Origin of the sequence: Pseudomonas sp. 43A (genome assembly GCF_013363935.1) — a bacterium.
Classification (GTDB): Bacteria; Pseudomonadota; Gammaproteobacteria; order Pseudomonadales; family Pseudomonadaceae; genus Aquipseudomonas; species Aquipseudomonas crudilactis.
Genome location: NZ_CP054880.1, coordinates 2,567,672 through 2,623,775 on the forward strand (window position 1 = coordinate 2,567,672; position 56,104 = coordinate 2,623,775).

The window sequence follows — 56,104 nt, forward strand, 5'->3', positions numbered from 1 at the left end:
GGCAAAGTGTCGATTGTTGCCCAGCACATTGTGCAGGGTCGTCTTGATGCCTTGAAACCGGGCGAGTTTGGCGTGGTGATTGGTGAAATCACCGCGCGACGCTTCCGCCTCAACGTCGGCGACAAAATCACCCTGATCGTGCCGGAAGTCAGCACCGCACCGGGTGGCATCACCCCGCGTATGCAGCGTCTGAACGTGGTCGGCGTGTTCAAGGTTGGCGCTGAACTGGACGGCTCGATGGGCCTGATCCATGTGGCTGACGCCGCAACCATGCAGCACTGGGAGCCGAATCAGGTACAGAGCGTGCGTCTGGCGGTGAAAGACCTGTACGCCGCACCGAAAGTCTCCTCGGACATCGCCGCCGGCCTGGGCGCCAATTTCAAGGCTGATGACTGGACCCACACCCAGGGCAGCCTGTTCAGCGCGATGAAAATGGAAAAAACCATGATCGGCCTGTTGTTGCTGATGATCGTCGCGGTGGCGGCGTTCAACATCATCGCGACCCTGATCATGGTGGTGAACGACAAGGGTGCGGACATCGCCATCCTGCGCACCATCGGCGCCACGCCACGGCAGATCATGGCGATCTTCATGGTGCAAGGCACGGTGATCGGGATTGTCGGCACCATCATTGGCGGTGTGTTGGGCGTAATCGCCGCGCTGAATGTCAGTGAGTTGGTCGGCTGGGTCGAGCGTGTGAGCGGGCAGCATATTTTCAGCTCGGACGTGTATTTCGTCAGCAATCTGCCGTCGGAATTGCAGGGTGGGGATGTGCTGTTGATCTGCTCGGCGGGCTTTATTCTGAGCTTTTTGGCGACGGTGTATCCGGCGTGGCGGGCGGCGAAGATCGAGCCGGCTCACGCGCTGAGATATTCCTGAGTTTCAAGTCCGTCTTCGCGAGCAAGCTCGCTCCCACAGGGTTTTGGGTCGTTCACCAATTGTGATTCAACTCGATACCTGTGGGAGCGAGCTTGCTCGCGAAGGGGCCTGAATGGCTGGCCTCAATTCTGCTTGGGCAGCTCAATCACAAACCGCGTCCATTTCGCCTCCGATTCGCAACGAATCTGCCCACCGTGGGCACGGACGATGGATTGAGTAATCGCCAGCCCCAACCCCGCATGCTCACTGCTGCCTTCCTGCCGCGCCGGATCGGCCCGGTAAAACCGGTCAAACAGCCGCGGCAACAACTCTGCAGAAATCCCTTCGCCACTGTTCTCGACTGAAATGCCCACGGCGTTCGGTTGATCAACGATCCGCAAGCTCACATAACCCTCAATCGGGGTAAAGCGCAGCGCGTTATCCAGCAAATTCGACAAGGCCCGGCGCAACATACTGCGGTCACCTTCAATCCGCGCATTGCCCGCGCGGCTCAGTTTGACCCCGGCGTCCTCCGCCAATGGTGCAAAAAATTCCAGCAACACGTCGCTCTCATCCGCCAGCTCCAGCGGTTCACGCTTGGGCATCAGCAAGCCATGGTCAGCCTTGGCCAGATACAACATGTCGTTGACCAGTTGCGCCATCCATTGCAGCTCTTCGAGGTTGCTGTGCAGTGCTTCGCGGTAATCCTCGATCGGCCGTGGGCGGGTGAGGGTGACTTGGGTGTGAGTGAGCAGGTTTGACAGCGGTGTGCGCAGTTCATGGGCGATGTCGGCGGAAAACGCCGAGAGCCGCTGAAACGAGTCGTCGAGGCGTGCGAGCATGGCGTTGAAGCTGTGGGCCATTTCCGCAAGCTCGGGTGGCATTTGTTCTTCTGGGAGTCGGGCATTCAGCGATTGTGCGGAAATCCCACGGGCAACTGCACTCATGCGTCGCAATGGCCGTAAGCCGCTGCGTGCTGCCCAGGCACCGAGCAACGCCGTCGCCAGCGCTGACAACCCGACGGTCAGCCAGATCAGGTGCTGCATGCGTTGCAGGAAGTGTTGGTGATGGGTGATGTCCAGCAACAAGGACAGTTGCGGTGAATCGGCTTTGTCCGGGTAGAGCTGGGCGTTAAGCACGCGGTAATCGGTGCCGTCATGGCTTATGGTCGACAGGCCGGATTGTTGCGGCAAATCCTTGGGGATTTGCGTCGAACTGTCATACCAGCGCTGGCCGTCAGTGCCGGTAATGCGCAGCGACAGATCGGCCTGACGGCTGAGTTCATCCGCCAGCCGTGCTTCACGCTGAGCAGGCTGAAGATCCTGCAGCGCTCGGCGCAGACCAATCAGCTTACCGTCCAGTTGCTGTTGGTCGAGTTCGATGAAGTGCGCCTCGCTGGCGCGGTTGAACAACACCCCGGCGAACAACGAAACCACAGCGGTGCACGCGGCAAACAACAAGGCCAGGCGCGAACTCAGGGACAACCGACGCATCAGGCGCCACGCTCTTCGAGCACGTAACCCATGCCGCGCACGGTGTGGATCAGCTTGTTGGGGAATTCGTCGTCGATCTTCAGGCGCAAACGGCGGATTGCCACTTCGATGACATTGGTGTCGCTGTCGAAGTTCATGTCCCAGACTTGTGAGGCGATCAGCGATTTCGGCAGCACTTCGCCTTGGCGACGCAGGAGCATTTCCAGCAGGGCAAACTCCTTGGCGGTCAGGTCGATACGCTGACCACTTCGCTCGACCCGGCGGCGAATCAGATCCAGACGCAAATCGGCCATTTGCAGACTGGTTTCCTGCGGCGTGGCGCTGCCACGACGCAATAGACTGCGCACCCGCGCCAGTAACTCGGAGAAGGCGAAGGGTTTGACCAGATAATCATCAGCGCCCAGTTCGAGGCCGTGAACCCTGTCTTCCACGGCGTCTTTGGCCGTGAGAAAAAGTACCGGCGTATCCAGCCCGGCACTGCGCACCGCTTGCAGAATCTGCCAGCCACTGCGACCGGGCAGCATCACGTCGAGGATCAACAGCGCATAATCACCGGTCAGTGCCAGTTGCTGACCGCTGTTGCCGTCGGCCACCAGTTCCGTATTGAACCCGGCCTCGGTCAGGCCCTGGCGCAGGTATTGGCCGGTTTTCGCTTGGTCTTCGACGATCAACAGTTTCATGGGCGACTCGGGTTATTCGGGGGGGATTCGATTGAAAGCTTTATACCGTGAGAGCACGCGGCAAGCGCCAACCTGACAAAGTTGTAATCTGCCTGTCAGCTAGATGCCAGCGCAGGCCGGCTAGAGTTTCCCACAGGCTGAACCTTATCTTGTTGGAGAACGACCATGTTTTTACGCCAATCCCTGACGTTGGCTGCCTGTCTGTTGGCGCTGAGTTCGCCAGTGTGGGCCGCACCCGCCCACACCTACGATTTCGGCCAGCCAGCGCCTGCCGCCAAAGCCACGCGTAGCATTGAGGTGGTGATGGGCGATATGTCCTTCGATCCCAAGGTCATTCAGATCAAGGCCGGTGAGACCGTTCGCTTTGTGCTGGTGAATAAAGGCCAGTTGTTGCACGAATTCAACCTCGGTGACGCGTCGATGCACGCCAGACACCAGCAGGAAATGTTGCAGATGCAGCAAAGCGGCATGCTTACGCCTACCGGCATGAAGGAAATGTCCCACGACATGGCCGGCATGGATCACGCCGCGATGGGCCATGGCATGAAGCATGACGACCCGAACAGTGTGCTGGTCGAACCGGGCAAGACAGCCGAACTGACCTGGACCTTCAGCAAGGCCACCAGCCTGGAATTCGCCTGCAATATTCCCGGGCATTATCAGGCGGGCATGGTCGGCAAACTGACTGTCAGTCAGTAAGCACTCAAAGGCGCGGGCAAAGGCTGGTAGAATCCGCTGATTCTTCAGTCAGGTTTCCGCCATGCATCCCGCAGCCGAACACTCGCCGCTGGGCAAATCCAGCGAATACATCGCCACGTACACACCGTCCCTGCTGTTCCCGATTCCGCGCACCGCGAAATGGGCCGAGCTGGGCCTGACCGCCGAAACCCTGCCGTATAAAGGTGTGGATTTCTGGAACTGCTTCGAGCTGTCGTGGCTGTTGCCATCCGGCAAGCCAGTGGTGGCGATTGGCGAATTCAGCATTCCGGCGGATTCGCCGAATATCATCGAATCGAAGTCGTTCAAGCTGTATTTGAACTCGCTGAACCAGACGGCGTTTGCCGACGTTGCCTCTTTGGAAGCAACGCTGGTCAAGGACCTTTCTGCCGCTGCCGGCAAGCCGGTGGGCGTGCGGGTTCGCAGCCTGAAGGACGTGGAAGCGGAAGGCGTCGTGGCGTTGCCGGGCATGTGCATCGACGATCTGGATATCAGCGTCAGCAACTATGAGCATCCGCGCCCGGAACTGCTGCGTTGCGATGCGTCGCGGATTGTCGAGGAGACGGTGTATAGCCATCTGCTCAAATCCAATTGCCCGGTGACCAGCCAACCGGACTGGGGCACGGTGGTGGTGGAGTATCGCGGCTCGGCGCTGGATCATGCGAGTTTGCTGGAATATATCGTCAGCTTCCGTCAGCACTCGGACTTCCATGAGCAGTGTGTGGAGCGGATATTTCTTGATCTGCAACGACTGCTGAAGCCAGAAAAGCTGACCGTATTTGCCCGTTACGTGCGTCGCGGTGGTCTGGATATCAATCCGTATCGCAGCACCGAAAACGTACAGCTGCCGAACCACCGCCTCGTGCGTCAATAAAGATCAACTGTAGGAGTGAGCCTGCTCGCGATAGCGGTGTGTCAGCTGACGATGATGTTAACTGACACACCGCTATCGCGAGCAGGCTCACTCCTACAGGGGAACGCATTGCCAAAGTTGAAATGAAAAAGCCCTGCCAGTGATGGCAGGGCTTTTTGCGTTTCGGGGGGAGTCAGATCCCCATGCTGCCCAGCGCGTTGACGATATTGCGCAGGGTGCCGGCAATCGCCGGGTGTTCGAGTTCGAAGCGATCAACCGCCAGATTGACGCCGTCAGCGATGCTGGCGTCTTGTGTGGCAGTCTCCAGTTGAATTTCGGATTCGATCTGCGCCATCAGCGCATGCAAATCCTCACGCTCGGCTTCCGACAGCGGCGGATTCTGCTCCAGCTGCTCGCGCAGGGTATCGAGCTGTTTTTGCAGTTCTTGGGCGGGCATGGTGTTTTCCTTTTATCAATAGGCACTGGCATTGACCGCAGCCGCGCGCCAAAGGTCTATGGCTGACCTTTAGATTAATCCACTCCCGGCAAACCTGCATGATCCCGATCAGGGCTTTTCGCCTTTGAGGCGGCGCAGGTTGATGTCGGCGAGGCAGGTGTCGAGTTCGCCCAGATGATCGATCACCGAGTGCACGCCCAGGCCGAATAACTTCACAGTGGCCTTGCCACGCCGTTGTTCGCGTTCTTTCTGGCTCAAGGCTTGCCATTCCTCCGGCGCCAAGCCGCACAGCGAACCGCAGGAAGCGAGGCCGATGGTCCACAGCCCGGCATTCAGGCCGGCCTGCAGCAGACGCGGCTCACCGCTGACCAGCACGCAACCGTCCAGACTGGCGACGTTCAAGTCCATCAAGGCTTGCCAGCAGGCATTTGGCGCAGGCCACGGATTGAGTGTTGCCGAATGTTGCGCAGGTTTGATCGACGCCGGCAGTGAGGCCGACAACGATTGGGCGAGGGCAGGGGGCAGTTCATCCAGCCAAGCGCAGGGAATCTGCTGGCGCTGCAAATTGTGCAGACTGTCGAGCGCGCCCGGTGTGGCTTCGGCATACTCGGGCAGGGCGATCGCCTGTTGGCGGGCGCGAGCACCGAAATCCACCAGACAACCGCTGAGTCCAAACAGTACGGCCGTCAGGCTGGACGCGGCGACGGGCAAGGTTTCGGCGTGAGTCATGGCAGCGTCCCTGAAATAGCGTTAAGGCTAGTCATTCCAGGTGACAGTTGCGTGACGGCTATGTGAAACGCGGCGTGGGAGGCGTCCTACAACTTTGCACAATTGGCCGACTGCCCAAACGGGCTTTTGCGCTTATACTAGCGGCCTTAATGCCCGGGCCCCGATGTCCGCGACAGTACACATCCAAGGAGTTTTTCTATGCGCTGGAGCTATCCGCTCGCTCAGCTAAGTGTATGTGCCGGCCTGTTGCTGGCGCCGTTCGCCACTCAGGCCGCAACGGAAGAAGACCCTTGGGAAAGCGTCAACCGCCCGATTTTCCAGTTCAACGACTTTGTTGACACTTACGCGCTGAAGCCACTGGCGCAGGGCTATGAGTTCGTTACGCCGCAGTTCCTCGAAGACGGCATCCACAACATGTTCCGCAACGTCGGTGACGTCACCAACCTTGCCAACAACATCCTGCAGGCCAAACCGGCTGCTGCAGGTGTCGACACCGCCCGCCTGATTTTCAACACCACCTTCGGTCTGCTCGGTTTCTTCGATGTCGGCACCAAGATGGGCTTGAATCGCAGTGATGAAGACTTCGGTCAGACTCTTGGTTACTGGGGCGTGGGCAGTGGTCCGTACGTGATGCTGCCGCTGATGGGCCCAAGCACCTTGCGTGATGCGCCTTCGAAGTACGTCGACAGCTACACCGGTATGTATCGCTACATCAACGATGTGCCGGTGCGTAACTCGATCTTTGGTCTGAACATCGTCGACACCCGCGCCAGCCTGCTGTCGAGCGAGAAGCTGATCAGTGGCGACAAGTACACCTTCATCCGCAATGCCTACTTGCAGAACCGCGAGTTCAAGGTGAAGGATGGCCAGGTCGAAGACGATTTTTAATCTCGACCGGTAAAAACAAAGGCGACCTCAGGGTCGCCTTTTTTGTGTGTAGCTATTTCATCTTCAGGATGGTCAGGCCGAGCTTCTGACCGCCACCATCCTGCGGTCTGATCCAGACTACTTCAGTGTCGGCCTCAAGGCCGCTGAGTGCGGCGTGATCGGAGTCGATACGCACGCTCAAACGGTCGCCGACTGCGAACTGGCGCGGCGCTTCGACCTGCATGCCACTGCTGGAGAGGTCGATGCAAACGCCTGAAACCTCATCCCCTTCATGAATCAACACGACATCGGCATCGACCCGCATGCGGATGAAATCGCGCTTTTCGCTGTAGTCCCGACCGGTTTGACTCATGGCTTCGTCCTTCCATTGGGTTACGGTTTGAGCTGTTCTTATAACTCTCGGTGATTTGACAAGTAAAGTCGTCAAGCGACCATCGGCGCATGCTTGAAACGCTCTGCGGATGGGAGTACCGTCTGCGCCTTAGAAGGGCACCTCTGGTGTAACCGCGTTTGCAGCCAATGCTCGAAAGCGGTGCAGCAGAGAGGCTAGAAAGCGAATCCAGTAGTCTGCGCAGGGCCAAATGCCTCGCCAACTACGCCAACCTAATTCTGGCGCCGTTTGCCCACATGCCAAAAACCAGTGCCACGCTGCTGATAATCGATGATGACGAAGTAGTGCGCGCGAGCCTCGCGGCCTATTTGGAAGACAGTGGTTTCAGCGTCCTGCAGGCCAGCAATGGCCAACAGGGTCTTCAGGTATTCGAGCAAGACACGCCCGACCTGGTCATCTGCGATCTGCGCATGCCGCAGATGGGCGGTCTCGAACTGATCCGTCAGGTCACCGAGCGGTCGCCGCAGACGCCAGTGATCGTGGTGTCGGGTGCCGGCGTGATGAACGACGCGGTCGAGGCTTTGCGCCTGGGCGCGGCGGATTACCTGATCAAGCCTCTCGAAGATCTGGCTGTGCTCGAGCACTCTGTGCGCCGGGCCCTGGATCGTGCGCGCCTGCTGCTGGAAAACCAGCGCTACCGCGAGAAGCTGGAAAAGGCCAACCGCGAGCTCGAGGCCAGCCTGAACCTGCTCCAGGAAGACCAGAACGCCGGTCGCCAGGTGCAGATGAACATGCTGCCGGAAAGCCCGTGGAGCATCGACGAGTTCAAGTTTGCCCACCAGATCATCCCGTCGTTGTACCTGTCGGGTGATTTTGTCGACTATTTCCGTGTCGACGAGCGCCGGGTCGCGTTTTATCTGGCGGATGTATCCGGTCATGGCGCCTCTTCAGCCTTCGTCACCGTGCTGCTGAAGTTCATGACCACACGCTTGCTGTTCGAATCCAAGCGCAACGGCACCTTGCCGGAATTCAAGCCTTCGGAAGTCCTTGGTCATATCAACCGGGGGCTGATCAGTTGTAAGCTGGGTAAACACGTCACAATGGTCGGTGGAGTCATCGACGAGGAGACCGGTTTGTTGACCTATAGCATCGGCGGCCATCTGCCGTTGCCTGTGTTGTACACGCCTGACAGTGTTCGTTATCTCGAAGGGCGTGGTCTGCCGGTGGGCCTCTTCAATGAAGCCACCTACGAAGATCACGTGCTTGAGCTGCCGCCGACGTTCAGCCTGACGCTGATGTCGGATGGCATTCTGGATCTTTTGCCAGAACCTACGCTCAAGGAAAAAGAAGCCGCTTTGCCTCAACGGGTGAAGTCGGCGGGCGGCAGCCTGGATGGTCTGCGGCAAGTGTTTGGATTGGCCACGCTAGGGGAGATGCCGGATGATATCGCCCTGTTGGTGTTGAGCAGGAATCTTTAATGAGTACCGGTAGAATCCAGTTCGCCGAGCAGGACGGCACTTTCGTCCTGAAATTCGTCGGTGAAGTTCGCCTGACCCTGTGTTCGGCGTTGGATGCGACTATTGAGAAAATCTTCACCGCGCTGAATTTCAACGCGATCGTGATCGATTTGACCGAAACCCGCAGCATCGACAGCACGACGTTGGGCCTGCTGGCCAAACTGTCGATCCTGTCGCGGCAGAAGGTCGGCCTGCTGCCGACTGTCGTCACCACCCACGAAGACATCACCCGTCTGCTGCAGTCGATGGGGTTCGAGCAGGTGTTCAACATCGTCAACCACCCGGTGCCATGCCCGGAGTGCCTGGACGACCTGCCAGATCAGGACCAGTCGGAAGAAGTGGTACGGATCAAGGTGCTCGAAGCGCACAAGATCCTCATGGGCCTCAACGACTCCAATCGTGAAGCGTTCCATGATCTGGTGAATGCCCTCGAGCGGCATTGATCTCATGAAGTGATGTTGTCTGGGCTGGCCCCTTCGCGAGCAAGCTCGCTCCCACACTGGATCAGTGTCGATCACCAATCCCCTTGTGGGAGTGAGCCTGCTCGCGATAGCTCTCGCAAGAACACTGGAATTATCCAGCACCCACAAAAAAGGGCGAACCCTCACAGGTTCGCCCTTTTTGCATTTCACCCACTCAAATCAAAGCTTGGCCTGCAACAACGCCTCAAGCTTCTCCTGGTCGCGAGCAAACTGACGGATGCCCTCGGCCAGTTTCTCGGTGGCCATTGCGTCTTCGTTGGACAACCAGCGGAATTGCGCTTCGTTGAGGCTCAGACGGGCTTCACCGGCGTTGCCCGGGGCCAGTTTGCGCTCCAGCTTGCCGGTGTCGGCTGCCAGCTTATCGATCAGGTCCGGGCTGATGGTCAGACGGTCACAGCCGGCCAGTTGCTCGATCTGATTGAGGTTACGGAAGCTCGCGCCCATGACCACGGTCTTGTAGTCATTGGACTTGTAGTAGTTGTAGATGCGGGTGACCGACTGTACGCCCGGATCATCGGCACCGGTGTAGTCGTTGCCGTTGGCCTTCTTGTACCAGTCGTAGATGCGGCCCACGAATGGCGAAATCAGGAACACGCCAGCGTCGGCGCAAGCGGCGGCCTGTGCGAAGGAAAACAGCAGGGTCAGGTTGGTCTGGATGCCTTCCTTCTCCAGCACTTCGGCGGCGCGAATGCCTTCCCAGGTCGAGGCGATCTTGATCAGTACGCGATCACGGCCAATGCCGGCCTTGTCGTACAGCTCGATCAAGCGATGCGCGCGTTTCAGCACGGCATCCTTGTCGAACGACAGCCGCGCATCCACTTCGGTGGAGATGCGGCCCGGAATCACTTTGAGAATTTCCTGACCCACCGCAACGCCGAAGCGGTCGCTCGCCAAGCCCACATCGCCTTTGCAGTCGCTGACGCAAGCGTTCAGCAATTCGGCATAAGCGGGAATGGCCGCAGCTTTGAGCAGCAGGGAAGGGTTGGTGGTGGCGTCGACCGGTTTGACTCGGGCGATCGCTTCGAAGTCGCCGGTGTCGGCAACAACGGTGGTGAATTGTTTGAGTTGTTCCAGCTTGGAAGTCATGGGCGTGCTCTGTCCTATGGGTCTGATGACATTACCCGAGCGCTGACAGCCACTCAAGGGCGGGTACGTGTATCGATGGCCCCTGCGGCAACAACCTGAAAACGATTGTTTGAAAGGTGGGGCGGGTTATCGATGAATACGATGCCAAAATGGCCAACAGGTTCAAAGCAACCGACCTGCGTGCAGGTCGGTTGCGCACGGACTACTCGGCGTTCAACAAGGCTTCAACCGACATGCGCGCCGGTTTCGGCTGGCCGTCAGAGGTCAGCAGGCCGAAGTTCTTCTCGCGGTCGTTACTGCCCGAATCACTGTTCTTCCATTCGTAAATGGAGGTCAGCGGAATATTGAGCTTTTTAACATCGCCAATAAACGCGTTGATCTTGCTCGCTTGCCCTTCAGGCCCGCCATTGGAGGCGAGCGCCGAGATGCCCCATTCACTGATGACCCCCGGCAGGTGGAAGTTCTGCTGAATAAAGTTTTGCGCGTTGCTGATCTGCGTGGCCGTCATGCCGTAGGGGTGATAGGACACCGCGCTCAGGCATTTCGGGTATTCGCTGACAATACGATTAAGCGCCACGGTTGAGGCAGAACCGGCGCTTGGCGGCCGGGCGAAGCCGTAGCCGATCACCGGCGTTGATGGCGGTTGATCCTGCAGCGCCTTGCACACGCCGCTCATGAACGGCACAAACGTTGTGTCGAAATTGCGCGTCGGCCAGTAGGTTTCCAGGTCTGGTTCATTCCATAGCTCGATCGCCACCAGTTGCTTGCCGTATGACTGTTGCAGCCCGGTCACGGCGTTGCCGAAGCGTTCACCGGCAGTGATTAGCTCGGCGCTCGATGTCGCGGGCAACGCCTTGATCGCGCGGACCGTCAGCAACACCGGCAAGCCCGCAGACTGGGCCGCCGCGAAGGCATCGCTGACCTGTTTCTGATAAGCCTTGGCCGTCAGGCTGTCGCTCCACACACCGAAGCGGACAAAACCGAAGCCTGCCGATTTGATCTGTGCGGCGTCAGCGGCGGAGAAGTTCTGAATCTTCACCTGCACACCGATGTTCTTGGCCGGAAGGTTGGGAAACGTTTCGCTGGCGTGCACCTGAGTCGTTGCACTCAGCACTGTCAGCGCCAGTGCGCCGAGTTGTTTGAGATGTGTTGATTTCATGTCTGCTCTCCCGAAGAGAAGTGACAACTACGAATATTGATCTCGTTACTCGGTTTTCGAACAAGATGATGGCACTTAGTGCGCGAATGTTATTTTTTGTCGGAAATAAAACAGCCGAAAATCACAGTTATTTTTAGTCCGTTAATTGTGGTTGGGGGACTTTTAGACGCTGTGGTACTTAATGCTCCAGTACTAACAGGGCGAATCTATTTCTGAGTGCAGGAAGATCTTGAGGGTTCATTCAATTGCTCTCGGGATGTTGGCCGTTTGACATTACACAGGAAAGTAAAACCTTGTTCAGAAAGATCCTTGTTGTTTGCGTGGGCAACATATGCCGAAGTCCGACGGCAGAACTGATGCTGCGCAACGCGCTAGCGCCTTCAGCGATCACCGTTTCCTCCGCAGGCCTGTCGGCGCGGGTGGGCGAGGGCGTTGAAGCTTCCGCACGGCAGGTGCTCGAAGACCATGGGCATAGCGCCGAAGGCTTCACGGCACGGCAATTGACCGCCGACATCGTCAATGAATCAGACCTGATTCTGGTCATGGAAAAACAGCATGTTAATCAAGTATTGAAGATTGCCTCTCATGCGAGGGGCAAAGTATTTCTGCTCGGCAAGTGGCAGAGCGAGCGCGAAATACAAGATCCGTATCGTCAAGGCAAGGCCGCTTTTATTCATGCCCATGCATTGATTGAAGATGCTGTCAGCTCATGGGCACAACGCCTCGCGCGTTGATGAATATTCTTCAGATCAATGAATGGTAAGAACAGACTTATGCAGTTACCGTCCGTCATCGGCACCCGCGACAATGATCAAGACAGTATTGATCTTCTCGGCATATTCGGCAGTTTGATCGACCAGAAATGGTTGATCGGCGCGCTCACCGGCGCCTTCATGGTCACCGGCGTGGCCTACGCAGTGTTGGCCACGCCCGTGTACCTGGCCAATGCGCTGGTGCAGGTCGAGCCGAAGAAGAACGACATGCTCGGCTTCTCCGACCTCAACAGCATGCTCGGTGGGCAATCGCCGTCGGTGACCGAAATCGGCATCATCAAATCCCGCGCGGTGATCGGCAAAACCGTCGACGACCTGCGTCTGGACATCGATGTCACCCCCAACACCTTCCCGATGATTGGCGGCTTTCTCGCCCGGCGTTATCGCGGTGAGACCGAAACCAGCGTTGCTGCGCCGCGTTTCGGCCTGAACAGTTACGCCTGGGGCGGCGAGCGTCTGGAGTTTGCCCGGCTCAATCTGCCGAAAGAACTGTTGGGCAAGAAGCTCACCCTGATCGCCGGTGAGCAGAAGCACTTCCAGTTACTCGATGACAACGACAACCTGCTGGTCGAAGGCATCGCCGGCGAAGCGTTCGCGCAGGACGGTGTAGAAGGGCAGATCACCCAGTTGCTGGCGAATCCCGGTACGCGTTTCGAAGTGGTGCGCAACCCGCGAATCGTGACTATTCAAGGCTATCAGGACGCGCTGGATATCTCCGAGCAGGGCAAGGAATCGGGGATTATCAAACTGGCGCTGGCCAGCAGCGACGCCGCTGAGGCAGTGAAGATCCTCAACAAGATCGCCGCGCTTTACGTCGATCAGAACGTGCGCCGCACCTCGGCGGAAGCGGCGCAAAGTCTGGCTTTCCTGCAAAGCCAGCTGCCGCAGGTCAAGCGTGATCTGGCCAAGGCCAGCGATGCGCTGAACGCCTATCAGACTCACGGCAAAACCGTGAACATCTCGCTGGAAACCCAGTCGGTGCTCGGTCAGTCGGTGGCGCTGGAAACGCGGATTTCCGAGCTGAAAATGCAGCAAGCGGAGATGGACCGCAAGTTCACCAAACAGCACCCGGCCTATCGCGCGTTGATGAGCCAGATCGGCGAATTGACCCAGCAACAGAAGTCGCTGGAAGGCAAAGTCGGCGATCTGCCTGCCACGCAACAAGAGCTGCTCAACCTGACCCGCGATGTCGAAGTGGCCTCGCAGATCTACACGCAGTTGCTGAACAAATCCCAGGAGCTGGACATCGTCCGCGCCGGCGCCGTCGGTAATGTGCGTCTGGTCGATGCGGCGGATGTCGACCTGACCAGCCCGGTCAAACCGAAAAAAGCGCTGATCGTTATCATCGCCACATTCCTCGGTGCCTTCGTTGGTGTAGCGCTGGTGCTGCTGCGCAAATCCTTGAGCCGTGGCCTCGAAGGCCCGGAAGCTATCGAGCAACTCGGCTTGCCGGTGTACGCGTCGATTCCGTACAGCGCCTTGCAGGATGAAGAAGACAACAAAAAAGGCCGCGCCCGCGACGGCGTCGACAAGCCGGCGTACCTGTTGGCCCTGCGTAACCCGACGGATCTGTCGATCGAATCGATCCGCAGTCTGCGTACCTGCCTGCATTTCGCCGGGCTCGATTCGACCAACAACCGCATCATGATTTCCGGGCCGAGCCCGCAAGTGGGCAAGACCTTCGTCTCGTCCAACCTCGCGGCGGTCATGGCCCTGAGCGGCCAGCGCGTGGTGCTGATCGATGCCGACATGCGCAAAGGTCATCTGCACAAAACCCTCAACACGCCGATCACCAACGGCTTGTCCGATCTGCTGGTCAAGCGCTGCAGCATCGATCAGGCGATCAACAAAATCGAAGTCGACAACCTGCACTTCATCAGTCGCGGTCAGGTGCCACCGAATCCGTCCGAGCTGTTGATGCACGCCAACTTCCGCGAGCTGCTGGCGGAACTGAGCGAGCGCTACGACCTGGTGATCATCGATACGCCGCCGCTGCTGGCGGTGACCGATGCCGCGATTGTCGGCCGAGAAGCGGGGATCAGCCTGATCGTTACGCGCTTCGGGGTGAACCCGGCCAAAGAGATCGAACTGACCATTCGCCGCTTCGCGCAGAACGGTATCGAGTTGAAAGGCGCGGTGTTCAACGGCGTTGAGAAGCGCGCGGCCAGCTACTACGGCAATGGCGGCTACGGCTATTACAACTACGAATACGCGTCCGACAAATCCTGACTGTCAGCGACTGTTTTTTCCTCTTTGAAGTGGGTGATTTGTGAAAAAAATACTGCACGTGGCAGAGACGATCAAAGGTGGCGTCGCGACGGTGATCCGGACGATTTCGGCCTCGCCGGAAGGTGATGCGGCAAACTACGAGCTGGTGTATCTGGTTCCGGAGGATCAGGCCAAAGAGTTGCACGGCATCGGCGCGCAGCAGATCCGCACCTTTCCCCGCACCGGGCGCAACGTGCCGTCGCTGCTGCGTTTTGCCTGGCGTCTGACCCAGGTGATGCTCAAGGAAAAACCCGATGTGGTGCATTTGCACAGCACCTTTTCCGGAGTCATCGGCCGGTGCGTGTGTGTGCTGCTGCGACCGTGGCGCAAGCCGAAAATCGTCTACTGCCCGCACGCGTTTTCATTCTTGATGGAAAGCTCGCCGACCAAGCAGAAAGTCTATGCGTGGATCGAGCGGGTGCTGCAGAAAGTCACCGACGTGATCATTTGCGTCAGCCAGTACGAACTCGACAAAGCCGCGCGCTTCGGTATCGAGCGCAAGCGCATGACGCTGATCTACAACGGCATTCATCGCAAGGAAGACGCACAGAAAGCGGTTGGCAACGAGCCGATTCAGCTGCTGTTCGTTGGCCGCCTCGACTATCAAAAGGGCTTCGATGTGCTGCTCAAGGCTTACGCCAAGGTGCAGCGCAGCGACATGAAGCTGACCGTGGTCGGCAGTGCCGTCAACGAGGACGCGGTCGAGTGCCCACCGATGGACGGCGTCGAGTACCTGCCTTGGGTCACCCCGAGCGAAGTGCAGGCGCTGTATCAACAATCCGATGCGCTGATCGTGCCGAGCCGCTGGGAAGGTTTCGCCATGGTGCCGCTGGAAGGCATGGCCATGGGCTTGCCGGTAATCGCCAGCAATTGCACGTCACTGCCTGAACTGGTCACCAACGAAGTGTCTGGCTACGTCTTTCCGTCCGGTGATCACCAGGCGCTGGCCGATGTGCTGACGATTATCCAGAAGCCTCGCCTGCTCGATCTCGGCAACCAAGGACGGAGCATCGTCCGCGAGCGTTTCAGCGCCGCGTTGATGATTCGCCAGACCTACGACTTGTACCGCGCTCCCACTTTTTAAGTAGAACTCAAGCATATGAACGTAACGATTTTGCATGGCTACAGTGCGTCCAACTCCGGTGACGGCCTGCTCGTCGATCTGGCCATCGCCCTGGTGCAACGCAACTTTGGCGAAGACACCGCGATCAGTGTGGTGGCGTCCGATCCGGACTCTTTCAGCTATCTGCCGCACCCGCGTTTCGATGCGCCGGTGATGGCGGCCAAGGGTTTGGGTCGGGTCAAGCAAGCGGTGTTTCTCAATCAGTCCTACGCCGGGCTGGCGGATCTGTTGAAGAAAACCGATCTGATCGTCGGTGTTGGTGGCGGCTACATGCGCTCGAAAAGCGCCTTCGAACACATCAAGCTGAAACTCGGCCACGCCAAGCAACTGGAAACCGCGATCCTCAGCAAAGTGCCGTCGGTGTACCTGCCGCAAAGCATCGGCCCGTTCCATGGCGAGAGCAGCAAGATCGTCGAGCACTACGCCAGCGCCGACGCGGTGTTCGTGCGCGACAATCGCTCTTCGGCGATTTTCGATGCCTGCGCCAACGTCTACCGCGCACCGGATCTGGCGGTGCAGTCGCTGGCGAGCAAAATCCTTCAGCAAGCGAAGTTCACCCGCTGCGCGTCGTCGCCAGCCACGGTCTGCGTGGTGCTGCGCAAGCCGCCGGAGTGGAGCAAGGAAAAGAAGGTCGCTTACGTGGCCAACTTGAAGTTGCTGCTGCAGCGCCTGAAGAACAAAAGCAAAGTCGTCTGTGCGGTACAGAGCGCGGTGCGCGGTAACGATGACGGTGCGTTCTATCGCGAACTGGGCATCACCGAAGACTTGTTGTCGTTGAAAGCGACGATTGCCAAATACCAACCGGACCTGGTGATTTCCGTGCGTCTGCACGGCGCCATCGAATCGCTGCTTTCCGGCGTGCCGGCGTACCACATCAGCTACGAGCGCAAAGGCTTCGGCGCCTATCAGGACATGGGCGTGGACGACTGGGTGATCAACGGCGGCGACATCAATGTCGACACCATCATCGACACGGTCTACGCGCCGAATGCGTTGTCGAATTTCGGCAAGCGCCTGACCGACACTTGCCGTGAAATCGAAGCGAAAACCGTGGCCATGGACGACATCATCAAGGGTGTCATTCGATGATATCTCGGCTGCTGCTTCGCGGCGGAGCCTTGGGCGCGAAGTTTTTGCTGGTGTTGGCGATCACCAATTACCTCGGGTATGAGGCGCTGGGTTTTTACGGCGTGGTGGTCGCAGCGTCGCTGATTGCGTCGAAGTTTTACAGCGTCGGTTTCAGTTCCGAGATCAATCGGTTGATCAGCGTTGGCGGCAGTTCGCGCCGGGTGGTCGACAAAGTCCTGCTGCTGTATCTGGCGGTGGGGCTGTTGTTGTCGGTAGCGACAGTGCTGATCTATTCACTGTTCCAGACAGTTGAAGCGGGTGCCGCGCTGATCCTTTGTGTGACGCTGGTGTTGCTCACTGAACACCTGTCGTTCGAGATCAACTCGTTCGTGTTTTCCGCGCAGAAAGCCACGGCGGGCGCGTTGCTGTTTTTCATCAAGACCGGCCTGTGGGCGGTGTTGGCGGTAGGCGGGATGATGCTCGGTTGGGTCGCGGGAATCGCCAGTGTGTTGTGGCTGTGGGTCGCCGCCAACGTGCTGGTGATCATCGCCGGTTACCTGATCGTGGTGAACGTGCACAAGGGACGAGTCGCCGGCACGTTGGCCACGGCCACGGTGTGGAAGGCCGGCTTGCCGTTCTACCTCGGCACTGGGCTGATCGCGCTGAGTCAGTACGCCGAACGCTTTCTGATCATCGACCTTGAGCCCTACGCCAGCCTCGGTAAATACGTGTACGCGTGGTCGGCGGCGAACACTTTGCAGGCGTTGTCGTACGCGGTGGTCGCGGTGGTCGGGATTCCGGTGCTGGCCAAGCGTTTTCAGGCTGAGCAACAGGCGTTCACGGTCAAGCAGTTGTTCGTTAACAAGTGGGTGATGCGCTCGCTGCTGGTGTCGGCGGCGGTAGCGGTGGCGATCTATGTGTTTTTCAACGTGGTGCTCGATTACGTCGCCACCAGCGTGCCGCGTCCGGACAATGCAATCCTCGGCGTACTGATTTTCTCCTTCGCTTTGCGCGCGATTGGCGACATCGTCTGGGGCGGTCTGATTGCCTCGAAAAACAGTCGGGTGTCACTGGCAAGCGCTGCCATTTGCTTGTTGATTTCGGTGCCGGTCAGCTATCTGTTGATCAAGCACTATTCGATCTACGGCGCGGCGTGGGGCAACGTCTTCGCGATCATCGTGCAGCTCGTGGTGATTGCCGTGCTGACCCGCGCAACCGGTGCGAAAAAGGCTGCGTTGTCATGGGCCTGAAACTGCCGTGCATCGAGTTTCGCGGCAAGCGACTCGATTCGTATGTCTCGTTCCTGATCCTCTTCACCGGGCTGTTTCTCTCGGTGGCGATGCCGCTGCTGATCCCCCGTGATCCGGGCCCCGATGCGATGACCTTGTGGTCCTCCTACGCCCGTGCCGACAACTGCAATTTCTGGAACCCGTTCTCGCCCGATCGCTCCTCCTACGAGTGTTCGGCGTTCCTGCTGCGGCCCACCGGGATCAACCTGACCAATGCCTGGGCCTACGGCATGTTCTGTAATTTTTTCCTCACGGCGATCCCGGTGGTGGTGTTTCGGCGCATGCCGTTGGCGATCTTCGGCACCCTGTGTCTGTGGGGGATTGTGCGCTCGTTCTTCCTGGAGAACCTGACCAAGGAAATCATTGTGTCAGTGGCGGTGTTGAGCATTCTGCTCAGCTCGCTGACGCGCAAATATCGCGGCGGATTCTTTCTCTCGGCAGTGATCTACGGCGTGCTGATCCGGCCCTACTGGATTTTGTTTTCGCTGTCGTGGGTCGGCGTCTGTGTGATGAAAAAGTACGTGTCGCGCACGACCTTCTTCCTGATGTTGTTTCTGTTCTACCTGGCGGTAGCCATGTCGATTCAGCTCGCACTGGGCTTCCCGGTGTCGTCGATTCGCGCCAGCAACAACGAACTGCGCACGGCAGGCGAGGAGGGTTCGAAATCGTTGATCGTATCGTGGCTCAGCGGCAGCGACTTCGTTTCGCAGGCGCTGGACTCGATGATCATCTTCTTTCGCTTGTCGTTCCCGGTAGAGCTGATTCTGCTGTCGGGTCCGGGGCAGGTGATCTTCGTCGCGTTGATGATCATGACTGCGTTGCTGCTGTTCAAAGTCATCACCTCGACCGATTACAAAGGCGCGCCGATCCAGACCAAACCCAAGGAACTGATCGCTATCCCGCTGGCGTTTCTGCTGGTGCAAGGTCTGTTCGAGCCGGACTTCGGCTCCTTCGCCCGGCACTTCTCGATGGTGGTGCCGGTGTTGTTCGTCGGCCTGGGCTTGATGCTGCGGGCGAACAAACCGGTGCAGGTTGAATCAAGAATTCTGAATTGAGGCAGGTGCTTTATGTCGAGCAAGAAAAAGTCCCTGGAGATTGAAACCCTGCGGGGTCTGGCGTGCCTGTTGCTGGTGCTCTATCACGTCATCGGCCCGCTGGGTGGCGGGTTGAAGATCGACATCGGCTCGCCGTTCCGGGTGATCGCCGATTCGATGGTGTACGTGCGCATGCCGTTGTTCACGTTTATTTCCGGGTACATCTATTCGATCTACAAAATCCGTGGCAATGACTTTTCCGCGTTCTTCAGCGGCAAGGTGCGGCGCTTGATCGTGCCGCTGTTTTGCGTCGGCGTGCCGTTCTCGGTGTTGCAGGCTGTCGGGCCGGGGGTGAACAAGGACGTCGGCGTGATTGACGCGTTGTTGTCGTTCTGGGTGCCGGTTAACCACTTCTGGTTCTTGCAGGCGGTGTTCATCATTTTCATGTTCGTCGGGCTGCTGGAGTGGCGCGGGATGTTGCGTTCGGCGACGCGGTTGTATGGGTTGTTTGCGTTTGCCGCGCTGTTGTTTTTGCTGCCACCGTTCAAGTTCGATGCGTTCGGGATCAACGGCGCGATTTACCTGCTGCCGTTTTTCGTGGCGGGGATGATTGGCCAGGAGAACGTCGACGCGTTGAAACAGCGCTTCAAGGTGATCGGGCCGTTGGTGTTTGTGTTGATTTCGCTGACGCTGCTGTACGTCGCGGCGATTGATCGTGAGTTGATTGTTGATCGTCGCAGTCTGATCGGTCTGACCGTGGGTTGTGTGTCTTGTATCGCGTTGCTGTCGAGTGACATGCGTTCGAAGGCGCTGACCTGGTTGGGCGGTTATTCCTATGCGATTTTCCTGTTTCATGTGTTGTTCGCAGCGACGTCGCGATTTGTGCTGGGGCGGTTGGGGGTGAAGGATGAAAGCCTGCTGGTGCTCGGTGGGTTGAGCTTTGGCTTGCTGGGGCCGGTGGTGTTGTCGATGGTTTTCAGTCGGTTCAATTTCACTTCGGTGCTGTTCCTCGGCGAGCGCGTGGCGAAGAAGAAACCGGTGGCGCCCATCGTCCCTGTGGTGCAGACGCAAAACAGCTAAAAGCTTCGCGAGCAAGCTCGCTCCCACAAATTTTCTTGGTGTACACAGATTTAGCGGATGACCGCGATAAATGTAGGCCTTCGCCTGCTCGCGATAGCGTTGTGTCAGTCAATGCATTTGTATTGGATAGACCGCTATCGCGAGCAGGCGAAGGCCTACAGTTGATCTCTGGACACCCAAGCATTCAGTGGGCCATTCCAGACTGAAGGAAATTTGCATGTTGGCAGTAGATGACGCGCAACCCGTCGCAGCGTCGGTGGTTCAGGTGGGCGACGCCCGCGAGCGATTCGCGCAGTGGCGTGAAGGCAAGGCCGGCAAGGTGTTGTCGGTCTCGGTGATCGGCGACAGCTACAGCGCCGGGCAGGATTTCTACCTGAACAAACTGGTGCAGCGCGTGGCCGGGGAGGTGGGGTTTGCCGGCCCGGGTTACGTCGGTTTCAACCACGGCGCGGCGCTGGGCGGCACGCATTTCAAATACACCCGCAGCAGTGACAAGTACTTTGGCGGCGACTGGAAGGTTTCAGACCTGGGCCAGGCGAGTCCGGACAGTCGCACGGTGACAGGCCGTCCCGGTGCATGGTTGCAAGTGGATGCGAGTCCTTCGCCGCGCATCGATACCGCTGTCACGCAGGCGAAACTGCTTTACCTCGGCACTGGCGAATCCTCTGAGATCCGTTACCGCTGGTCACCTTCAGAAGATTGGCAGCCGATGACGCTAACAGGCGCCGGGGTTCAGGAAGTGCCATTGGCAGGTCTGTCTGCAGCGAAAGACTGGTCCTTCAAACTGGAAGTGGTGAAGGGCGCGCCGACCTTGTTCGGGCTGTGGATGCGCAACGATCAGAACGGCGTGCGAGTCTCGAAACTGGCGGCCTCCGGCGCGGCCTCTGCGGACTTCTATCACAAGGACCCGCAATGGCAAGTGCAGTGGAAAGCTGCCGTGTCGAAGATCCCCGCTGATGTTTACTTGATCATGCTCGGCGGTAACGATCAGGGTTTTGGCGTGAAGCCAGCGCAGTATCTGCAGAATGTTCAGGGGCTGGTGGGCATGCTGCGCGAGATTCAACCGCAGGCGAGTATCAACCTGATCATGCGCCAGGACACCACGCGCTCCAGTGCGTATCCGATGTCGGCGTATGCGCAGGTGCTTGAGCCTTGGGCGCGGGAGCAGCATCTGGGGTACGCCAACCTGCAATGTGCGTTCGGCCCTGACGTCAAACGCTACGCGGCGGCGATGATTGGCCCGGACAAGATTCACCCGGTGCCGGCCACGGGCGGGAAGGTGATTGCTGATTACTTTTATGGCTGGATCATGGGCGCCAAGGACCGTTGCGACACCCTCCCGAAATAACCACCAGACCCACTGTAGGAGCTGCCGAAGGCTGCGATCTTTTGATCTTTTTTTAAGATCAAGATCAAAAGATCGCAGCCTTCGGCAGCTCCTACATTGGGGATGTGTCAGGCATTAGACGTCTTGCGTGAAGGCGTCGACCTGCTCGAGCAATTCCGCAATCTTCTGCGGCATCAGCCGCGTATCGCACCGTGTCTCAACGTTGATGATGATCGCCGGGTCGTTGCAGCAAATCCGCACGCGAAAACGCCAGTCGCTGAAGATCACCTTCAGACCATCCTGGTCATCCATTTCCAGCGCCTGCTCGCCATACAGCTTTTTCAAATGTGCGAGCAGCGGATAGGGATCGCGCAGCGGCCGGCGGATATCACCGGACGCCGGAAACACACCAATCCGCTCCACCAGCAGAATCGTGCCCAGCCAGGACTCGTTGGCGCTGGGCAACGGCTGATGTCGGGACAACCAGCTCATCACCCCGAGGTTACCCACCTCGCGTTCAATCTCTACGGAATGTTGTGCAATGTTCATGGTGGCCTGCCTGAAATGAAGAGTGGGCGTGGGGTTTTGGAGCCGTCTCAGCGGCCCTTGAGGTAAACGTTTTCGTAGCAGAAATTGGTTGCCTGCAAGTAACCCTCGGCGTCACCGCAGTCAAAGCGCAGACCTTTGAACTTGTAGGCCAGCACGCAACCGTTCTGCGCCTGTTTCATCAGCGCGTCAGTGATCTGGATCTCGCCGCCCTTGCCCGGTTGGGTGTCGGCGATCAGGTCGAAAATGTCCGGGGTGAGGATGTAGCGGCCAATGATCGCCAGGTTCGACGGCGCATCTTGCGGGGCCGGTTTTTCCACCATGTTGTTGACCCGGTAAATGCCGTCGGACATCAGCTCGCCGGCAATCACCCCGTACTTGTGGGTCTGGTCGGCCGGGACTTCCTGGATGGCGACGATCGAGCAGCGGAATTTCTTGTACAGCTCAATCATCTGGGTGAGCACGCCGTCACCTTCGAGGTTCAGGCACAGGTCATCAGCCAGCACCACGGCGAAGGGTTCGTCGCCGATCAGCGGACGACCGCTGAGAATCGCGTGGCCCAGACCTTTCATTTCCACCTGACGGGTGTAGGAGAAGGTGCAGGTGTCGATCAGCTCGCGGGTGCCGGCGAGGAACTTCTCTTTCTCGGTACCGCGGATCTGGTGTTCGAGTTCGTAACTGATGTCGAAATGGTCTTCCAGTGCACGCTTGCCGCGACCGGTGACGATGGCCATGTGTTGCAGACCGGCGTCCCGCGCTTCTTCGACGGCGTACTCGATCAACGGCTTGTTGACGATCGGCAGCATCTCTTTCGGCATGGCTTTGGTCGCCGGCAGGAAACGCGTGCCATAGCCGGCAGCGGGGAACAAACATTTACGAATCATAAAAGTATCCTGGACAGTCATGGAACACAGGCGACAGATGCGCGCACTAATAAAGGGCGTGCAAGTTCAATGTTGGATTGAAGGCTTACTTTAATACCTGAGTCAGGTTATTAATGGCAAATGCGAGTGACGGTAAAACACGACAATGTTATGAGATGTCGGTAAGTGCGTTATTAGTTATTTTTAGTCGGTATCTGTTGATAGTGATGAGTGCACAGGGAGTGCTAATAAGTACCAAGCAATACAGTGTGACCTGCAAAAATATTTATTGCCAGTCATTGAACTAGTTTTGTTTTCGGTTGTTGTCGCCTGTTTGTGTGGATTGTGACACATCTTCAATAAATCAGGCTTGACACGCTACTTGTCACTCATCCAAAGACGGATAGCACTATGAAGATTCTGGTAACGGGTGGTGCCGGCTATATCGGCTCGCATACCACACTTGCATTGCTTGAAGCAGGTTATGAAGTTGTTGTATTGGATAATCTTTGCAACAGCAGTGAAGCCGCGTTGCACGCCGTTGAGGGCATTTGCGGCAAGAGTGCCTGGATGATCCGCGGCGATGTCTGTGACCGGGCACTGCTCGACCGGATTTTCCGCGAGCACAACATCGAAGCGGTGCTGCATTTTGCCGGCCTGAAAGCGGTCGGCGAGAGCGTGCGCAAGCCGTTGGAGTACTACGAAACCAACGTCAGCGGCAGCATCAATCTGTGCCAGGCAATGGCGGCGGCGGGGGTGTTCCGGCTGGTGTTCAGCTCGTCGGCCACGGTGTACGGCGAGCCTGAGCAGATGCCGATCCGCGAGGATTTTCCCACCGGCAATCCGACCAATCCCTACGGCCAGTCCAAGCTCATCGTCGAGAATGTCCTGCGTGATCTGAGCCTGGCCGAGCCGCGCTGGAGCATCGCCTTGCTGCGCTACTTCAACCCGATCGGCGCCCACCATAGCGGCGATATGGGCGAAGACCCCAACGGCATCCCGAATAATCTGGTGCCTTACATCAGCCAGGTCGCGGTCGGCAGCCTGCAAGAGCTGTCGATCTTCGGTAACGATTACCCGACGGTCGACGGCACCGGCGTGCGCGATTACATCCACGTCGTCGATTTGGCGGACGGGCATTTGAAGGCGCTGCAGTCCATTTCCGAACGCACCGGCATTCATACCTGGAACCTCGGCACTGGCGACGGCTACAGCGTGCTGCAAGTGCTGCACGCCTTCGAACAGGCCTGCGGGCAACCGGTGCCATACCGGATGATGCCGCGTCGCTCCGGGGATATCGCCGAGAGTTGGGCCGACGCTTCCAAGGCTGCGAAGGAACTTGGCTGGAAAGCCACGCGCAACTTGCAGGACATGGTCACTGACACTTGGCGCTGGCAATCGAACCATCCCAAAGGCTACTTGCGATGATGGCCATTTAGTCCAATGTTATTTTCAGTCAGCTTGTTAGATAACGTCGGGAAATTACACTGGCAATGCCTTTTGCAAGTCCGTAGATATAAACCTGCCGTTCGACTTTTATCAGTTGGGTAAGACTGTGAAAGAACAACGGATCTTGTTCGCGCTTTTTGCGGACTTGAACTCACCACCGCTAACTCAGGCCAGTTTTATAACAGGTCGAATGTTAGAAAGGAGTTGATATGAAAAAAGTGATGGCAGTTGCCCTGTTGACGATGTTGAGCAACTGGGCTGCCGCCGCTGAAGCACCGCTGACAGCGGTAACCAATGTAGGTGGCAACGTGGCGGCTTCTCAAGCGCCCGCAGCCAGTACTGCAATGGTTGCCAGTGCTGTAGCGGCGTCTAACAGCGGTGGCAGTGCCAACGGCGGTACCACCGGTACGACGGGTACCACCGGTACAACCGGCACGCATAACTAACAGGAAGTTCTGTTAGTGCAGTACAAGGTCGCCCGACGCAAGTCGGGTGACTTTGTTTTTGGATTCGCCCTTGAATAGCGTAGTGCCATTATGACTCGTAGTGTTTATCTTTTAATGTTGGCAAGTCTCGCTTTGCAAGGTTGCATGTTTTCCCCCGGTCAATACCTCAGCACCAGTGACATCACCCGCCAGGGTGCCAGCGAAAGCAGCCGGGTCGAGCTGATTCCGATCACGCCCAAGCTGATCGCCATGAACCGCGCCACGCAAAAGCGTGAGTCGCTGCCGCCGGAGCTGTTGGCGACCCCGGCCGAATACCGCATCGGCAACAACGATGTTCTGTACATCACCGTATGGGATCACCCCGAGCTGACGGCCCCGTCCGGCGCGCAACAACAGATCGATGCCAACGGCCGACTGGTGCGTTCCGACGGCACGCTCTACTACCCGTTCATCAAGGAAGTCCAGGCCACCGGCCGGACCATCCAGCAACTGCGCTCGGACATTGAACAGCGGCTGTCGGCATTCATCGCCGAGCCGCAGGTGGATGTCGCGGTGTTGCGTTTCGCCAGCCAGAAAGTCGTGGTCACCGGCGCGGTAACCAAGGCCGGTCCGCAAGCGATTTCCACCAACCCGCTGAGCGTGGTCGAAGCCCTTGGCTCGGCCGGCATCGACACCAACAACGCCGATTTGTCCGGGCTGTTGCTGACGCGCAAGGGGCGCACCTATCCGCTCAATCTCGACTCGCTCAATCAGCAGGATTCCGAGTTGCAGAACGTCTACCTCAAGGGCGGTGATCAGCTGTATCTGCCGTACAACGACAACAAGCGCATCTACGTGATGGGCGAGGTCAACCAACCGCGAGCACTGAGTTTCAAGACCGCGACGATGAACCTCACCGACGTGCTCGGTTCGGTCGGTGGCCTGGCCCAGACCACCTCCAATGGCAACGCCGTCTATGTCATTCGTGGCGTGGAAAACCTCGATGTCGAACCGGCCAAGATCTACCAGCTGGAAGCCGAATCGCCGACCGCCATGGCGCTCGCCTCGCACTTCGAAGTCCGTCCTCAGGACGTGGTGTATGTCGGGCCTGCCAACGTGACTCGCTGGAACCGTCTGATCAGCCAATTGGTGCCGTCGGCATCGATTGTCGGCACTGGCGCTTCCGCTGCGAAGAACTGGAGCGAATACAGTAACAACAGCAAATAAGGTCGCCGACTTTGAATATTTTGAAAGTTGGCCTGTGCCTGATGGCGGCCTCGTTGCTGTGCGGCTGTAACCCGCTGATGAGCGCTTCGTTGAATAACCTTAAAGCGGCAGTCGTCGGCCCGGATGAAGTCGACGTGTCGGCGGCCGAAGTGGCCGGGGTCAACTACCCGCAACTGAAACTGACCACGCCGTCCGGCTCCGGGGTGCTGGCGCTGGTGCGCGAGCGCGAAGACCTGCAGTTCTGGGTCGCCTCCGGTAAACAGGTTCTGCTGCTGCGCAATGGCCTCGCCGTGCGCACCATTGGCCTGGGCCTGGAAGGCGATCTCGATGGCACGCGGCTGGCCGATGACTCGCCGTTCAAGCAAGGCCTGCATCACGTCGCGGACGGTTTCACCACGCGGCGCTGGATCGACCTCTACAAGGGTCAGGAAGTCGGGGTGATCGTCAACAGCCGCTTCTCGCGCCGCTCCGAACAGACCCTGCAGATTCTCGACAAGGAATACACCGTGCTGCGTGTCGATGAGCAAATTGACGCCCCGGCCATTGGCCTGAGCGCGACCAATCGTTACTGGGTCGACCCGCGTGACGGCTTCATCTTGCAGAGCGAGCAGCAACTGACGACGCAGTTGCGCGTCAAGTTTGTGCAGCTCACCCCTGATCGCAGGCACCTGCCGTGATGCGCCTGAAAATGTTAGCGGCGAGCCTGATGCTGGTCGCGAGTGTGAGTCAGGCGGCCGTCACGGTGTCGGGCGATGTCGCCAATCCCGGGCCGGTCGCGTTACCAGCCGGCGGGCGCTTGCTCGATGTGATCAGCGAAGCCGTGCCGAATGCCGAAGGTTATTGGCTGGCGGGCGGGTTGTTGCGGCAGTCGCTGATTGAGGAGCAGACGCGGCTCAAGGTCGGTGTGCTGTTTGATCTGGATGTGCTGCAACGCATGTCGATGCTGTTCGACCGGCCGAGTCGTGCGGCACTGGCGCAGCGCATTGCCGAAGAAGTGCGGCAGATGCCGGTGACCGGACGGCAGATCGCCGATCTCGATCCGGTAGCGCTGGAAGTCGGCTTCGCGCGCAACATTCGTCTCGATGACGGTGATCGCCTGGTTTATCCGAAGCGCGTCGACGAGGTGCAAGTGTTGGGCGCGGTCGCCGAGCCGTGCCACTTGCCGTATCAGCCGTTGCAGGAGGCCCGTGAATACCTGCAAGGCTGTTCGATTCTGGCCGATGCCGAAGCCGATTACCTGTGGCTGATCCAGCCCAACGGCGTGTCGCGGCGCGTCGGCATCGCCCACTGGAATCGTGAGTCCGGGCAGTTTCCGGTGGCTGGCAGCAAGATTCTGGTGCCGGTGAAAAATGATGATCTTGATCCGCCTCTTCCTGAACTGAATCAGCAGTTGGCCGAATTCATTGCCACGCAGCTGGCCGAGGTGGTTCGTTGAAGTTACGTTTTGCAGCTGTGTTGTTATTGCCTTGCGGTCTGGCCCATGCTGAGCCGCGCATTACCCAGAATGACTTCGGTGGCACCGGTCTGTTGCAGACGCCGACCGCGCGTATGGCCCCGGCCGGCGAGTTGAGCGTCAACGCCAACCGCACCGATCCGTACAGTCGCTACAGCGTTTCGTTGCAGCCGCTGGACTGGCTCGAAGGCTCGTTTCGCTACACCGCGATCACCAACCGGCCGTACGGCTCGGAGGCCCTCAGCGGTAGTCAAAGCTATAAGGACAAGGCGGTCGACGTCAAAGTCCGGCTGTGGCAGGAAAGCCACTGGCTGCCAGACGTGGCGCTGGGCTTCCGAGATATCGGTGGTACGGGTTTGTTCTCCAGTGAATTTTTCGTCGCCAACAAGCGCTACGACAACTTCGATTTCAGCGCCGGGATCGCCTGGGGTTACCTCGGTAATCGCGGCGATATCGATAACCCGTTGGGCTACGTCAGCGATCGCTTCGATACCCGGCCGGCCCTCGAAGGCACCGGTGACGTCAACTCGGGTTCGTACTTTCGTGGCCGGCCGTCGTTCTTCGGTGGCGTGAGCTATCAGACGCCGTGGGATCGCCTCAGCCTGAAACTCGAATTCGAAGGCAACGACTACAAGCACGAGCCGAAGGACAACGAGATCAAGCAGGACTCGCCGATCAACCTTGGCGCGGTGTTCAAAGTCACCGATTCGGTCGATGTCAGCGCGGCGTGGGAGCGCGGTAATACGGCGATGTTCGGCGTGACTTTCCACACCAATTTTGTCAGCCGCAAAGCGCCGGCGAAGACTTACGATCCGACCCCGGAACCGCTGCCGGCGAAGGCGCCGACCACGGCGATGGATCAGGTCAACTGGGCCAACGTCTCGCAGCGTTTGCAGCAGAATGCCGGCTACAAGGTCGAGCGCATCACCCAGCGTGATTCCGAGCTGATCGTCTACGGCGAGCAGCAGCGTTACTTCCATTCCTCCAAGGCTGTCGGGCGGGCGAGCCGGATTCTTGACAACAGCGTTAACGACGACATCGACTGGTTCACCGTGGTCAACAAGCGCTACGACTTGCCGCTGGAAGAAACCAGTTTGCCGCGCCAGACCTTCCGCGAAGTGATCAACAACGAAGAGCCACTGGAGTCGCTGCACCGCACCACCGAGATCAACCCGGCGATGCCGCACAACGAGAAGACCCTCTACACCGAAGCGCCGCAGCATTTCAGCTATGGCGTGGGGTTGGGCTTCAAGCAGAACGTCGGCGGTCCGGATGGTTTGCTCTATCAATTGAGTGCCGATGCCGACGCTGAATACCGCTTCAACCGCAACACTTGGTGGAGCGGGTTGCTCAGCGCCAACCTGGCCAACAACTTCGATAAATTCAGCTACGACGCGCCGAGCGGTTTGCCGCGTGTGCGCACGGATTTGCGTCAGTACCTGACCACGTCCAACACCACCATGCCGTTGTTCCAGGTCAGCCATGCCGAGCAGTTGGATAAAGACTGGTATGGCATGGTGTATGGCGGTTATCTGGAGTCGATGTTTGCCGGTGTCGGCGGTGAAGTGTTGTTCCGCCCGACCGGTGAGCGCTGGTCGGTGGGGGCGGATCTGAACTGGGTGCGTCAGCGTGATTTCGATCAAGGCTTTGCGCTGCGTGATTACTCGGTGGTGACCGGGCATGTCACGGCGTATACCGATCTGCCGTTCGATACGTTGGCGGCGGTGAGCGTCGGGCGTTATCTGGCCGGAGACTGGGGCGGCACGCTGGACATCTCGCGCGAGTTTTTCAATGGCGTGCGTTTTGGCGCGTGGGCGACGATCACCACGGCGGGCAGTGCCGAATATGGCGAAGGTAGTTTCGACAAAGGCATCTACCTGTCGATCCCGTTCGACGAAATGATGAGCATGTCGACCATGCGCCGCGCCAACCTGGTCTGGGCCCCGCTGACCCGTGACGGTGGCGCGCGACTGAGTCGCAGCTACCAACTGCACTCGATGACCGATAGCCGGGAAGGGGACATGTTTTATCGGAATTTCGAGAAGATCACGGAGTAACCGCGGATCTCCCGAACACCCGAAAACCTGTAGGAGTGAGCCTGCTCGCGATAGCGTTCGACCAGTCGACATCCCCGTTGCCTGACCCACCGCCATCGCGAGCAGGCGAAGGCCTACATTGGCTATTTGTCACACCACAAATCCCAAGCCAACCACAAATCCCCTGTAGGAGTGAGCCAGTCGACATCCCTGTTGCCTGACCCACCGCCATCGCGAGCAGGCTCACTCCTACATTGGCTATTTGTCACACCACAGATCCCGAGCCAACCACAAATCCCCTGTAGGAGTGAGCCTGCTCGCGATAGCGTCCGACCAGCCGACATCCCTGTTGCCTGACCCTCCGCCATCGCGAGCAGGCGAAGGCCTACATTGGTTATTTGTCACACCACAAATCCCGAGCCAACCACAAATCCCTGTGGGAGCGAGCTTGCTCGCGAAGGCGTCAGCCCAGTCAGAATCATCATTGCCTGACCCACCGCCATCGCGAGCAAGCTCACTCCCACAGGTCTTTGTATCCCTCCACAATCCACTCCCGCTCCCAAATCCCACGCACAAAAAAGGGGACTTTCGTCCCCTTGCGGTATACAGCTTCGAACCTCAGTAAATATCCTTCGACAGCAACGTAAACGGCGTCTTCACCAGGATCTTCAGATCCAGCCACAACGACCAGCTGTTGATGTACTGCAGGTCAATCTCCACACGCTTCTGCATCTTGTCGATGGTATCCGTCTCACCGCGGCAGCCGCTGATCTGGGCCAGTCCGGTGATCCCCGGTTTAATCCGGTGACGCGCCATGTACGCGAGGATTTTCCCCGAGTAGTAGTTGTTGTGCGCGACGGCGTGCGGGCGCGGGCCGACCAGGGCCATATGCCCCTGCAACACGTTGAACAGTTGCGGCAATTCATCCAGCGAAGTGCGACGGATAAAGCGGCCGACTGCGGTAATGCGCGAATCATTACGGCTGGCCTGTTTCACATCACGGTCATCGTGAACACGCATCGAGCGGAACTTCCAGACCTTGATTACCTTGCCGTTCCAGCCATGGCGATCCTGCTTGAAGAACACCGGACCTGGCGAGTTGATCTTCACCGCCAACGCAATGATCAGCAGGATCGGACTCAGCGCGATGATCGCCAGGAACGCCACGGTTTTCTCGACCAGACTCTTGCTCAAAGCAGCGGTAGGGCGGCTGGTCAGCGGGCTCTCGTTCAAGTAGATCGCCGGCAGACCATCCACGACTTTCACCGAGTGATTGAGCAGGGTCAGACTGTTCAAGTCCGGCACCCACACCACATCAACGTTGGCCCCTAGCAAGTCACCATAAATCGCTTCGATTTTCGCGGCTTCACACAGCGGCAGGGTGATGTACAAGCGACGGATGTCATGCGCCTCGATCAGCTCCAGCAGTTGCTCCTGATCGCCGACAACGCGCGGTGCATCCGAACCCAGCGCCGACACATCGCCATTGCTGACCAAACCTACCAACGGCAGATTTTCCAGTTGGCTGAGCTTCTTCGCCAGACCCAACGCCAGTTCGCCAGTGCCGACGATCAGCGTCTTGTGTTCGCTTTTACGCGAACGCTGGTAGTACTTGGAAAACGCATGCAGCGGCGCATAGAGAAATGCCTGGCCGAGGAAGCCATACACCGCCCAGCTCAGAATCACCTGCCGCGAAAACAGCTCATCGGCCTGGCAGACAAAGGCGATGCACGCCAGCGCCGCCATGGTCATCGACCAACCCATAAACAGTCGACCGAGACCGGTCAGGTAATTGTCACGCTTGCGATACACACCGCTAAACGTATAAGCCGGCACCGACGCCAGTACCGCCAGCGTTGCACACATCCGGTAGTAGAACGCGACCGTCCCGGTGTGTTGCTCGGCGAGTATGAACAGCAGCGTCACCACAAAGCCCTGTGCCAGCGCCCATTGGCCCCAAAAGGTCAGTCCCTTGAGGCCTGTGCTTCGATTGATACTTAAAGAAAGATCCATACGGTATCCCCAAAAGACGTCCATTCAGGTTTCAACAGTTGAAATCCGAGTTGTTATGCAGACTTATTGTTTTTGTTCTAACGAGTGTCCTGAGGTAACAACATCGATATGCCGAACTGTCGTCAGTCAATAGACTAAGTTATTGGCTGGAATGGTGTCTGACGAGTTCTAACAAGATGGCACAGTGCCAACTTTTTAATAATTAAATAGAAGGGTGTTAGAAAAGGTCGTAGAACGAGGGGTGAATAAAGTATGTTGTATTTGTTACTGTTGGAGGGGTGGAGGCAGGGAATATTTAATTCAGGGAGGAAGATGAAGCCAAACAGAGTGCTCTTGTTGTTTTTGTAATCGCACTTTTTCTGTTTGTTCTGTTCGTAGAGGTCTTGCGGGTTACGCGACGACTTCCTGAATCAGGCAATAACCGCGGTTTCTGACGGCACGAAACAGTCGCTCTCCATTACTGGCGCTTTTGAATTTGTCTTGCAGGCGACTCAGGCACATTTCCAGACCGCGATATTGTTCCGGTTCTCGACCGATGCTGAGAATCAGCTCGTCACGACTGACAACACGCTCTTCATGGCTGAGCATTTTCCTGACCAATGCTGTTTCCAGGCCAGTCAGGCTGATTTCAACACCTTCTTTGACCAGTGCACCCTGATCAGGGTTGAGATGCCAGGTTTCATTGCCAGGCATATCACCTTCAATCGCGGGCGGCATATTGCGGGTTTCCGCGCTTATCGCCGGGACATTCTGGAAGGGATTGGCCGATTGCGCTGCCCGCCATTCGGACTCAAGTGTGGCCAATATCCGCTGAGTATCGTGTTCAATACTGCGCGCAACATTTTTTCGACTGATGTTTGGATATGTGAACTCCATCACCATTGGAGCGGAAGAGGGCGAATCCACCCCTTCAAACGAATTGAAACGTTCACTGGACAGCATGCTCTCCAGTTCACGTTGCGACGTTGTACTGTGAGTCACGACAACAAAATATTTCCTTGGGAGGGTTGTACTAGTTTCCATGTCTCTCTCCTAAATACACACCAAAATTGGCTAAAAGAAAAATCGGCAGGCGAGCAATGACTTCCTCGGAAGTAATCGATAGGCAGGGTCTGGGCCCAAGATTGGCCCTCGATAAATTCCACTCGATCTGCTGCTATGTTATGGAGTTTTATTGTTATGGGTCGTGTTGTCGCGCTCATTCAATTGCTTGATTTCAAACAGGCGTGAAGCAGAATTGGAACGATATGGTTGCATCAGACGATCCTTCGTACGTATGCAAAAGGGAAGGCTGCCCGAGAGTCAGGCAGTCGATATCAGACCCCGCAGCAGGCGATAGCCATAGCCGCGAATGCTCTGAATCGCGTTTGTACCATACATGTCCTTGATTTTTCCACGCAAGCGGCTGATTGATTTTTCCAGTGCGCGAGGGTCGTAGAAATTGGTATTGAGGCCCATGATGCTGGCGATTTCATCATGGCTCAGAATGTGATTGCTGGTTTGCGCGAAGGCTTCGAGGATCTTCATTTCGGCAAACGAGATATCGAGTTTCTTGCTGGTGCCCATCAGGCAGATACGCGTTGGATCAAGCGTCAGATCGATATCGCGTTGCCATTCTTCACTGTTGAAGAACTCGCCCAGCAACTCGGCGCCATCGTCGGAAAGGGTATTGAGCTTGATACAAACATCCGCGCCAGCCAGATAATATTTGATCTTGTTGAAGGCGCCGCGACCGGTGATGACCGCACAAATGATCGGCTTCAAGTTGTCGCTGCGCAGGTTCTCGACCAGCGCAAGATTGTCTTCGAGGGCCTGTGGGCTGTCGATAACCAGGAAGATGGCTCGATACGAACCAGACTGTTCATTCAACTGATATGAACTAGTGTACGCATCGGCTTCGAGCGCCATATCAGTGCGTAAATGCTGGGCGACTAGCGCTTTGAAATGTTCAGCCACGCCACGGGTACGACCCAGAGTAAGAACACCAGGTTCGTCGTTTGTCGGGCGCGGGCTTCTAGTCGCTAAGTTCCCTGAGAGCATCATGCATTGACTCGAATTAAGTGCTGACATCGGGATGTTAAAGCACCGGTTCTCATCTGTGACTGACAATTGGTAACATTCACGCGATTTTTAGACGTGGCTCCCGAGTTTTCTAACAATAATTAAGCTTTTCAAGCTTTTAGTTGATTTTCTCGGAGGGGTGAACTACTGCTTAGATGGTGGCGATATGCAATGGTGCCACTATTTTGAGCTTATTGCGATAGCCATGTCCATGTCTAATTGCCACTGTCTGGCCATCGCTGAATAATGTGATATTGATCACACTTTATTGCCAGAGCAACTTTTTTCTGCAAAAAGGCCTAAATATTTTCTGCGTAGTTCGTCAGCCGACGATTACTAACATGGCTTGAGTGTGTCTTTTAATAAGACGTAATCTTTGTGGCTGATGAACTTTTGCGTTTATGTATGTCAATGGTCTCACTGCAGATACTCAACCCCTGAGTGTTATTACCCGGTCGCTCGCCAAGAGCGCTCTGACGGAGGATTAATGGATTTCTGGACCCTTTTCCAGGTGTTGATATTAGGTGCGGTAGAAGGCCTGACCGAGTTCTTGCCGATCTCGAGTACCGGCCACCAGATCATCGTCGCCGACTTGCTGGAATTCGGCGGTGAACGCGCCATGGCCTTCAACATCATTATTCAACTGGGTGCCATACTTGCCGTCGTCTGGGAGTTTCGACCGAAGATCTTCGAAATCGTCAAAGGTCTGCCAACTCAACGCAATGCACAACGCTTCACCCTCAACTTGCTGATCGCCTTTCTGCCCGCCGTGGTCTTGGGCGTGTTGTTCGCCGACGCCATCCACGAATACCTGTTTAACCCGATCACCGTCGCCGTGGCACTGGTCGTCGGCGGCATCATCATGCTGTGGGCCGAACAGCGCAGCCATGTGATCAGCGTCGAACACGTCGACGACATGCGCTGGTCTCACGCACTGAAGGTCGGTTTCGTACAGTGCTTGGCGATGATTCCCGGCACCTCGCGCTCCGGCTCGACCATCATCGGCGGTCTGCTTTTCGGCCTGTCGCGCAAAGCCGCCACCGAGTTCTCGTTCTTCCTCGCCATGCCCACCATGGTTGGCGCCGCCGTCTACTCCGGCTACAAATACCGCGACCTGTTCCAGCCCAACGACCTGCCAGTCTTCGCCCTCGGCTTCGTCACCGCATTCATCTTCGCGATGATCGCCGTACGCGGCTTGCTCAAGTTTATTGCCAACCACAGCTACGCCGCGTTCGCCTGGTATCGGATCGCGTTTGGTTTGTTGATTCTGGCAACGTGGCTGTTTGGCTGGGTCAACTGGACAGCAGCGGCGGCCGCCTGATCACTGCGCGCTGATCAACGCCGCAACGGCGAGATCGTTTAACGCCGAATCCGGCGACTCCTGTCGATAGCGCTGCAAGGCCGAGGTGAAATACGCGGCCTGCAGCATGCCGTCGCTGGCCAGATAGAGTCGCGCGTCTTCTTGCTCCTCGGCGGAGTAAACGCGTTTAAAGCTTTCCGTGGTGTTATTGGTGGCAGAGAAGGGCGTCAGCAACAGCACCATGATCGACAGGCCAGAGAACTGCGTCACCTCCCACGGCGTTTCGGTCCGGCCCATACAAAAGCCATCGCAGTGCGCATAAACGTCGGAAGTGAAGCTGAACAAGGCAAGAAAGGCGTAACGCTTGAAACCGGAAAAACTAAACGCGGGCATAAACAAAAGACATCCTGTCAGTACAACAAAACAGCGGGCAACGCTCATGCGTCGCCCGCACACTCAAACCATCAATCAACGACCTTCAAGCAACTCAGCCGCCTGATCTAGCAACGCCAATGGATCCTTGGCCTTGTGAATATCCACCGACAACAACTGACGGAATTTCCGCGCCCCCGGGAACCCCGTGCCCAGGCCCAGCACATGCCGGGTGATGTGATGCATCGCTCCACCGGCGAGCAAATGCTCGGCTATATAAGGACGCAACTGCGCCAACGCCTCAGCCCGACTGATCACCGGCGCCGAACTGCCGAACAACTGCTGATCCACCTCCGCCAGCAAATACGGATTGTGATAAGCCTCACGCCCCAACATCACACCGTCAAACGTCTGCAAATGCTCATGGCAAGCCTCCATCGTCTTGATCCCGCCATTCAGCACAATCTCCAACTCCGGAAAATCCGCCTTCAGCTGCGCTGCCACGTCATAGCGCAACGGCGGAATGTCACGATTCTCCTTCGGCGACAACCCCTCCAGAATCGCAATCCGCGCATGCACGGTAAAACTGGTGCACCCGGCATCGCGGACAGTGCCGACGAAATCGCACAGCTCAGCGTAACTGTCCCGACCGTTGATGCCGATGCGGTGCTTTACCGTTACTGGAATCGACACAGCGTCTTGCATTGCCTTCACACAATCTGCCACCAGTTGCGGATGACCCATCAGGCACGCGCCGATCATGTTGTTCTGCACACGATCGCTTGGGCAGCCGACATTTAGGTTTACTTCGTCGTAACCGTGTTCCTGAGCCATGCGGGCGCAGGCGGCCAGATCCAACGGAACGCTACCACCTAACTGCAAGGCGAGAGGGTGCTCGGCTTCGTTGTGACGGAGGAAACGTTCGTGATCGCCATTTAGGAGCGCACCGGTGGTGACCATTTCGGTGTAGAGCAGGGCATTCTTCGACAGGAGGCGTAGGAAGAAACGGCAGTGGCGGTCAGTCCAATCCATCATAGGCGCAACGGAAAACCGCCGAGATAGCGCAGGGCTTGAGTTTACTGGTCTGGAGTGGGTGTTTGGTACCATTTGGCTCAACGTATTTATAGCGTGTTTTTAGGCGTTTTCAGGCGTTTTTTCGATGGCGCTGGTACAATGTACCAATCACTTTCGGAGTTGTACCAGTCGACTATGGCAACGATCAGAGCACGAAAACGCACCGATGGCTCAGTCAGTTACACGGCACAGATACGCCTGTTTCGCGATGGAGCGCAAGTCTACCAAGAGAGCCAGACCTTCGCCCGGAAACAGGCGGCACAAGCGTGGGTGCGGCGACGTGAGGCAGAGCTAGATCAGCCTGGTGCGATTGAGCGGGCGAACCGCAAGGGCGTCACCGTAAAGGACATGATAAAGCAGTACCTAGATGAAATGGAGAAAGTCCGGCCGTTGGGTAAAACCAAGGAAGCCACCCTAAATGCTATCGCGGCGACGGAGTTTGGCCAGACCATTGATTCGGCTATTAACAGTCAACGATTGGTGGATTTTGCACTCTGGCGAATGAGTAAAGAGGGCGGCGGCGTCCAGCCGCAGACGGCTGGCAACGATCTGGCGCACCTTGGGGCTGTCCTTTCGATTGCGCGTCCCGCTTGGGGGTATGAGGTAGATCCTCACGCGATGTCGGACGCTCGGAAGGTGTTGAGGAAGCTCGGATACAACATGAAGAGCCGGGAGCGCGATCGCCGTCCAGCCAAGGACGAGCTGGATAAACTTTTGGAGCACTTCCTCAGCATGCAGCAGCGTCGGCCTAGTTCGATCAACATGCTGAAGGTGATTGGCTTCGCAATTTTTTCCACGCGTCGGCAGGATGAGATAAGCCGAATTATGTGGGAGGACGTCGATGAGTCGAATCAGCGGGTGCTGGTGAGAGATATGAAGAACCCGGGGCAGAAAATTGGCAATGATGTTTGGTGCCACCTACCCGACGAAGCCTGGAGAATTCTGCAAAGCATGCCAAAAGAGCGAGAGGAAATTTTTCCGTACAACTCGTCGTCGATCTCTACGGCTTGGGCGAAGGCGTGCAAGTTTCTGATGATTGAAGATCTGCACTTTCACGATCTACGGCACGACGGCGTGAGCCGGTTATTTGAAATGGACTGGGATATCCCGCGAGTGGCTGGTGTTTCTGGTCACAGGGACTGGAACTCATTGCGCAGATATACTCATTTGCGTGGGCGAGGTGATCATTATGCCGAGTGGCCTTGGTTAGAACGGATAATTCAGGCGCCCGTGAAGCTGGGCGCCTGGGGTAAGAACTGAGTTAACTGGCTCGACGGTATCCGTTGAGCTGGTTAAATTCCTTTACTGCAGCCTCCCGCTGCGTGTCCAAATAAGCTGCTAAATCGGTTATGTGAACTCCTTTGGCACTTTTTTGGCTAGATTCAAGCCTGGTGATGGGAATTCGAATTTGACCGGCCATTACTTTGCGTTGAAACATGTCGGTAGTCAGGTGTGTGAAATAGTCTTCGCACACTTGATGGAGTGAAATTATTGTTTGCCCATTGTATTGGGCCATAAGCAGAAATAGAGTTTTCATGCAGCCCCACACATTTTTAATGGCGTGACAATTTCGAATGCTGTTGCTGCCACGACTGGAGCCTGTCCGTTGCCAATGGCCTTAAGTCGGTCCACCCGATGGGCCACCCCACCATCCAATGCCATCACGGCGTGATCCAGACGATCGTTCGAGCGGTCGGCCCCGGATCGGCGAGTCAGTGCGGCGGGGGAGGATCCCTTTGCCATGCTCGCTACCGGTGTTGGCCACCGTCTGGTGGCGCTCTTCTGCAATGAGCCAGATCCGGTCCCGCTGATGAGGGGCGCCGAGGTCAGCCGCTCCGATAACACCCCATCGCGCGTCATACCCCATTTCGGCAAGGTCAACGAGCACCACGGCAAGTCCTCTTCCCACAAGCAGTGGTGAGTTCTCCAGTTCGACGTAGCGCGGTCGTACCTCATCGGTAATTCGTGCCATCTGCCGCCACAGTCCGGAGCAGGCGCCGGCGATACCGAGGCCGTTGCCTGCGACCGAGATGTCCTGACAAGGAAATCCTCCCGAAACCACGTCAACAAGGCCTCGCCAAGGGCGTCCGTCAAAACTGCACACGTCAGACCAAATCGGGAAAGGCGGGAGCAGTCCATCGGTTTGTCGTTGCGCCAGTATTTGTGCGGCGTAGGCATCACGCTCAACGGCGCAGACGGTGCGCCAGCCGAGGAGGTTTCCGCCGAGTATTCCGCCACCAGCGCCTGCGAAAAGAGCCAGCTCATTCACGCAGCCTCCACAGTGACTTGCTTGGCACTGGAGAGTGGTTGTCCGGCCAAACTGTCCTCTATTTCAGGTTGTAGTTGCGCAGCTATCGCAAGCACCTTTTCGCGCAGGGACCGGGCATCACGCTCGAATTTCTTGCCGGTACGAAAGGCGCTGAAGGTCTCGGCGGCGATCCGCAGCAGCTCGCCGATGGCGACCAGCGTCTGGTGCTCGGCCGGGCCGAAGTGCGGACCTGCTTCAAGTCGTTTGCAGGTGTGTGTCAGACGCGAGTGATCGGCCCGGATGAACTGCAGGGAGGCCTGAAGCTCGCGGATGGTTTTGGCGCTTGCGGCGCGCTGGATGTCTTCACCTTCGCGCAGGCCAGTCTTCAGACCATCACTGCGGCCCATGATGTAACCGCCCCAGAGCAGCAGAGCGGCCAGAACTATCAGGATTATCAGTGCACCGATTTGTATTGGGGTCATCATGTGGTGTGCTCCTGGGATTGTCGTTGGCCGGTGGTGACAGCCGTCAGTGGTGTGGGGGGAACACGGCATTGACCGTCCTGCTGCCGCTGCATGTCTTCATCAGCCTTGTAGGCGCGGATGTCGATCAGCGAGGCGACGTGGCGGATGTGCGCGTACTTCAAGGCCTTGCGGCTGGTGTCCAGCGTGGTGATCGGAAGCTGGATCCGGCCGCTGTTGATCTCCGTCACGAATGACTGTTCGTTGAGATTGCGAAAGTACTGCTCGCGGACTTTTTCCAGCGGGATCAGAACGTCACCGAAGATGCGATAGAGCAGTTCGACGGTGGCCGATTCGGGCGCCGGATGCAGTCGAAGCGGATTCTGTGCAGCGTTACTCATGGCCTTGTCGAGCCTCCTTGCGTTGTTGTCGTGCCGGGTGGTTCCAGGCGTTTAGGCAGTGGCGTTTAGTCAGCTCGCGCAGATGTTCGGGCACTTCGAGGAGCGCGGCGTTGCGCTCCTCGCGTGTGCGCATAGAAACGATCTGGCGGGCGTACTCCCTAGGCCACGTCACGGCGATCTGCCGGAATGGCAGGAAGATCGATGTCCAACTGCTCGGCCAGCCAGCGGATGCCGGCTTGCATGACGCGGGTCGACTGGCTGTACTGCATTCCGTATTTTTCGTCATACCAGGGGCTGGCCTTGACCCGCAGGTACGCTTTGTCACGCTTCGGGTCCGCCGGCAGGTTTCCCTTGAGCAAACCTTTTTCCCGCATCAGAGCAATCAGTTTGGGGCGAGTGAGGCCGAGTTGAGCGGCTGCTTGGGCGAGTGTGCGTTCCATGGTGTCCCCCTCATGCCGCGTGCGCAGCAGGGGTGGCCGCTGCAGCAAGGTGGTTGATGGACTCAATGAGCCTTGCGTAGATCTCGGCATCGGGGTCGTACAAGGTGAAGCAGCACGTATGCGGACTCTTGTTGCCGATGCTCAAGATGGCGGTGACGCCGCGGCGCGTATGAGCGCGATGCAGCGCCACATGTAGGGGAAGTTCAAAACCCATGTCGAGGCTCAGCACGCCGCCCGTGTGCACCAGTTCGAACACGCGTTGCTTGTCCTGGACATCAAAACGGCCGTATTGACGATCGGCATGCGGGAGATGCACCAGATCGCTGGAGTTGCTTGCGTCAAACGGACCGTTGGCAATCTCTTCGATGAAATCTGCCAGTTTTAGGTGCATCTTTTTGTCGTTTGGCAGGGTCAGCGTGTGGCGTTCGCTGCCCAGCTCCACGACAAAAGTGCTTTCCACTGTGCCGCGCTCAGCCTTGAGACGGAATGCCAGGCATTCACGCTTTGGTGCTGTGCGCAGGACGTGGTTGAAGGTCTCGGTTAGGTTGACCTGGGCGTTGAGCAACTGCAGGGTGCGGTTGTCGATCTTGTATTTGTTCATGCCGCGTGCCCTCCACCGTTTGGATCGATAGGAGAGGGATGGCAGGACTTGGCAACAAGCTTGGGTTTGCTGTTATGAATGACGACCAGACAGCCCGTGGCGAGCTGCAGCTGTTCGATCAGTTTGCGATTGCTGACGCATGCCGGGTGGACATGCAGGGATGCGGTGGTGCGCATAGGTATTGCCTCGCTCTGTGGTAAAGAGTGAGGCAAATATCACGCATTGTGCTCGTGCTTGTCAACACGAATTGTGATTAATACGTCGCGGCACTGTATAGAAAGCGGGAGGATTTGAGTATTCCACCTACCAAATGGATTTCTTCCACTTCATTTTCCGCAATGTGGAGGGTCTCGTGATCGGTATTGACGCTATCGAGTCGGAACATTCCATCACGGAGATAGATGAATTCTTTAATCATCGCTTTGCCAGAGGAGGTTCGTACTATGACCTCATCCCCGCTGTAAAAACGCTTGTTCGGCTCTATAAGAACGAACTCACCGTTTTTGATTCGGGGCATCAAGCTATCGCCAAGAATTCTTAAGCCGTAAGCATCCGGATCATCACTATGTATGTTAAGAAATCCTTCGCCTTGGCCAGGTGGAGGCTCAACTGCTTCGAAGAAACCTTCACTGCTCAGTTGAGCATTTGATAGGACAGGTACCTTGCCATCCTTAGCCCAGCCGACGAGGCTGCTAACCGGCTGGCCTTTATCTCTAGATCTGCCGAATTCCGCAACAAGTCCATCTTCGGATCGAATCCGACCTTGTATTACATCTGGGTACGACTCAATGTCAGATCGATCTTTCCCAGCTACAAGGTCTGGAAAAGATACTCCCAGTGCCGCCGCGATCTTTTGTAGGTCGTGGAGATTCGGCTGTCGAGCACCTTTCTCGTAGTTACCTATTCGAGACTGTGATTCCCATCCGCAGGCGTAAGCAAGAGCCTGTTGGCTCATGCCTTTGGCTTTGCGGTACTGCTTGATACGTGAGCCTAGTGTGTTCATGTGCTTTTTTTACCACGCAATGAAATTATTTATCATCACTTTGCGTGTTGAAATATCTACAATTCGTGATTAAGATGGCCGCAGCCAATTGGAGGACAGCATGAATCTAATCGCCGAGCATCGAGAAAAGTCTGGCATCAAGCAAAAGGAGCTCGTTGTAGCTCTTGGGTGGACCCAGGCACGTATTAGCAACTATGAGGCTGGGCGCCGAATTGCTGGACTGGCGGAGTGCAGAGCCATAGTCAGAGCGCTCAATAAGCTAGGCACGCCATGCAGTCTTGATGATGTGTTTCCTCCGGAAAAGGAAAGCTCCCAAGCTGCATAGAAAAAAGGCGACCCAAGGGTCGCCCAGTTTCTCCCGACAGCATCACCACAATGCTATCGGGTCGCGATGTCAGAAGGCGAGCACACCACATGCCGCCGACCTTCATCGCATTTCCAAGGCTCGGAAGCCTTGGCGTTGCTGCCGTTCTTACCACAGAGCTGGCAGCTGTTGCGCCAGGGGTGAACAACGGATTGTTCGCCCCGGCACGGTGCCGGTGTTGGTCTTAGGAACCTAGCCGGCTTTGGGCCTCTCCAGACCACGCGACAAATGTATCACCAACCTCTGTCGCGCGGCACTGGCAACTTTTAGGATTAATGCCATGAGCCGAATTGCTCTCAGTTCTCTGGAACGGGCGCAGCGGGAAATCCTGCCGCTCGATTTAGCGCTGTACCACGCCGCTCGCGATTACCCGGGCGGCGCTGCTGCCATCGCTGCTACAACCGGTCGCAACCCGACCACGCTGCAGCACAAACTGTCGCCGACTCATCCGAGCCACTCCATCAACATTCAGGAGTTTGGCGAGATCCTCGAACTGACCAAGGATCGCCGCATTCTCGATGCGGTGCATGCGCTGGTTGGTGACACGATCTGGCAGGAGCTGGCCGACACCTACACCAGCGACATGCCCGAGACCCTGACCACGGGGATCGCCGAATACTTCCGCCAGGTCGCTGATCTGGCCGAGACGTGGGCCAAGAGCATCGGCGACGGTGTGGTGACTGATCAGGAACTGGCTGCGATTCGCCTGCAGGTGTTCCGGGGCATTCAAGGGCTGCTCGGGTTGTTCAACCGCGCCACCTACGTCAACCAGACGACGCGAGGTGCTGACCGTGGCTGACATCGCCGATTTCGCTAACGACCTGGTGCAGGAACGCATCGATCAGGCCATGGCGGCGCGCAGCGCTGCCAAAGCCGAAAGCGCTGCCCATTCCTTGCTGTTCTGTGAAGCCTGTGACGACCCGATTCCAGAAGCCCGGCGCTTGGCCCAACCGGGCTGCTCGCAGTGCATTAGTTGCCAGTCCCTCTCTGAGCGGGGGATTCAGCATGCTCGATGAGGTATTGGGGCAATTCGCCGATTACGGTCTGGAGCCAGCGCAACCGCTGGTGTTCGGCAAACTGACCCGCTGCAAGACTTCGCAGGACAAGGGCAAGGAAAAGAACGGCTGGTATGTGGTCCACGAGCAGCGCACGGAGAAGGGCGACACGCTGATCTTCGGCGCCTTCGGTGACTGGCGTTCGGGCGAGACGCAGAAGATCAAGGTCAAGGCTGGACGCATGTCGCCGGAGGAGCGCGAAGTGATGCGCGCCCGCCAGGAGGAGGCCAAACGCCGCGCCGCCGAAATCGCGAGTAACGCTGCGCGGCGGGCCGCGAAAAGGGCGCAGGGTTTGTTTGAGCGTATGCCGACCACAGGCCGCAGCGACTACCTGGACCGCAAGCAGATTGTTGGCATCAACGTGCGTTACGCGCCGCGCACCGGTGCGGTACTGGTGCCGATGAAGAGCGCTCGTGATCAAATCATGGGCCTGCAGGTGATCTTCCCGAACAAGCAGGAAGACACCGGCCGCGACAAATCCTACTGGCCTTACGGCATGGCGAAGGAGGGCACCTTTCACCTGCTCGGTCCGCACCCGGAGCCGGGTGAACCGGTGCTGGTTTGTGAGGGCTACGCCACGGGCGCCAGCCTGCACATGGCGACGTCGCTCGCTGTGGCCGTGGCCTTTGATGCCGGTAACTTGCTCGCCGTGTGCAAGGTCATGCGCGAACGCTTCGCCGGCTGCCCGCTGATCATCTGCCGCGACGACGACTGGAAGACCACCAAGCCCAACGGCGATGCCTGGAATCCAGGTGAGGAGAAGGCGAGCAACGCCGCGTTGATCGTCGGTGCCCAAGTTGTCTCGCCTATCTTCTCGATTGAGCGTCACGACAAGTGGACCGACTTCAACGACCTGCACGTCGCCGAAGGCCTCGACGCGGTTCGCCGTCAGGTGCTGGCCGTGGTCCGTCCACCGGCGGCTGGTGGCTGGAAAGATCAACTCGCCCGCAGCGAGAGCGGCGCCCTGATTGCGCACATGCAAAACGTCGAATTGATCCTCGCTCACGACGAACGCTGGGCCGGGGTGATCAGCTACTGCGCTTTCAGCTCGAAGATCGTCAAACTTCGGGCCGCTCCTTATGGCGGTGGTACCGGCGAATGGGCCGACATCGATGACGTGCGAGTGATGAAGTGGCTCGCGCAGCAGTACAACCTGCGCGTGAAGTCGTCGCACGTGATCGAGGCCGTCAGCGTCGTGGCCCATGACCACGCCTTTCACCCAGTGCGCGAGTACCTGAGAAAACTCGAATGGGATCGTGTGCCGCGCTTGGAGCGGTGGCTGACGGATGTCATGGGCGTGAAGACAACGGACTACACGTCCAAGGTCGGCAAGCGCTGGATGATCTCGGCCGTGGCACGGGTGATGAAACCCGGCTGCAAGGCGGACTCGGTGATGATCCTCGAAGGCGTACAAGGCGCCGGTAAGTCGACCGCCATGAGCGTGCTCGGCGGTGAGTGGTTCATGGATACGCCGTTTGCTCTCGGTGACAAGGACGGCTTTCAGGCGATCCGCGGCAAGTGGATCGTCGAGCTGGGCGAACTGGACAGCTTCAACAAGGCCGAGAGCACCAAGGCCAAGCAATTCTTCTCGGCGTCGACCGACACCTACCGCGAAAGCTATGGCCGCAGAACGTTGGACGTGCCACGCCAGTGTGTCTTCGTCGGTACCACCAACCAGGACGAGTACCTCAAGGACGCCACCGGCAACCGTCGTTATTGGCCGGTGGCCTGTACCAAGGTCGACGTGGCGTTGCTGCGCGAGATTCGCGACCAGTTGTGGGCCGAAGCGATGTTCTGCTTCGAGGCCGGCGACCTCTGGTGGGTAACGCGAGAGGAAGCGCCGATGTTCAGCGAGGAACAGGACGAACGCTTTGTGGTGGACGAATGGGAAACGCCCATCCTGACATGGCTGGAAGAGTCGCAGATCGGCGAGACCACCACCGGCAGTGAGGTGATGAGTCAGGCGCTCAAGCTCGATCCCGGTCATTGGGGTAAACCGGAGCAGATGCGTGTGGGAGCGATCCTGCATCGACTGGGCTGGCGACGGTTCCGTTTGGGCGCCTTGAGCAAGAGCGGCCAGCGGCCATGGGCGTACAAGAAACCGGAGGGTTGGGGCAGGGCGCCTGCGCTGGAACAACCTGAGTTCGAGGAGCCGTGCTTCGATGATTAAGGCAATCGATATGGCCCTCAAGCAATGGGCGCAGGAGCTGCACAGCGATGAGGTCGCCGCCGGTTACTCGGGCGGCAACATGGTCGCCATGATGATGGAAAGCGGTGGCCAGCTTGTGCGCGGCAGGCGCGGGAGCAGGGTACCGCTGGAAGCCTCACTGGACATCGAGCGCATCGTCAAGAAACGCCTTGATCCCGAGTTGATGACAGTTGTGCAGGTGCATTACTTCCAGCCTGATGCGCCTCTGACTGCGCGTCTGGCTGAGAGTGGCTGCACACGCAATCTCTACTACCAGCGCTTGCATGACGCTCACATCGTGGTCGAGCACTTCCTCCTGGGGGAAGCGGCTTGATCGTGGGCATTACTTTGGCTCACGCCGTCCCACCGGCCTGCCTTCGTCCCACCGCTTTTTGCGGTGGTGGGACGGGCGCAGGCCCCGTCGTTGTTGGGCTGTCCCACCGTCCTACCTTTTTCATGTCTCCCGCCCGTGTATGCGTAGCGGGCATCAATGCGCGTGTTCACGCGCACGCGTGTTTTTAAATATTCTCTCTATACACGAGAAAGGAGAAGTAAAAGTAGGACGGTGGGGCAAAGCCCCAATCTGCGGGGCTTTCAGACGTCCCACCTTGTTTTAGAGAGGTGGGACGCATGGGACGCCAGAAAAGCAAAAGACAGCCGGGATAGATATTCACCGACATTCGCCAGCCGTTCACCGGACGTAAGCCACACATTCACCGGATGGCATTAAACCGGTCTTGCTGCCACCAGAATCGACCTGTAAAAAGGGGCCATCTTCGATGGGTGCGACCGCAAAGCGCGGCAGGCCACCCACCACTTGACCCGGCCATTGCGCCGGGTCTTTTTGTTTAAGGGGCAGGGCAATGACGAACGAGCAGCAGGCACTGGCAGAGATGCCGATCTGGTTGGTGATTGCCCTGTCATTGGTTGGCGGCGTGTCTGGCGAGATGTGGCGCGCCGACAAGGATGGGGCACGAGGCTGGGCGTTACTGCGCCGCCTCGCACTTCGGTCCGGTGCCTGCATCGTGTGCGGCGTGTCAGCGATGATGTTGCTGTTTGGCGCGGGCTTGTCGATCTGGACAGCGGGTGCTCTGGGTTGCCTGACCGCGATGGCCGGCGCGGATGTCGCCATCGGCTTGTACGAGCGCTGGGTCGCCAAGCGGCTTGACCTCAACGAGGCCGAGCCGAAAGCATGAGCTGGGCAGGCCGCGCGGGGCGCCGATTTTTACGGGTCCTCCCAGAGGGCCGCCCCTTACACGGGTTATCGCACTCGCGGATTCTCTCTAGCTGAAACCTTTGCAGGGATGTCCGTCTTTCCAAGGGAATGGGGGCAGAGCATGGCACTCGGATGCCGGCTCGACCAGCCGGACCGGGCACAAAACCGCCGGGGACCCTGGGGACTTTCGAAGGGTACGGGGTCGGAAACCCGCGGGATCGTGTTAGTGGGAGACCCGCCAGCTTACTGAAATTTCAATCCACTGAAATCTTGAAAGGATTCATTGAAAAGCCGCTGAAAAGGAGGGCTTATGAGCACAGCTACGTACCTGTCAAAGAGCGCCTTCGCTGCTCACATCGGTCGATCACCGAGCTACATCACCTGGCTGAAAGAGAACGGCCGGTTGGTGCTGTCGCCCAATGGCAAGCAGGTCGACGTGCTGGCGACTGAAGCGTTGATCCGCGATACCGCCGACCCGAGCAAGGCTGCCGTCGCTGCTCGCCACCAACAGGAGCGGCTTCAGCGTGATGTGTACAGCCACGTCGCTGCACAATCCGAACCGACTAACATGGCTGCGCCGCCGCCCGCTGATCCTGCGCAAGGGCAGACCCCAGACTTTCAGAAAGCACGAGCGCATCGCGAGCATTACCTGGCGCGGATGGCGGAGATGGAGTTTCGCAAGGCGCAGGGGGAACTGGTGGAAATCAGCTTTGTGCAGAAAGCCGCTTTTGAAACGGCGCGTTCGCTCAATCATTCGTTGATGAGCCTTTCGCCCCAATTGGCACCGCAGTTAGCTGCCCTATCGGATCCATGGGAAGTAGAGCGGCAGCTAACCGCCGCGCTGCGCCAGCGGCTCAACGAAGCGGCTCAAGTGTCCAGCGACGATTTCGGCGTCGTATTGAGCGAGTGCTGAGGATATACCTGGCTTAGGATTTTTTATGGTTTGTGGAAAGTTGTGGTTCTAATGTTTGGCTATCTTGAAATGCAGTCATGACCTGCCACCATCAAAATTTCAGCCGTTGATGTGATGGGGTGGCCTTTTTTGAAAGTGCGCAACTTCTTGCGCACTTGTTCCGGATATCTCGCTCGATAAATCGCTACAGCCCAAGTACGTCGTGGTCTGTAGCCAAGTGCGCAACTTCTTGCACACCACTGCGCAACTTCTTGCGCACCTCTCAGTGAATTCATACTGAATTCTCACTGTTTCTGCGAAGGAACTCCTCTCAGCCCCCCGATTTACAAGGCTCTAAAAAAGTTGGCATGCTATTTGATGGCAAATGGCCGCTTCTTAGGTGGTTTCACCTATAACGCACCCACTGATCCAGCAAGGAGAGCATCCCATGGCAACACCCGCGTACATGTCGGTTACCGGCGAAAAACAAGGCCTGATCACTGCAGGCGCTTTCACCGCTGACTCCGTAGGCAACACCTACCAGGAAGGCCACGAAGACCAGGTTATGGTTCAGGCTTTCACCCACGACGTGATCATCCCGCGTGACCCGCAATCCGGTCAGCCAACCGGTCAGCGCGTGCACAAGCCAGTGGTCATCACCAAGGTCTACGACAAGGCTTCGCCACTGCTGCAAGCGGCGCTGACTTCCGGCGAGCGCATGAGCGAAATCGTTATCCAGTGGTTCCGTACTTCTGCTCAAGGCACCCAAGAGCACTACTACACCACCAAACTGGAAGACGCGATCATCGTCGCCATCAACAACAAAATGCACAACTGCCAGGATCCAGGCAACGCGCACTTCACCCACCTGGAAGAAGTGCAGTTCACCTACCGCAAAATCACCTGGACCCACGAAGTCTCCGGTACTTCGGGTTCCGATGACTGGCGTGCTCCAGTCGTTTAATTACGGCTGATGGTTGTACCGCCCCGATCGGCATGACTGGTCGGGGCGGATTCACTTCTAAAGAATTTTTTGCCAATAGCCCCTTGAGGGCTGTTGCGCGTCGCAGCACTGCGCGAGGAACAAGGGATGTTCTCACCGGCCAACCAGCCTCATTTCAATCTGACCGTCGATGGCATCGACAGCGATTTCCAGGTGCTGTCCTTCACCGGTCGCGAGGCCCTCAACACGCCGTTCGAATTCGAGCTGGAACTGGTCAGCGAAAAGGCCTCGATCAACCTCGAAAGCGTGCTGCACAAACTGGCGTTTCTTCAGCTGTCGCCGAGCGGCAGCGGCATTCACGGGCTGGTCTACAGCATCGCCCAGGGCGAGGCGGGCAAGCGCCTGACCCGCTACAAGATTTCCTTGCGCCCGCAACTGGCGTACCTCGCGCACCGGGTCAACCAGCGCATCTTCCAGCAGATGACCGTGCAACAGATCATCAGCCAAGTCCTGGAAGAACACGGCATCCTTGCCAGCGATTACCACTTCCAGCTCAGCGCGATTTACCCCGAGCGCATTTACTGCGTGCAGTACGACGAGTCGGACCTGGATTTCATCCAGCGCTTGTGCGAGGAGGAGGGGATTCACTACCACTTCCAGCACACGTCCAGCGGCCACAAACTGACCTTCGGCGATGACCAGACGGTGTTCCCGAAACTCGCGCCGGTGGCCTATCAGCAGGACTCCGGACTGGTTGCCGACAAACCGGTGGTCAAGCGTTTCGGCCTGCGTCTGGCCACCCGCACCAGCCGCACCACGCGCCGTGATTACGACTTCGTCAAACCGAAAATCGAGTTGGAAAGCGACGCCAAGAGTTCGGCTCAGCCAGACCTCGAAGACTACGATTACCCGGGCCGTTTCGTCGATCGCGAGCGTGGCAAACACCTGGCCAATCGCGCCTTGGAACGCCATCGCAGCGACTACCGTCTGGCCGAAGGCAACAGCGATCAACCGATCCTGGTCAGCGGGCATTTCCTCGCCCTGACCGACCACGCCAATCCGACCTGGAATGACTTGTGGCTGCTCACCGAAATTTTCCACGAGGGCAAACAGCCGCAGGTGCTGGAAGAATCGGTGACCAGCGACACCACCGACCTCAAGGACGATTTCCACCAGGGCTACCGCAACCGCTTCAGCGCCATTCCGTGGGACGTGCCTTACCGTCCGCCGCTCGATCACCCGAAACCGAAAGTCCTCGGCACGCAAAGCGCGGTGGTTTGTGGCCCGGAAGGCGAAGAGATTTACTGCGACCAGTACGGCCGGGTGAAGGTGCAGTTCTTCTGGGACCGCGAAGGCAAGCACGACGACATGACCAGTTGCTGGATGCGTGTCGCGTCGAGCTGGGCAGCGGAAACCTTTGGTTCGATCAATATCCCGCGGGTCGGCATGGAGGTGTTGATCACCTTCTTGGAAGGTGATCCCGATCAGCCGCTGATCACCGGCTGCCTGTACCACGGCGCCAATCTGCCGCCGTACAAACTGCCGGATTTCAAGACCCTGGCCACGGTCAAGAGCAAGGAATACAAGGGCAGCCGCGCCAACGAACTGCGCATCGACGACACCACCAGCGAGATCAGCATTGCGCTGCGCAGCGACCACGGCGCGAGCGCGATCAACCTCGGTTACCTGACCCATCCGCGCCCGAGCGGTGGTCAGCCGCGTGGCGAAGGGTTTGAGTTGAGAACCGACCGCCACGGTGCGGTGCGTGCGGCGGCCGGTCTGCTCATCACCACTGAGCCGCGTCCGAACGAATCCAAGCACCACAAAGATCTGCCGGAAACCGCTGAACGCCTCGCGACGGCCAGCGATCAGCAGGACGGTTTTGCGGTACAAGCCAAAGAGCTTCAGGCTCAGGAGGCGGGTGATCAGGACGACGTGGCCAAGGCATTGCACGCCCAGCATCAAGGCGTGCTCGGCAGTGGCCCGGCGAACCTCACCGCCAACGAATTCCCCGAATTCACCGAACCGCATCTGGTGCTCGCCAGCCCAGCCGGCATCGCCCTGACCACGCCACGCTCCAGCCACATCGCCACCGGCGAACACCTGGCCTTGAGCAGCACCGGCCACACCAGCCTGTCGATCGGTAAACGCCTGCTGGCCAGCGCCAGTCGTGGCATGCGCCTGTTCGTGCAAAGCATGGGCTGGCGCTTGGTCGCGGCCTCCGGCGACATCGATGTGCGCGCGCTGAAGGACAGCATCAACCTGCTGGCCAAACTCAACATCACCGCCAACGCCGACCGCATCACCATCACCGCAAAAACCGAACTGGTGATCCAGGGCGGCGGCAGCGCCACCACCTACAACGCCGGCGGCATCACTCACGCCACCAGCGGCCCGTACACCGCGCACGCGGCGAACTTCGCCTACACCGGCGCGAAAAGTCTCGCCGGGGTATTCCCGGAACCACCGAAACCGGGCAAAGGCAACCTCGAACTGTTCAACCAATACGCTGGGCGTCAGGGCATCAAGGAAGGCGATTATGAAGTCATCGATGCCCTGGGCAAAAGCATCAAAGGCAAGCTCGACGGCAAGGGTTTCGCCAGCGTCGCCGGCGCTGCGCCGGGACCGGCACGCGTGTTGTTCGGCAAGGATCCGGCGGACACCTGGAGCGATGGCAGTTACATCGGCAAACCGGAGTGGCCGTTGAATCCGCCGGGGGCTGAAGACGTGCCGAGTCAGGTGCAAGCCATGGTCGCGCAGGTCTTGCCGAGCAAGAGTTGGGAGATGTTGGAGAAGGGTAAGGACATGGCGCAAACAGGGATGAGTGCGATGCAGACGGCGCAAGGTGCGATGCAAACAGCGCAGCAAGTGAAGGGTGTGGTGCAGGGCGGTGTGGCCGGATTGCCGAAATTGGCGAGTGCGGCGTTGCCGAGTGCTTCGGGGCTTCTTGGAGCTGCGAGCAAGGCGGGCAACTTGCCGAGCCTGCCTGCACCGAGTCTGCCTAAACCTTCCTTGAAAACCCCGGGCCTGTTGGCGGGTGAGATGCTGTCATGACAACGGAAACGATTTCAGTCAAAGGAGTGACGCAATGAAAGACGCTATTCGTTTGGGGGACTCCACCACCCACGGTGGCAAGGTGCTCGAAGCCTTCTCTCAAACCGACCTCAATGGCAAGCCGATTGCCGGGGTCGGTCACAAGGTCAGTTGCCCGTTGTGCAAGGGGATTTTCCCGATTGCCGAGGGCAGCAGCACTTACTCCGTCGATGGCACACCTATTGCGCTCGACGGCATGAAAACCGCCTGCGGGGCCGCGCTGATTGCAAGTGGTCCCAAAGGGGCCGTAGTCAGCTGAAGTTCGAGTTCGCGTTTTGATTCTGTACCTCCAAGAGGCAGGCCTCATACCTGTTTTTGAGAGGTGTTCAAAAATTGTGCATAAAGGCTGGGGCTGCTGGCCGGTGAGTTGCTGTCATGACAAATGAAACTGCTGTTGCAAAGAAACGAGAACCGCAGGTTGCGGTCGCGCCTCTCAATACCATCGACATCAAGGATGTCGGTCGCGGGGCGGCGAAATTTGATGCTTGGCTGCAGTCTCTCAGCGGAGGTGTGGTTACGCTTGAACGGGTCAAAAACGTCGCTGGTGCGTTGCCGGTGGTAGGCAACATCATGGCGTTGGTCGATGCGCTCGGCGACATCGTTACCCTTGCCAAAAGCAAGCAGAGGGAGGTACTGGACTGGGTGAGTCTGGGCATCAACCTGATAGGTGTATTGCCTGCACCGCCTACCATGGCATCGGCGCGGATGACGTTGCGCCCGACGTTATCGCTGGTGCGCCAGGAGCTGCGCAATAGCGCAAAGGCGCTATTGGGTGATTCACTGATCGAAGTGCTGATCGGGCATTTGAACGCGACCATCGTTGGCACCATCGACGACTTTGTAAAACAGGCTCAACCCAAGCTTGCGTCAATTCTTGATGATGCCGGAAAGCTTGGACATGACGCTGTCAACGAGATTGCCAAAGGCCTGGAGGCTGTGGTCAATGGCAAGCTCGACGCCAAGGGCGACATGAAGGCTGCAAGTGCAAAAATGAGCGCTGCTGGCAGTCAGTTTCTACATGATCCCAAGGCGTCCATCAGTAATTTTCTTGGCGCTACCTACAGCGCCTACAAGGCTGCGGGAAAGGGTGTGGCCAACAGCGCAGCGAAGAATCTGCTGCCGGAAAATGCCAAGGCATTGGTATTAACCAATACCTCGATGCTGCGCACTTTGGGTGTCGAATTACAAACCCAAATGAAAAAGCTCGGCGATCCTGGCGTCCAGCATTCTATTGGTTGGCTGTTGCAAATGCTTGCCGGTTCCGTGCTTACCTGGCGCAAGCGTCAGTCTCATGGACAAGGTGCAAGTGTCAAGCCGGGCACCACTTCCAAAGCTCAGCGCAAAGCGGGTGAGGGGCGTCTGGAAGCAACCAGTCAACAAGCGCCGGCAACCAGCAACTGTAACAGTTGTAAAAACGCGGTAATGCCCGCAACCCAGCACAGCATCAGTTTTGCATTGGGCTCAGAATCACTCAGCCATACCGACTTCAGCTTGTCCGGTTCTTTCCCGATAGAGTGGACGCGAACCTACAGTTCACGTCTGGCTGAGTATGACCAAAGTGAACTCGGTGCTCGCTGGATCACAGCGCTGACCACGCGTTTTGATTGCCGTAGTGATGGCGTGACTTTTCACGACGCTGACGGCCGCAGCCATGATTACCCGCTCCCCAAAATCGCGCTCTCTCACTACGACGCGATTGAAAACATCACGTTGGTCAGGGCCAGCGAGGATCAGTTGGTGCTGTGCCGTGGCTTCGAGCGCAAGGAAACCTATATGCGCCGGGGCCAGCGTTACGTTCTGACGGGCGTTGAACTGCGCAATGGCGCTGGGATGATGCTGCATTACGAGCATCGTCACGGAAAGGATTCAGTGCTGTCCGACCTGATCACTTACCAGGATGATATTGCAGAGGTTCAGGCCCACCTGGGGACGATGATTGATGGGCAGGGCCGCTTGACCGGACTCTGGGAAATTCGAGACGGTGCGCCTCAACGTCAACTGTGCGCTTATCAATATGGGGACACTGGTGATCTTCTGCTGGCTCAGGATGAGAATGGGGCAAGCCGAGTTTATGAGTATCAGCATCACTTGATTACTCGTTACACGGATCGCACTGGCCGTGGCATGAATCTGCAGTGGCAAGGACAGGATGCAAAGGCTCGCGCGGTGCGCGAGTGGGCGGATGACGGTAGCTTCGACACCCGCCTGGAATGGGACGAAAACATTCGGCTGACCTATGTCACCGATGCCCACGGAAACGAAACCTGGCACTACTACGACATCCTTGGCTACACCTATCGTATTCGACATCCGGATGAGCGTTCGGAATGGTTCTTCCGCGATGAGGCCAAGAATCTGATCCGTCATGTTCACGCCAGTGGCAGCGAAGAGCGGTATAGCTACGATGAGCGTGGCAACGTGCTTGAACATATCCGGGCTGATGGCAGCGTAATGCATTACGCCTATGACGATCTGGATCAACTGATCAAAATCAGTGATGCCGAGGGTGGCCAATGGCAGCGCGCATACGATGATCGTGGCAACCTGATCGAAGCCATCGATCCGCTGGAAAACAAAACCGAATATGCCTACAACTCAGCGGGTTTGGTGACGGGGGTCAAGGACGCCCTTGGCAACGAACAAAAGCTCGATTACAACGATGCCGGCCAATTGGTGGAGTATGCCGACTGCTCAGGGAAAACCAGCTGTTGGGAATACAACGAACGTGGGCAGATGATTTGTTACACGGACGCGGCAGGTAACAGTACCGAGCATGAGTACAAGGCAGGGCACTTGGTGCTCACCAAGCATCCCGACAAGACCGAAGAGCGTTTTCAACACGATGCAGAAGGCCGGCTACTGGCTTATACGGATGGATTGGGTCAGTGCACGAGCTGGAGTTATACCGCGGCCGGTTTAATTGGCGAGCGGGTCGATGCGTGCGAACAGACGTTGCGTTATCACTGGGATCGTTGTGGACGGTTACTGGTTCTGGAAAATGAAAACGAAAAGCGTGCTCAGTTCCAGTATGACTCTTTAGGGCGTTTGTTGCAGGAGGCCTGTTTCGATGGGCAAATTACCCGTTATGGCTATGACGCTGTTACTGGGCGACTAGCCAATACCGTCACCGGCAGCAGGCGCATTGCCTGGAGCTTCGATGCCATGGGCCGATTGGCCGAGCGTTCAGCGTCTTTAGGCGATCAAACGCAGCGCGAAAGTTTCGCTTATGACGGCAATGGCAACCTTACCGAAGCCTCCAATGCAGATAGTCGCTTGCAGTGGTTCCATGATGCTGCGGGTAATCTGCTGCGCGAGCACCAACACTATCTGGGGCTGGAGAAGTCGACAATCGCGGTATGGCGACACGAGTACGACGCGTTGAATCAGCGTATCGCCACTATTCGTCCGGACGGGCATAGGGTCAGTTGGTTGACCTATGGGACAGGGCACTTGCTTGGGCTTCGCCTGGACGAGCACGAATTGCTCGGACTCGAGCGTGATGATCTGCACCGGGAGATCGCGCGTCATCAAGGCAACCATTTACTTCAAACGCAACAGTGGGACGCCGTTGGGCGACTGCAGCAGCAAATGTTGGGTCGCAGCGATGATAAGACCACCCTGCTAAAACGCGATTATCAATACGACGCGGCCGGCCAGTTGACTGACATCAATGATAGCCGTCGCGGTCCGCTCGCTTATCGTTACGACCCCGTGGGCCGACTGTTGAGTGCTGCCAGCCGACTCGGCACAGAAACGTTCGCATTCGATCCGGCCGGTAATTTGCTGGACAAGGCCAATGAGGAGGATCGGCGTCCGCTGTCTGTAGACGCTCCTCGCAGTAAGCGACTCGACAATCTTTTGAGAGAGTATGCCGGGACACACTACGAGTACGACGATCGCGGCAATCGGACGCTTCGCTGGCACGACGGTCGTTACAGTCGAATGCGGTGGGATCTGTTTGACCGTCTAGCGCACTTCGAAGACGGACGTTTGTCCGTTGACTACGCCTATGACGCACTGGGACGGCGTCTGTATAAAAATTCTGTCGCCTATTGTAAACAACGGCCTGAGGCGGGCTCCGAATGGAACCGAAACGAGTATGCACGCAAGCAGCTTGAGCTCGGCTGTGGCTTTACGCTGTATGGTTGGGACGGCGACAACCTTGCGTGGGAAAGCAGTCGTGGTCAGGTCGACGGAGGCCTCGGTCGTACGGTTCACTACATCTATGAACCTGACACTTTTGTTCCCGTTGCTCAGGCGCTTCGACATCAGTTCATTAATCTTTTGACTCAGGTCGAGCACGCTGGCGATTTCAATCTCGAAGAAGATCCGTTGTGGAATTACACCCCGTCTGCGCAACCTCTGGATGTGTTGGCCTGGTATCAGTGTGACCATCTGGGAACACCTCAGGAGCTGACGGATCAACAAGGAGATATCGCTTGGAGTGCCCAGTACAAGGCATGGGGTGAAGTTCAAGAAACTCGTTCTCGATTGGCGCAGCAGGTCGGTCTGACCAATCCAATCCGCTTCCAGGGCCAGTATCATGATCACGAGACCGGGCTGCATTACAATCGTTATCGGTACTACGACCCGCTGATCGGGCGCTTTATCGGCAAAGACCCGATCAGTTATGCGGGTGGACTGAATCTTTACGAATATGCGCCAAATCCTGTTAGCTGGGTTGATCCGCTGGGGTTGGCACGTGACACTGCCAAAAAGGCCGCAGATGCTGCACTGAAAAAGGGTAAGACCACAGGCGCCGCCTCAGAACTACGTACCGGTGGCAAAGTGTTTGTAGGGGTGAGTGGATCAAGATATCCAGTCCATCCCAAGGTCAGGAAAGCCCTAAAGGCTGTGCCGAAGGATCAACGTGAGCCATGGCATGGCAAGTGTGCAGAAATCGAGTGCTTGAGCCGATCCTATGACGCGGGAATGGATCCCGCGGGCGGTACAAGCGAAGCCGTCAATATTGGTACCTCGGGCAAGGGGCATGGAACCGCTAAAAAGGCGTGTCGCTCCTGTAGCTCCGTACTCACAACACTTGGAGTCCACCATGATTAGTCATGAGCAAATTGTTCACTTTTCAGAGCAGTTGAGTAAAGGTAAGGCTGAAGCTGAAGCGGCTCGGAACATAATGAAGTTTATGTGCGCGGGCGTAGATTTGGTTC

Annotated in this window: 56 protein-coding genes (2 of these 56 cut by a window edge); 34 read left to right on the forward strand and 22 right to left on the reverse strand. The window is 57.6% G+C overall.

What is annotated here, in order from left to right:
- Positions 1-879: the 3' portion of a lipoprotein-releasing ABC transporter permease subunit gene (locus tag HUW52_RS11470; RefSeq protein ID WP_175553680.1), read on the forward strand. The gene continues 366 nt to the left of window position 1, outside the view; only the last 879 of its 1,245 coding nucleotides appear in the window; the start codon falls outside the window, past its left edge; the stop codon is at positions 877-879.
- Positions 880-1,001: 122 nt separating this feature from the next.
- Here the strand turns inward: HUW52_RS11470 and HUW52_RS11475 are convergent, their stop codons facing one another.
- Together HUW52_RS11475 and HUW52_RS11480 are read right to left on the reverse strand one after the other, a co-directional pair.
- Positions 1,002-2,351: a heavy metal sensor histidine kinase gene (locus HUW52_RS11475; protein ID WP_175553681.1), complete on the reverse strand. Its 1,350-nt coding sequence runs from the start codon at positions 2,349-2,351 to the stop codon at positions 1,002-1,004.
- A complete protein-coding gene (locus HUW52_RS11480) occupies positions 2,351-3,031 on the reverse strand; it encodes a heavy metal response regulator transcription factor (protein WP_016986731.1) in 681 nt (226 codons plus the stop codon). The genes HUW52_RS11475 and HUW52_RS11480 overlap by 1 nt, the downstream gene beginning before the upstream one ends.
- Before the next feature lie 165 nt (positions 3,032-3,196).
- On the opposite strand from HUW52_RS11480, the gene HUW52_RS11485 reads away from it, so the two are divergent.
- Together HUW52_RS11485 and queF are read left to right on the forward strand one after the other, a co-directional pair.
- The gene (locus tag HUW52_RS11485; RefSeq protein WP_175553682.1) at positions 3,197-3,730 is read left to right on the forward strand and encodes a plastocyanin/azurin family copper-binding protein; all 534 of its coding nucleotides are present in this window, start codon (positions 3,197-3,199) and stop codon (positions 3,728-3,730) included.
- Positions 3,731-3,791: 61 nt separating this feature from the next.
- Positions 3,792-4,622, forward strand: coding sequence for an NADPH-dependent 7-cyano-7-deazaguanine reductase QueF (queF, locus tag HUW52_RS11490; RefSeq protein WP_175553683.1), 831 nt, complete (start codon positions 3,792-3,794; stop codon positions 4,620-4,622).
- A gap of 172 nt (positions 4,623-4,794) precedes the next feature.
- Here the strand turns inward: queF and HUW52_RS11495 are convergent, their stop codons facing one another.
- Both HUW52_RS11495 and HUW52_RS11500 read right to left on the reverse strand, forming a co-directional pair.
- Positions 4,795-5,058, reverse strand: a complete 264-nt coding sequence (locus HUW52_RS11495) for a DUF4404 family protein (RefSeq protein WP_007910520.1) — start codon at positions 5,056-5,058, stop codon at positions 4,795-4,797.
- Positions 5,059-5,166: 108 nt separating this feature from the next.
- Positions 5,167-5,787: an HAD family phosphatase gene (locus tag HUW52_RS11500; protein WP_175553684.1), complete on the reverse strand. Its 621-nt coding sequence runs from the start codon at positions 5,785-5,787 to the stop codon at positions 5,167-5,169.
- A gap of 198 nt (positions 5,788-5,985) precedes the next feature.
- Between HUW52_RS11500 and HUW52_RS11505 the strand changes: the two genes are divergently transcribed.
- Complete coding sequence (locus HUW52_RS11505; protein ID WP_064117869.1) at positions 5,986-6,675, forward strand: VacJ family lipoprotein; 690 nt, start codon at positions 5,986-5,988, stop codon at positions 6,673-6,675.
- Between the two features lie 52 nt (positions 6,676-6,727).
- Here HUW52_RS11505 and HUW52_RS11510 read toward each other — a convergent pair whose 3' ends face one another.
- Positions 6,728-7,027: a PilZ domain-containing protein gene (locus tag HUW52_RS11510; protein ID WP_016986725.1), complete on the reverse strand. Its 300-nt coding sequence runs from the start codon at positions 7,025-7,027 to the stop codon at positions 6,728-6,730.
- Between the two features lie 275 nt (positions 7,028-7,302).
- On the opposite strand from HUW52_RS11510, the gene rssB reads away from it, so the two are divergent.
- Together rssB and rssC are read left to right on the forward strand one after the other, a co-directional pair.
- Positions 7,303-8,484: a two-component system response regulator RssB gene (gene rssB, locus HUW52_RS11515; RefSeq protein WP_016986724.1), complete on the forward strand. Its 1,182-nt coding sequence runs from the start codon at positions 7,303-7,305 to the stop codon at positions 8,482-8,484.
- The gene (gene rssC, locus HUW52_RS11520; RefSeq protein WP_003226553.1) at positions 8,484-8,966 is read left to right on the forward strand and encodes an anti-sigma factor antagonist RssC; all 483 of its coding nucleotides are present in this window, start codon (positions 8,484-8,486) and stop codon (positions 8,964-8,966) included. The genes rssB and rssC overlap by 1 nt, the downstream gene beginning before the upstream one ends.
- A gap of 198 nt (positions 8,967-9,164) precedes the next feature.
- On the opposite strand, the gene tal is transcribed toward rssC, so the two are convergent.
- Together tal and HUW52_RS11530 are read right to left on the reverse strand one after the other, a co-directional pair.
- Positions 9,165-10,091, reverse strand: coding sequence for a transaldolase (gene tal / locus HUW52_RS11525; protein ID WP_007910528.1), 927 nt, complete (start codon positions 10,089-10,091; stop codon positions 9,165-9,167).
- Positions 10,092-10,293: 202 nt separating this feature from the next.
- Positions 10,294-11,250, reverse strand: a complete 957-nt coding sequence (locus tag HUW52_RS11530) for a cellulase family glycosylhydrolase (protein ID WP_175553685.1) — start codon at positions 11,248-11,250, stop codon at positions 10,294-10,296.
- A gap of 293 nt (positions 11,251-11,543) precedes the next feature.
- Here HUW52_RS11530 and HUW52_RS11535 point away from each other — a divergent pair, with 293 nt between their 5' ends.
- The 8 genes from HUW52_RS11535 to HUW52_RS11570 all read left to right on the forward strand — a co-directional run bounded on the left by HUW52_RS11535 (position 11,544) and on the right by HUW52_RS11570 (position 21,233).
- Entirely contained in the window at positions 11,544-11,984 is a 441-nt protein-coding gene (locus HUW52_RS11535) for a low molecular weight protein-tyrosine-phosphatase (RefSeq protein WP_064117874.1), read from the forward strand.
- A gap of 39 nt (positions 11,985-12,023) precedes the next feature.
- Positions 12,024-14,252: a polysaccharide biosynthesis tyrosine autokinase gene (locus HUW52_RS11540; RefSeq protein WP_175553686.1), complete on the forward strand. Its 2,229-nt coding sequence runs from the start codon at positions 12,024-12,026 to the stop codon at positions 14,250-14,252.
- A 40-nt stretch (positions 14,253-14,292) separates the two neighbouring features.
- Positions 14,293-15,375 carry a glycosyltransferase gene (locus tag HUW52_RS11545; RefSeq protein WP_175553687.1) on the forward strand — a complete coding sequence of 361 codons (1,083 nt, stop codon included), beginning with the start codon at positions 14,293-14,295 and terminating at the stop codon, positions 15,373-15,375.
- A gap of 15 nt (positions 15,376-15,390) precedes the next feature.
- On the forward strand, positions 15,391-16,503 hold the full coding sequence (locus HUW52_RS11550) for a polysaccharide pyruvyl transferase family protein (protein WP_016986719.1): 1,113 nt from the start codon (positions 15,391-15,393) through the stop codon (positions 16,501-16,503).
- Positions 16,500-17,732 carry a phosphoribosylaminoimidazole carboxylase gene (locus HUW52_RS11555; protein ID WP_175553688.1) on the forward strand — a complete coding sequence of 411 codons (1,233 nt, stop codon included), beginning with the start codon at positions 16,500-16,502 and terminating at the stop codon, positions 17,730-17,732. The genes HUW52_RS11550 and HUW52_RS11555 overlap by 4 nt, the downstream gene beginning before the upstream one ends.
- The gene (locus HUW52_RS11560; RefSeq protein ID WP_016986717.1) at positions 17,723-18,826 is read left to right on the forward strand and encodes a hypothetical protein; all 1,104 of its coding nucleotides are present in this window, start codon (positions 17,723-17,725) and stop codon (positions 18,824-18,826) included. Before HUW52_RS11555 ends, HUW52_RS11560 begins: the two co-directional genes overlap by 10 nt.
- Positions 18,827-18,838: 12 nt before the next feature.
- On the forward strand, positions 18,839-19,885 hold the full coding sequence (locus HUW52_RS11565) for an acyltransferase family protein (RefSeq protein ID WP_175553689.1): 1,047 nt from the start codon (positions 18,839-18,841) through the stop codon (positions 19,883-19,885).
- A 217-nt stretch (positions 19,886-20,102) separates the two neighbouring features.
- Positions 20,103-21,233, forward strand: coding sequence for a GDSL-type esterase/lipase family protein (locus HUW52_RS11570; RefSeq protein ID WP_175553690.1), 1,131 nt, complete (start codon positions 20,103-20,105; stop codon positions 21,231-21,233).
- Between the two features lie 114 nt (positions 21,234-21,347).
- Here HUW52_RS11570 and HUW52_RS11575 read toward each other — a convergent pair whose 3' ends face one another.
- Complete coding sequence (locus tag HUW52_RS11575; RefSeq protein ID WP_016985644.1) at positions 21,348-21,761, reverse strand: mannose-1-phosphate guanylyltransferase; 414 nt, start codon at positions 21,759-21,761, stop codon at positions 21,348-21,350.
- Between the two features lie 47 nt (positions 21,762-21,808).
- Complete coding sequence (gene galU / locus HUW52_RS11580; protein WP_007910549.1) at positions 21,809-22,642, reverse strand: UTP--glucose-1-phosphate uridylyltransferase GalU; 834 nt, start codon at positions 22,640-22,642, stop codon at positions 21,809-21,811.
- 390 nt (positions 22,643-23,032) lie between these two features.
- On the opposite strand from galU, the gene galE reads away from it, so the two are divergent.
- The 6 genes from galE to HUW52_RS11610 all read left to right on the forward strand — a co-directional run bounded on the left by galE (position 23,033) and on the right by HUW52_RS11610 (position 29,232).
- Positions 23,033-24,049 (forward strand): UDP-glucose 4-epimerase GalE, encoded by a 1,017-nt coding sequence (gene galE, locus HUW52_RS11585; protein WP_175553691.1) that lies wholly within the window; start codon positions 23,033-23,035, stop codon positions 24,047-24,049.
- A 230-nt stretch (positions 24,050-24,279) separates the two neighbouring features.
- On the forward strand, positions 24,280-24,516 hold the full coding sequence (locus HUW52_RS11590) for a hypothetical protein (RefSeq protein ID WP_007910552.1): 237 nt from the start codon (positions 24,280-24,282) through the stop codon (positions 24,514-24,516).
- A 144-nt stretch (positions 24,517-24,660) separates the two neighbouring features.
- Positions 24,661-25,722 (forward strand): polysaccharide biosynthesis/export family protein, encoded by a 1,062-nt coding sequence (locus HUW52_RS11595; protein ID WP_052178248.1) that lies wholly within the window; start codon positions 24,661-24,663, stop codon positions 25,720-25,722.
- 11 nt (positions 25,723-25,733) lie between these two features.
- A complete protein-coding gene (locus HUW52_RS11600) occupies positions 25,734-26,399 on the forward strand; it encodes a YjbF family lipoprotein (RefSeq protein WP_175553692.1) in 666 nt (221 codons plus the stop codon).
- On the forward strand, positions 26,399-27,157 hold the full coding sequence (locus tag HUW52_RS11605) for a capsule biosynthesis GfcC family protein (RefSeq protein ID WP_175553693.1): 759 nt from the start codon (positions 26,399-26,401) through the stop codon (positions 27,155-27,157). Before HUW52_RS11600 ends, HUW52_RS11605 begins: the two co-directional genes overlap by 1 nt.
- Positions 27,154-29,232 carry a YjbH domain-containing protein gene (locus HUW52_RS11610; protein WP_175553694.1) on the forward strand — a complete coding sequence of 693 codons (2,079 nt, stop codon included), beginning with the start codon at positions 27,154-27,156 and terminating at the stop codon, positions 29,230-29,232. Before HUW52_RS11605 ends, HUW52_RS11610 begins: the two co-directional genes overlap by 4 nt.
- A 597-nt stretch (positions 29,233-29,829) precedes the next feature.
- On the opposite strand, the gene HUW52_RS11615 is transcribed toward HUW52_RS11610, so the two are convergent.
- The 3 genes from HUW52_RS11615 to HUW52_RS11625 form a co-directional block, all read right to left on the reverse strand.
- Positions 29,830-31,224, reverse strand: coding sequence for an undecaprenyl-phosphate glucose phosphotransferase (locus tag HUW52_RS11615; protein WP_007950006.1), 1,395 nt, complete (start codon positions 31,222-31,224; stop codon positions 29,830-29,832).
- A gap of 390 nt (positions 31,225-31,614) precedes the next feature.
- Positions 31,615-32,247 carry a helix-turn-helix domain-containing protein gene (locus HUW52_RS11620; protein WP_122596996.1) on the reverse strand — a complete coding sequence of 211 codons (633 nt, stop codon included), beginning with the start codon at positions 32,245-32,247 and terminating at the stop codon, positions 31,615-31,617.
- A gap of 279 nt (positions 32,248-32,526) precedes the next feature.
- Positions 32,527-33,267: a winged helix-turn-helix domain-containing protein gene (locus tag HUW52_RS11625; protein WP_034156400.1), complete on the reverse strand. Its 741-nt coding sequence runs from the start codon at positions 33,265-33,267 to the stop codon at positions 32,527-32,529.
- A gap of 505 nt (positions 33,268-33,772) precedes the next feature.
- Between HUW52_RS11625 and HUW52_RS11630 the strand changes: the two genes are divergently transcribed.
- Positions 33,773-34,606 carry an undecaprenyl-diphosphate phosphatase gene (locus HUW52_RS11630; protein WP_110720582.1) on the forward strand — a complete coding sequence of 278 codons (834 nt, stop codon included), beginning with the start codon at positions 33,773-33,775 and terminating at the stop codon, positions 34,604-34,606.
- Here the strand turns inward: HUW52_RS11630 and HUW52_RS11635 are convergent, their stop codons facing one another.
- Both HUW52_RS11635 and dusA read right to left on the reverse strand, forming a co-directional pair.
- Complete coding sequence (locus tag HUW52_RS11635; RefSeq protein ID WP_008087674.1) at positions 34,607-34,978, reverse strand: DUF2388 domain-containing protein; 372 nt, start codon at positions 34,976-34,978, stop codon at positions 34,607-34,609. It lies immediately after the preceding gene.
- A gap of 75 nt (positions 34,979-35,053) precedes the next feature.
- Positions 35,054-36,064 carry a tRNA dihydrouridine(20/20a) synthase DusA gene (gene dusA / locus HUW52_RS11640; RefSeq protein ID WP_175553695.1) on the reverse strand — a complete coding sequence of 337 codons (1,011 nt, stop codon included), beginning with the start codon at positions 36,062-36,064 and terminating at the stop codon, positions 35,054-35,056.
- Positions 36,065-36,166: 102 nt separating this feature from the next.
- Between dusA and HUW52_RS11645 the strand changes: the two genes are divergently transcribed.
- The gene (locus HUW52_RS11645) at positions 36,167-37,291 is read left to right on the forward strand and encodes a site-specific integrase (protein ID WP_175555669.1); all 1,125 of its coding nucleotides are present in this window, start codon (positions 36,167-36,169) and stop codon (positions 37,289-37,291) included.
- A gap of 1 nt (position 37,292) precedes the next feature.
- Here the strand turns inward: HUW52_RS11645 and HUW52_RS11650 are convergent, their stop codons facing one another.
- The 8 genes from HUW52_RS11650 to HUW52_RS11685 all read right to left on the reverse strand — a co-directional run bounded on the left by HUW52_RS11650 (position 37,293) and on the right by HUW52_RS11685 (position 41,185).
- Positions 37,293-37,568 (reverse strand): pyocin activator PrtN family protein, encoded by a 276-nt coding sequence (locus tag HUW52_RS11650; RefSeq protein WP_175553696.1) that lies wholly within the window; start codon positions 37,566-37,568, stop codon positions 37,293-37,295.
- A gap of 81 nt (positions 37,569-37,649) precedes the next feature.
- Positions 37,650-38,300, reverse strand: coding sequence for a DNA cytosine methyltransferase (locus tag HUW52_RS11655; protein WP_175553697.1), 651 nt, complete (start codon positions 38,298-38,300; stop codon positions 37,650-37,652).
- On the reverse strand, positions 38,297-38,764 hold the full coding sequence (locus tag HUW52_RS11660; RefSeq protein ID WP_175553698.1) for a hypothetical protein: 468 nt from the start codon (positions 38,762-38,764) through the stop codon (positions 38,297-38,299). The genes HUW52_RS11655 and HUW52_RS11660 overlap by 4 nt, the downstream gene beginning before the upstream one ends.
- A complete protein-coding gene (locus HUW52_RS11665; RefSeq protein ID WP_175553699.1) occupies positions 38,761-39,141 on the reverse strand; it encodes a pyocin activator PrtN family protein in 381 nt (126 codons plus the stop codon). The genes HUW52_RS11660 and HUW52_RS11665 overlap by 4 nt, the downstream gene beginning before the upstream one ends.
- Before the next feature lie 158 nt (positions 39,142-39,299).
- Positions 39,300-39,581, reverse strand: coding sequence for a phage antirepressor KilAC domain-containing protein (locus HUW52_RS11670; protein WP_175553700.1), 282 nt, complete (start codon positions 39,579-39,581; stop codon positions 39,300-39,302).
- Positions 39,582-39,591: 10 nt separating this feature from the next.
- Positions 39,592-40,182, reverse strand: a complete 591-nt coding sequence (locus HUW52_RS11675) for a hypothetical protein (protein WP_175553701.1) — start codon at positions 40,180-40,182, stop codon at positions 39,592-39,594.
- Positions 40,179-40,358: a hypothetical protein gene (locus HUW52_RS11680; RefSeq protein WP_175553702.1), complete on the reverse strand. Its 180-nt coding sequence runs from the start codon at positions 40,356-40,358 to the stop codon at positions 40,179-40,181. Before HUW52_RS11680 ends, HUW52_RS11675 begins: the two co-directional genes overlap by 4 nt.
- Positions 40,359-40,435: 77 nt before the next feature.
- Entirely contained in the window at positions 40,436-41,185 is a 750-nt protein-coding gene (locus tag HUW52_RS11685; RefSeq protein WP_175553703.1) for a LexA family transcriptional regulator, read from the reverse strand.
- Between the two features lie 100 nt (positions 41,186-41,285).
- Between HUW52_RS11685 and HUW52_RS11690 the strand changes: the two genes are divergently transcribed.
- The 12 genes from HUW52_RS11690 to HUW52_RS11745 form a co-directional block, all read left to right on the forward strand.
- A complete protein-coding gene (locus tag HUW52_RS11690) occupies positions 41,286-41,510 on the forward strand; it encodes a helix-turn-helix transcriptional regulator (protein ID WP_175553704.1) in 225 nt (74 codons plus the stop codon).
- A gap of 319 nt (positions 41,511-41,829) precedes the next feature.
- A complete protein-coding gene (locus HUW52_RS11695; RefSeq protein ID WP_175553705.1) occupies positions 41,830-42,348 on the forward strand; it encodes a phage regulatory CII family protein in 519 nt (172 codons plus the stop codon).
- Complete coding sequence (locus HUW52_RS11700) at positions 42,341-42,565, forward strand: TraR/DksA family transcriptional regulator (RefSeq protein ID WP_008080171.1); 225 nt, start codon at positions 42,341-42,343, stop codon at positions 42,563-42,565. The genes HUW52_RS11695 and HUW52_RS11700 overlap by 8 nt, the downstream gene beginning before the upstream one ends.
- Complete coding sequence (locus tag HUW52_RS11705) at positions 42,555-44,774, forward strand: VapE domain-containing protein (RefSeq protein ID WP_175553706.1); 2,220 nt, start codon at positions 42,555-42,557, stop codon at positions 44,772-44,774. The genes HUW52_RS11700 and HUW52_RS11705 overlap by 11 nt, the downstream gene beginning before the upstream one ends.
- Positions 44,767-45,126, forward strand: a complete 360-nt coding sequence (locus HUW52_RS11710) for a hypothetical protein (protein ID WP_047301475.1) — start codon at positions 44,767-44,769, stop codon at positions 45,124-45,126. The genes HUW52_RS11705 and HUW52_RS11710 overlap by 8 nt, the downstream gene beginning before the upstream one ends.
- Before the next feature lie 529 nt (positions 45,127-45,655).
- Positions 45,656-45,988: a phage holin family protein gene (locus HUW52_RS11715; RefSeq protein ID WP_047598490.1), complete on the forward strand. Its 333-nt coding sequence runs from the start codon at positions 45,656-45,658 to the stop codon at positions 45,986-45,988.
- Positions 45,989-46,318: 330 nt separating this feature from the next.
- Entirely contained in the window at positions 46,319-46,921 is a 603-nt protein-coding gene (locus tag HUW52_RS11720; protein ID WP_175553707.1) for a terminase small subunit, read from the forward strand.
- Positions 46,922-47,348: 427 nt separating this feature from the next.
- Positions 47,349-47,864, forward strand: coding sequence for an Hcp family type VI secretion system effector (locus HUW52_RS11725; protein ID WP_016983993.1), 516 nt, complete (start codon positions 47,349-47,351; stop codon positions 47,862-47,864).
- A gap of 126 nt (positions 47,865-47,990) precedes the next feature.
- The gene (locus HUW52_RS11730) at positions 47,991-50,897 is read left to right on the forward strand and encodes a type VI secretion system tip protein VgrG (RefSeq protein WP_175553708.1); all 2,907 of its coding nucleotides are present in this window, start codon (positions 47,991-47,993) and stop codon (positions 50,895-50,897) included.
- 34 nt (positions 50,898-50,931) lie between these two features.
- Positions 50,932-51,195, forward strand: coding sequence for a PAAR domain-containing protein (locus HUW52_RS11735; protein WP_008077213.1), 264 nt, complete (start codon positions 50,932-50,934; stop codon positions 51,193-51,195).
- Between the two features lie 116 nt (positions 51,196-51,311).
- Positions 51,312-55,997, forward strand: a complete 4,686-nt coding sequence (locus tag HUW52_RS11740) for an RHS repeat-associated core domain-containing protein (protein WP_175553709.1) — start codon at positions 51,312-51,314, stop codon at positions 55,995-55,997.
- Positions 55,990-56,104 carry the beginning of a hypothetical protein gene (locus HUW52_RS11745; RefSeq protein ID WP_175553710.1) on the forward strand. Its footprint extends 335 nt past the window's final position, so 115 of the gene's 450 nt are visible here — the first part of the coding sequence; it begins with the start codon at positions 55,990-55,992; its stop codon lies off the right edge, out of view. The genes HUW52_RS11740 and HUW52_RS11745 overlap by 8 nt, the downstream gene beginning before the upstream one ends.

Excerpts from the sequence above, each read along its gene's own strand:
- HUW52_RS11475 (WP_175553681.1), bottom strand. The coding sequence starts at position 2,351 with ATGCGTCGGTTGTCCCTGAGTTCGCGCCTGGCCTTGTTGTTTGCCGCG.
- HUW52_RS11480 (WP_016986731.1), bottom strand. The coding sequence starts at position 3,031 with ATGAAACTGTTGATCGTCGAAGACCAAGCGAAAACCGGCCAATACCTG.
- HUW52_RS11485 (WP_175553682.1), top strand. The coding sequence starts at position 3,197 with ATGTTTTTACGCCAATCCCTGACGTTGGCTGCCTGTCTGTTGGCGCTG.
- queF (WP_175553683.1), top strand. The coding sequence starts at position 3,792 with ATGCATCCCGCAGCCGAACACTCGCCGCTGGGCAAATCCAGCGAATAC.
- HUW52_RS11495 (WP_007910520.1), bottom strand. The coding sequence starts at position 5,058 with ATGCCCGCCCAAGAACTGCAAAAACAGCTCGATACCCTGCGCGAGCAG.
- HUW52_RS11500 (WP_175553684.1), bottom strand. The coding sequence starts at position 5,787 with ATGACTCACGCCGAAACCTTGCCCGTCGCCGCGTCCAGCCTGACGGCC.
- HUW52_RS11505 (WP_064117869.1), top strand. The coding sequence starts at position 5,986 with ATGCGCTGGAGCTATCCGCTCGCTCAGCTAAGTGTATGTGCCGGCCTG.
- HUW52_RS11510 (WP_016986725.1), bottom strand. The coding sequence starts at position 7,027 with ATGAGTCAAACCGGTCGGGACTACAGCGAAAAGCGCGATTTCATCCGC.
- rssB (WP_016986724.1), top strand. The coding sequence starts at position 7,303 with ATGCCAAAAACCAGTGCCACGCTGCTGATAATCGATGATGACGAAGTA.
- rssC (WP_003226553.1), top strand. The coding sequence starts at position 8,484 with ATGAGTACCGGTAGAATCCAGTTCGCCGAGCAGGACGGCACTTTCGTC.
- tal (WP_007910528.1), bottom strand. The coding sequence starts at position 10,091 with ATGACTTCCAAGCTGGAACAACTCAAACAATTCACCACCGTTGTTGCC.
- HUW52_RS11530 (WP_175553685.1), bottom strand. The coding sequence starts at position 11,250 with ATGAAATCAACACATCTCAAACAACTCGGCGCACTGGCGCTGACAGTG.
- HUW52_RS11540 (WP_175553686.1), top strand. The coding sequence starts at position 12,024 with ATGCAGTTACCGTCCGTCATCGGCACCCGCGACAATGATCAAGACAGT.
- HUW52_RS11550 (WP_016986719.1), top strand. The coding sequence starts at position 15,391 with ATGAACGTAACGATTTTGCATGGCTACAGTGCGTCCAACTCCGGTGAC.
- HUW52_RS11555 (WP_175553688.1), top strand. The coding sequence starts at position 16,500 with ATGATATCTCGGCTGCTGCTTCGCGGCGGAGCCTTGGGCGCGAAGTTT.
- HUW52_RS11560 (WP_016986717.1), top strand. The coding sequence starts at position 17,723 with ATGGGCCTGAAACTGCCGTGCATCGAGTTTCGCGGCAAGCGACTCGAT.
- HUW52_RS11565 (WP_175553689.1), top strand. The coding sequence starts at position 18,839 with ATGTCGAGCAAGAAAAAGTCCCTGGAGATTGAAACCCTGCGGGGTCTG.
- HUW52_RS11570 (WP_175553690.1), top strand. The coding sequence starts at position 20,103 with ATGTTGGCAGTAGATGACGCGCAACCCGTCGCAGCGTCGGTGGTTCAG.
- HUW52_RS11575 (WP_016985644.1), bottom strand. The coding sequence starts at position 21,761 with ATGAACATTGCACAACATTCCGTAGAGATTGAACGCGAGGTGGGTAAC.
- galU (WP_007910549.1), bottom strand. The coding sequence starts at position 22,642 with ATGATTCGTAAATGTTTGTTCCCCGCTGCCGGCTATGGCACGCGTTTC.
- galE (WP_175553691.1), top strand. The coding sequence starts at position 23,033 with ATGAAGATTCTGGTAACGGGTGGTGCCGGCTATATCGGCTCGCATACC.
- HUW52_RS11590 (WP_007910552.1), top strand. The coding sequence starts at position 24,280 with ATGAAAAAAGTGATGGCAGTTGCCCTGTTGACGATGTTGAGCAACTGG.
- HUW52_RS11595 (WP_052178248.1), top strand. The coding sequence starts at position 24,661 with ATGTTTTCCCCCGGTCAATACCTCAGCACCAGTGACATCACCCGCCAG.
- HUW52_RS11605 (WP_175553693.1), top strand. The coding sequence starts at position 26,399 with ATGCGCCTGAAAATGTTAGCGGCGAGCCTGATGCTGGTCGCGAGTGTG.
- HUW52_RS11615 (WP_007950006.1), bottom strand. The coding sequence starts at position 31,224 with ATGGATCTTTCTTTAAGTATCAATCGAAGCACAGGCCTCAAGGGACTG.
- HUW52_RS11620 (WP_122596996.1), bottom strand. The coding sequence starts at position 32,247 with ATGGAAACTAGTACAACCCTCCCAAGGAAATATTTTGTTGTCGTGACT.
- HUW52_RS11625 (WP_034156400.1), bottom strand. The coding sequence starts at position 33,267 with ATGATGCTCTCAGGGAACTTAGCGACTAGAAGCCCGCGCCCGACAAAC.
- HUW52_RS11630 (WP_110720582.1), top strand. The coding sequence starts at position 33,773 with ATGGATTTCTGGACCCTTTTCCAGGTGTTGATATTAGGTGCGGTAGAA.
- HUW52_RS11635 (WP_008087674.1), bottom strand. The coding sequence starts at position 34,978 with ATGCCCGCGTTTAGTTTTTCCGGTTTCAAGCGTTACGCCTTTCTTGCC.
- dusA (WP_175553695.1), bottom strand. The coding sequence starts at position 36,064 with ATGGTACCAAACACCCACTCCAGACCAGTAAACTCAAGCCCTGCGCTA.
- HUW52_RS11645 (WP_175555669.1), top strand. The coding sequence starts at position 36,167 with ATGGCAACGATCAGAGCACGAAAACGCACCGATGGCTCAGTCAGTTAC.
- HUW52_RS11650 (WP_175553696.1), bottom strand. The coding sequence starts at position 37,568 with ATGAAAACTCTATTTCTGCTTATGGCCCAATACAATGGGCAAACAATA.
- HUW52_RS11660 (WP_175553698.1), bottom strand. The coding sequence starts at position 38,764 with ATGATGACCCCAATACAAATCGGTGCACTGATAATCCTGATAGTTCTG.
- HUW52_RS11665 (WP_175553699.1), bottom strand. The coding sequence starts at position 39,141 with ATGAGTAACGCTGCACAGAATCCGCTTCGACTGCATCCGGCGCCCGAA.
- HUW52_RS11670 (WP_175553700.1), bottom strand. The coding sequence starts at position 39,581 with ATGGAACGCACACTCGCCCAAGCAGCCGCTCAACTCGGCCTCACTCGC.
- HUW52_RS11675 (WP_175553701.1), bottom strand. The coding sequence starts at position 40,182 with ATGAACAAATACAAGATCGACAACCGCACCCTGCAGTTGCTCAACGCC.
- HUW52_RS11680 (WP_175553702.1), bottom strand. The coding sequence starts at position 40,358 with ATGCGCACCACCGCATCCCTGCATGTCCACCCGGCATGCGTCAGCAAT.
- HUW52_RS11685 (WP_175553703.1), bottom strand. The coding sequence starts at position 41,185 with ATGAACACACTAGGCTCACGTATCAAGCAGTACCGCAAAGCCAAAGGC.
- HUW52_RS11690 (WP_175553704.1), top strand. The coding sequence starts at position 41,286 with ATGAATCTAATCGCCGAGCATCGAGAAAAGTCTGGCATCAAGCAAAAG.
- HUW52_RS11695 (WP_175553705.1), top strand. The coding sequence starts at position 41,830 with ATGAGCCGAATTGCTCTCAGTTCTCTGGAACGGGCGCAGCGGGAAATC.
- HUW52_RS11705 (WP_175553706.1), top strand. The coding sequence starts at position 42,555 with ATGCTCGATGAGGTATTGGGGCAATTCGCCGATTACGGTCTGGAGCCA.
- HUW52_RS11710 (WP_047301475.1), top strand. The coding sequence starts at position 44,767 with ATGATTAAGGCAATCGATATGGCCCTCAAGCAATGGGCGCAGGAGCTG.
- HUW52_RS11715 (WP_047598490.1), top strand. The coding sequence starts at position 45,656 with ATGACGAACGAGCAGCAGGCACTGGCAGAGATGCCGATCTGGTTGGTG.
- HUW52_RS11720 (WP_175553707.1), top strand. The coding sequence starts at position 46,319 with ATGAGCACAGCTACGTACCTGTCAAAGAGCGCCTTCGCTGCTCACATC.
- HUW52_RS11725 (WP_016983993.1), top strand. The coding sequence starts at position 47,349 with ATGGCAACACCCGCGTACATGTCGGTTACCGGCGAAAAACAAGGCCTG.
- HUW52_RS11730 (WP_175553708.1), top strand. The coding sequence starts at position 47,991 with ATGTTCTCACCGGCCAACCAGCCTCATTTCAATCTGACCGTCGATGGC.
- HUW52_RS11735 (WP_008077213.1), top strand. The coding sequence starts at position 50,932 with ATGAAAGACGCTATTCGTTTGGGGGACTCCACCACCCACGGTGGCAAG.
- HUW52_RS11740 (WP_175553709.1), top strand. The coding sequence starts at position 51,312 with ATGACAAATGAAACTGCTGTTGCAAAGAAACGAGAACCGCAGGTTGCG.